Source organism: Mesorhizobium sp. B2-3-12 (assembly GCF_006442205.1).
Taxonomy (GTDB): domain Bacteria; phylum Pseudomonadota; class Alphaproteobacteria; order Rhizobiales; family Rhizobiaceae; genus Mesorhizobium.
This window is the reverse complement of sequence record NZ_VFVR01000007.1, coordinates 286,208-343,878: the sequence shown is the minus strand read 5'-3', so window position 1 is coordinate 343,878 and position 57,671 is coordinate 286,208. Positions and strand designations below refer to the sequence as shown.

The window sequence follows — 57,671 nt, the reverse complement described above, 5'->3', positions numbered from 1 at the left end:
GGCCAACAGTCAGAAGGCAGCAGACGACAAGGCGAAATTGAACGACGCCCTGTGCAACGATTTTGCCCAGGAAAAAGTCGCCACCTTCGGCATGATCAGTCAAATGGACTGCGCCGCCAAAGCCGGCATCCCTGCGGTGCTTGACGCTGCCGCGATCAAGCAGGAGTGCATGGCCAAACCGCCCGGTTCCCAAGACGAGTTGGGCAAGCTCAAGGAGCCGATGCGCGCCATCGTTGCAGCCTGCTTCGCCGAAGTGAAGGCGAAGGGCGGCGTTCTGCCGCCTGAAGTTGGCGGCGGCGCAGCTTTAGATCCAGGTGCGGACGCGGCGGCTGGCGATCCGGCCCCCGAGCAATGCGCGATGGTGGACATCGTGCAGCCGGACCAGCAGGCTGCCCAGCCGGATGCACAGGTACCTCCGCCAGTTGACCAGGTCCCACCACCCGTTGAAGCGGCCAACGCCAATGGCCCACCGCAAGACCAGGGCAACGGCCTGACCGTTCAGAAATCGGCCGGCGCGGCAGACTGCACGGCCGGACGGCTCTGTGTGTTCAACATCCAGGTCACGAGCAAGACACCAAACCAGCCTGGCCCCGTCGTGGTCAAGGATGTTCCAGACAATCTGGCGGGTCTCAATTTGCCGGTCGACAAACCCTTCGTGGCTGCTCCGCCATCCTGGGTTTGCACCAACGGCGACATCATCACCTGCACCAATCCTGGGCCGGTGCCGCCTGAAGGGCTGACGTTGCAACTGAGCTTCGCGCCGGGGGCCAAGGCCACCGCCAAAACGTTCCAGAACTGCGCCTCGATCGACACAAAGCCAGGCCCAAACGATGGCAACCTGGCGCCTGAACCGTCCTGCGCCGAGGTCACGCTCAATCCAGCGGTTGCACCTGCGCCGGCAAACGGACCCAAGCTGGCGCTTAAAAAGATAGCCGATGATTGCAAGCTCAACGACGACAAGAACCGGTTTGAATGCAACTTCAGCATCACGATCACGAACGCGGGCGACGCCCCGTTCAAAGGTCCGATTACCATCAACGAAGCTATGCCAGGCCTCGATGGCTTGGGAGCGGGGGTCACCACTGTTCCGCCTTGGACTTGCATAGGACCCGATCCCCTGAATCCCGTGGCCAACAGTTGCAACAACCGTGATGCCAGCATCGATGCGCAGGCCAGCATCAGCCTGCCATTGGCGGTCACCATTCCACGGGATGCCAAGGGCCTGCCCTGCCAACTCGACAATACTGCAACGCTGGAAGGAGGCGATCCTGCCCAGGCGCCTGCCAAGGCAACGGCGACGATGCAGGGGGTGATCCCTGATCCTGCCAATCAGGGCAAGTGCAAGCTGCCCGCTCGCCCCAATCTCGTGGTCGAGAAGACGGTTGCGACCGCGGGCGGCGGGAAGCCGATGAGCTGCACGGTTGAAGGCAAGTGCAGTTTCAACATCCATGTCAAGAATGTCGGCGACGCCCCCTTCACCGGCCCGATCAGCTTGACGGATGTCGTCCAGGAGCGCTTGCCGCAAAACATGGAATTTGTGCCAAGCCAAAGCCCGGGCTGGTCTTGCACCGGCGTAAATAATTCAACCTCGCTGAAGTGCGATCACCCGGTGGTCACAATCAAGGAGGCAGGGCGCTTGGCCGACTCCTTGAGGATCGATGTGACACCGGGTGCCGCGACCTGGAAAAAGAACAATACGCTTACCAATTGCGCCGCGCTGGCCATTCCGGCCGGCGCCAAGGGACTGGGCAACGATCCCGGCACCAATGCGGGCGATGATAAAGCTTGCGCCAGCGTCAAGCTCGATCCGTTTTCCGTGAAAGTCACCAAGACCGGGGATCAATCCTGCGTGGTGGGATCGGACTGCCACTTCCAGATTAGGTTGTTCAACCCCGGCCCCATCGACCACAATGCACCGGTGACGATTTCGGACAAGCTCACCGGCCTTGCTTCGGCACCAATCGTCTCCATAAATCCCCCGCTGCCCTGCGCCGCTCAGCCGACCCAGATTCCGTTCAGCTGCACCTCGCCGGGTCCGGTCCGGCTTGATCTGGATGCCACAGATGGCAGCGAGTTTGGCCCCAGGACATTCGACATGATTGTGCGCCTGCCGGCCGACGCTGCTCAGGGGTCGTTCTCAAATTGCGCCGATGTAACAGACGGCACCGCCAATGCGTCGACCGGCCAATCCTGCGTTTCGGTGCAGGCCAAGCCAGCCCCGCCCGCGACGACGGCCGATTTGGTCATCGCCAAGACTGCCGGCGCGCAAACATGCGGCGAGGCGAAGCCATGCGACTTCAAGATCATCGTGACCAACAAATCCGCCCAAGCCTACCCTGGCGGCATTTCGATCTTTGACCTGATGGCGGCCGACGCTGCGCCGATGACGCAATACAAATTCGCCGGTCCGCCGGCAGCGCCATGGGTCTGCATCGGTTCAGCAGCGCCGGGCATGCAGTGCAACCATCCGGGCCCTCTGGGTGCAGGCGCATCCGTGGCCTTGCTGCTGTCGCTGCAGCCGTTGCCGGGTTCACTCGGGGACGCGAGGTTCGTAAACAACTGCGCGAATATTGAGGGGCAGCAGGCGGCAGCCAAATCCTGCGCGCAAATCGCCGTGGAGAAGCCGGCACCTTCCGCGCAGTGCAGGAACGGCATGACAATGACCGACGGCATTTGCGCTTGCCCCGCAAATACCAAATGGAATGGCCTGCAATGCGTCGGGCAAGGAATCGGTGGCGCGACCCCAAGCATCTCCAATGACACCCCTGCACCGATCGCGACGACACAGCCGGCAGAATGCAAATTCGGCATGACGCTGAACAGCAATGGCTTTTGCGCCTGCCCTGCGGGATCCAAATGGAATGGCGCAAGCTGCGCTGCCGGTCCCACGGGAACGCCCGGCGGCGGGGCCGGTTTAAGCAGGCCCATCGGCTCCGCGCCGGCGCCTGCGGCACAGGTAAAAGCCTGCCCGGCAGACCGGCCGGTGGGCGCTTATCCCGATTGCTGCCCTTCAGGTTCAGTATTTCGCAACGGTATCTGCAGGCGTGCTGTGGTCCTTCCCGCTTTGTGCAAGCAGGGCAAGGTGCACGATCGGTCCACCGGCAAATGCGTAAGCTGTCCGAAAGGCACGACGGCGCAAGGGGACTCCTGCGTCAGGCGTGCTCCGCCGCCGCAAGTGTGTCCGTCCGACCGGCCACTTGGCAACTATCCGAATTGCTGCCCGGTTGAACTTCCCCCTGATCGCCATGGGCGCTGCCGCCGCGTGCGCCAAACGCAGGAATGCGGCAGCAATCAATTCTTCGATCCCAATACGGGCCTGTGTGTGAGGCGTCCCTCTCAGCCGGCCGCCTGCCCGGCCGGCAGGCCGGTGGGGGCCTATCCCAATTGCTGCCCGACGGGAACGCACTTCGTTGGCCGCCGCTGCGTGCGCGATGAGCAAGAACAACAGCAGCAGCCCCGGCAGATCACATGCCCGGATGGAAGAGTGGTGACGAGCTACGCCATGTGCCGCATTGGCCGGCATACTCAACCACAACCGCAGGGACCGCGGCAGATCACGTGCCCGGATGGAAGAGTGGTGACAAGCTACGCCATGTGCCGCATTGGTCGCCACACCCAGCCGCAGGTGCATGATTGCCCGCCTGGATACAAGGTGCTCACGAAGCCGAACAAATACGGCGCCTTTTGCGAGATCATCCCGGTCACGCCGTCGCCAGCTCCACCGCCACCGCCACCGCCACCCCCTGCGCAGCCAAGGTGTGGGCCCGGCAAGCGCTTTGACCCACAGGCCGGGCCCAATGGCAGTTGCGTCCTCAACGTTGGCTGAGGCGAATCCACGATGAAAGTGCTCGCAGGGTTCTTGGTTTCGACTGTTCTTCTCCTGTTTGCCGGAGAAGGTCTTCAGGCGATGCCGCTGTCCCACGCCTCGTGTGCACATGCCGTGTGCAAAGCCCCCTTCATCGAAGGGGTCTCCCACAAGCATCATCACCGCAAGAAGCAGATCTATCCGAGTGGCGAACAATGGCAGTGCGCGGATGGTGAGATGCCCGATGGCAACGGCAACTGCCTGCCTGTTGCCGGCAGGCGGAACAAGACGCAGCAGCAGGCTCTCCCTCCAGTGGAGCAGTGCCCGGCAGGCCAGAACCTGAACCCGGGCACCGGCAATTGCTTCTCATGCTCCCACAACGACCATTTCGAAAATGGCCGTTGCGTGCCCTGCCAGCAAGGCTTCCATGTGAGCGGAGAGAGCTGTGTTGCCAATTGAAACGTGGAGGGTCAAATGTCAGACAACGCATCCATAGTGAGTGCAATTGCCGGTATCGCGATTGCAATGACGAGCACGCAGGCGCTGGCAAGTTGCAAGCAGGGGTTCTGCGTCAGCGGCCGTGATGAAGGATCCGTGCATATCGTAGAGTTCAGCACCACCTATACGAATGTCGATCATTTCAATGTATCGTCCGAGCGCATTGTCGGCGGGCAAATCGAACTCGGCAAGAACGAGACGCGCTTCCAAGTGTATATTCCCAGAGGTAAGCCGCCTACATTCAGCTATGCGATCCAGGCCTGCGCCTACGGCGGATTTCCGCCGCGGTCCAACTGCAAGCCTTGGGTTACCTTCACTCATACCGTGAAATGATAGAGGACGGGATGAGGATTATCCTGGCGACGATGGTTGTCCTTTCACTCTACCTTCCGGCGCATGCCGACGATGCGCAAGGCTGCAAGGACGCAGCACTTCTAGGGCGCTATCAGGGCGCCTCGATTGCCTGGTGCCGGTTCAAGGATTTTGATGAGCTGCAATTCATAGACGCACCGCATGACTATGGTGCATTGCTGGACCGCAATGCAGTGCAGGATCATTCGGGCGTCGAATGGCTTAAAAAACAGGGCCGGTCCAGCGAAGTTCGTTATGATCTGGCACCCGGCAGTTCGACGCTCGAGGTTGCGACAAACTACGAGGCGGCGCTCAAGTCGAAAGGGTTCTCGATCACCTTTTCCTGCACGGATCAGGAGTGCCTCACCGGCAGTGTGCGCGACACCTATGTTCTGGGCGAGCAACTGGATCCGGGCAACGTCGTCTCCACATCTTATGCCGATCATGCGCGTTATTTGCTGGCGGAGCTGAGCAGGCCGGAAGGCGACATCTATGCCAGCGTGCTTGTGGGCGATGATCAGGACAGATCCACAGCCTTCATACGCATCCTCGAGGAAAAGCCGATGGATGGCGGCAAGGTCGAGTCGCCCAAGGATCTCTCGGCCACATTGCAGCAGCAGGGCAGCGTCAATGTCTATGGCATACTCTTTGATTTTGACAAGGATGTGGTGAAATCGGAATCAAAACCGGCCCTTGACGAAATCGCCAAGGCGTTGAGTTCAAACCCCTCAATGCGCCTCAAGATCATTGGGCATACCGACAACCACGGCACAGCCGATTACAATTTGGATCTTTCAAGCCGGCGAGCGGCCAATGTCTCAGCGGCCCTGGTGGGAGGATATGGCATTGATCCCTCGCGTCTGAGCTATGAGGGTGCAGGCCTTACAAAACCCATCGCCTCCAACGATTCCGACGACGGCCGGGCCAAGAATCGCCGGGTCGAGCTGGTGGTGCAATGATCCACGGTTTCAAAACACTCATCGTCACAACGGTGGTGGTGGAATCGCTGGCGTCGGCCCAGGCCGCGACCGTCGTAAAATGTGAAACCGAAGACACCTTCATCGAAGGCTGGAAAAGTCCTATCACGCTAACCTACACTGGTGGCGACACCGGCGAACTCTCAGTCACATCTGACCACGTGAATTTCACCGTTCCCGCGCATCTGACCAAGGATCAGACTGATCTGCAGGGCACGAAAGTGGAACGGATCACGATGCTGGGCACAGCTCAGACCACCTCCAATATGCCGGAACCCGCCGCATTGAATACATGCATTGCAGGTGAGCTCAAACCGCAGCAGCAGACCGATACCGATGCTCAGGCCAACGCGTTTCTGAAGTGCGCCGGCAAAGTCCCATCGGTTCAAGTGCCGGTTACGGCGCATGCGATGATCATGCTGTTGCCGATCGACGATCCAGGAAAGCTTGAACCGATTGTGCAAACCAGCCGCCAGTACCTAGGCGTGAAATCTCCCTGGGGTGGAGACATATTGCTGGAAACTATCCCGGGTGGAGACTGCAAACTCAGCGAATGACGACCAATCGCAATGGCTGGCCGCGAACACTACCTTGACGCGCATTCCCGTATACCTTGTCGAGGACGGCGTCGGCCATTTACGGGCGTGACGCCCGTTGCCGTTGGCAACGGGTGAATGAAGACCAGCTTGTGTGTCGGCGCACGGTGCGCCTAGGCCGCCGAATAGGGGCTCTTGGCTGACCTTGCCCCAATTTCTATCCAGTTTTGAGTTCGTTTCCGGCGTAGGTTGTGCCCTGCTGGGTGGATGAAGCGACGGGCGCTGGCGCGGAGCCTTTGGCATAGCGCAGAGGTGAACTCGCTGCCATTGTCGCTGACGATCATCCGCGGCCGGCCGCGCTCGGTGATAAGCCGGTCCAATTCGTGGGCAACCCGCATGCCCGAGAGAGACGTATCAACGATGAGTGCTAGGCACTCTCTCGTCGTCGACGACGGCCAGGATGCGGAAGCGGCGCCCGTCGGTGAGCTGGTCCGATACGAAGTCGAGCGACCATCGCTCGTCGGGTCCCGATCGCCCGCTTGCGGCCGCCACGGCGGCGAACGGCGAGCTTCTCCTCCCGATAGAGCCGGAACAGCTTCTTGTGGTTCACGACCAAGCCCTCCACCCCGGCCTCGTGTTCCTTCAAAATTCCGATGATCTGCTCTTCAGAGAAGCGGCTACGTTTCATGTCCTGGTCCTCTCGATGGGCCAGAACGAACTTCAAACCGGATTAGGTCAGAGGGGCAAGGTCACGGCGAACAGCCGAACACCTTTATCTATCATCGCAATCTTGGCCGTTTGAGTCCCATGGCCGCAGCCGCGCTCTTTGCCAATTGCAAAGCCTCGATGCGCGCCTCGGCGGCCAACGTTCGATAGCCCACGTAGCGTCGCACGACGCTGTGCAGCCAAGCCCTCAGGCCTAACCCGTCGCACACCGGCTAGTCTTCACGGAGTCGCTGCGCCAAAGTATGCTTGCGCCGTTTGGCGCAAGCATACTGGACGTTTTTTCCCATGTGACGCAAGAGTTTTCGTGTCTTCAGCACACTGGATTGGCCTGATCAGGCGCCGTAGACGCCTTGAAGCTTCTCGAAAATTTCCGGCGCGATCTCATACTGCCGGGCCTTGCCACGGCCGATGGACGTCCGTCCCCAAGACTCCTTCAGGAGCCCGCGCACGACCAGCGGGTCAATTACTTCCTGAGCCGCTTTCCTAGTCATTCCAGTCACTTCGGTGACATTGCTTATGGTCAAGGCGGTGTCCGCTTTTTGCAGCGTGTACAGGAGATTTATCATGCCCAGCTGGCGTAGACGCGAATTGGGCGTCTCGTCCGGCAGGAGCTTTGACATGATCTCGTGCGTAGCCAAGGTCGCAAATACCGTGTTGTGCCAGCGCTGGTTTAATGGGCTTGGCATCTTCTTAACTATGCGTTATCGTGCAGTATGACAAGGTGGTGAAGCCTCCGGGCTGGCGGGCTAGTGAAGAGACAAACGGGGAGTAGCATGAAAGATGCAGTCATTCAGGCGCTTTCCGCCGTTTTACTCTGCGTCCCAATATACACTTTTTCGAGCTCTATGGCGCGTAGCGATGACTGGGGATGTCAGGTTCTCCTATGCCTCTCGAATCCCGGCGGCGCCACAGAGTACGGTGAATGTCGTCCGCCAATCGAGCGGTTGTGGAAACATTTGGCGCGAGGGCGATCCTTTCCGATTTGCCGCGGCGCCGGCTTCACTGCGACGAAGCCGCGTTACGAACCGTATTACTGCGATGCCGGATTCCGCCTCGTCACCAGATCGAGTGATCGCGGCCGCAGCGAAATGGGTTGCGTTTCCACCGAACTCCAGACGGTCAGCGCGGATCTGTGCAGGAACAATGACAATGGCGGCCGTTCTGGCACCCTTGGATCCGCTCGTTGGGATCTATCCGACGGGAAACGCGTCTGCAAGGCCTACGTGAAGGAACGGCCGCATGTCCGCGAACAACCCCGCTATATCGACCTGACGATCGACGGCGCAGGCCAGCAGCGTGTGTGGTTCTAGCTCATGCCGGTAGCGTTCCTCGATCTCGCCCAGCAATGCGCCCCGCAAATCGCCAGGGAAACAATAGCCGCCGTCGTAAGCGTCGAGAGCGGCTTCCAACCCTTCGCCATCCGCATCAATTCCGATCGTCCGCTCGCCAAGCAGCCGAAGACCAGAGCCGAGGCGATTGAGACGGCAACGGTCCTGATCGCCGAGAGGCACAATATCGATCTTGGCCTTGGCGGCATAAATTCGGGCAATCTCGGCCGGCTCGGATTGTCCGTCAGCGACGCGTTCGACTTCTGCCTCAACCTCAAGGCCAGCGCCATACTCCTTGACGGCTATTACCGTGTTGCCCTGCAGCGCGGTGCGACGACCGCGCAGGCTGAGACGATCATGCTGCGGAGCTATTTTGGCAATGGCGACGCGTCGGTCGGCGAGATGGTCGGCTACGAGAGCCGCATCCTGGCCGAGCGCGCGCGACTGTCTGGCCGTCTCGAAAGTATCGAGATCGCGGAAGCGCAGGCGCAGGCGTTACCGGCACGCGAGCGGGCAGGGGAGGCGACGGTCGCCGCACCCGACAGCAGCCCGAGTAAAAGGGATCAGCAGCCATCCCAGACCTCAGTGCCGCGATGGGACGTTTTCAATCCGGGGCGGCAGTCCTCCGTCCTCGTCTTTTCCAACGAGCAAAAGGAGTGATGAACATATGGCCCTATTGGCGCGCATCAGGCCTCTCGCGACAATCGCGACAATGGCAACTGTGTTTTCGCTGGCCCTGATCGAGCCGAGCTTCGCCCAGGCGGGTGGTATCGAAAGCGTCCTGCAGAACATCGTCAATATGCTGACCGGCAATGTGGCGCGGCTGCTGTCGATCATTGCCGTGATCATCGTCGGCATCGCCTGGATGTTCGGCTACCTAGACCTGCGCAAGGCGGCGTTCTGTGTGCTGGGCATCGGCATCATCTTTGGTGCAACCGAAATCGTCAACACGATCTCCGGTGGCGGCTCATGAGCGAGAAGACCAACCTTGAGGAAGACACGTTGTTCCTGGCGTGTACGAGGCCAGCAATGATCGGCGGCGTCACGATGGAGGCTATGGGGGTCAATATGATCTCCACAACCATTCTCTTCATCGTCGCCGGTTCAGTCGCCTATGCCTTGGTGGGCGTCGTTGTCCATTTCATCTTCAAGGCGGTCGTCAAGCACGATCACAACATGTTCCGCGTGCTTCTCAACTGGATCGATACCCGAGGCAGGGCGCGCAATACCGGGCTGTGGGGTGGATCGAGCCTCACCCCGATGAAGCTCGTCCGGCGCTATGATGAAAGGGATCTCGGCTTTGCCTAGTACCGCGATCGTCAAGAGCCGTGAGCTCGAACCAGAGACCTTCATTCCCTATCTCCGCCACGTCGATGAACGGATCATCGCGCTCGATTCGCGTGCCCTGATCGTGATCATTGCTCTCGAAGGCGTATCTTTCGAGACGGCCGACACACTCGACCTCAACGCGCTGCATCGCGACCTGAACACGCTCTATCGCAATATCGCCGATGAACGGCTGGCGCTGTGGACACATGTCATCCGCCGCCGCGACAACGAATATCCAGACGGCGAATTCACCAATACCTTCTCGCGGACGTTGAACGAAAAATACCGAGCCAGGATGATTGGCGAGGATCTGTTTCGCAACGACCTCTATCTCAGCCTTGTCTGGCATCCAGGGCGCGATGCGGCGGAACGCGTGGTGGCGTTCCTGTCGAAGTTGCGCAAGGCGCGGCGGCGGGGGGTCGAACTCGACGAGGCCGCGGTCAAGCATCTCGATGATGCGATCGTCGACGTCACAGCCGGCTTGAAACGGTTTGGCCCACGGGTGTTGTCGTTGCAGGAGCGCGACGGGCTGATCTTCTCAGAACCGAGCGAAGTCCTTCACCAGCTGGTGGGAGGGCGTCGCGAGTCCATTCCGTTGACCGAGGGCCGGATTTCATCGGCCGTCTATTCCGATCGCGTGATCGTCGGACGTGAGACGGTCGAAATCCGGCATGAGGGCTCGAGCCGTTATGCCGGCATGTTCGGCTTCAAGGAATATCCAGCCCGCACCCGGCCGGGCATGTTCGATGGCCTGCTGACCGTTCCGTACGAACTGATCCTCACCCAGAGCTTTTCCTTCCTGTCGAAGTCCGACGCCAAAACAGTGATGGGCCGCAAGCAGAACCAGATGGTCAGCGCCGGCGACAAGGCCGGGTCGCAGCTTGAGGAACTCGATGATGCGCTGGACGATCTGGAATCGAACCGCTTCGTGTTGGGCGACCATCACCTGACACTGACGGTCTTCGCCGGATCGGTGAAGGAACTCACAGACAATCTCGCGAAGAGCCGGACGCATCTGACCAATGGCGGTGCTGTCGTGGCTCGCGAGGATCTCGGGTTGGAGGCCGCCTGGTGGGCGCAGTTGCCGGGCAACTTCCGCTATCGCGTACGGTCCGGCGCCATAACTTCGAAGAACTTCGCCGCCTTTTCTCCATTTCATTCCTATCCGACCGGACAGCGCGACGGCAATGAATGGGGTCCTGCGGTCGCCATGCTGAAGACCGCATCGGGTTCGCCTCTCTATTTCAATCTGCACTATGGCGATCTCGGCAATACATTCATCGGCGGGCCCTCCGGATCCGGCAAGACCGTCCTGCTCAACTTCCTGCTCTCGCAGGGGGAAAAGTTCGACGCGCAAATCGTCTTCTTCGACAAGGATCGTGGCGCCGACCTATTCGTGCGCGCCGCCGGCGGAACCTACCTGCCGCTGAAGAATGGTCGTCCGACAGGTTGCGCGCCTTTGAAGGGAATGGAACTGACGCCGGAGAACAAGGTGTTCCTGGCGCAGTGGGTGGCGAAGCTGGTGGGCTCGAAAACCCGCGAGCTATCCGTCTCGGAAGTTCGCGACATCGCCAATGCCATCGACGGACTCGCGGACCTGCCAGTCGAACGGCGCACGATCGGGGCACTGCGCACATTTCTCAACAACACCGATCCGGAAGGCATTGCAGCTCGGCTGCGCCGCTGGGAGAGGGGAGGGCCGCTTGGCTGGGTGTTCGATCACGTCATCGAGGATATTGGGCTCGGTGAATTTGGTGTGGGCCGCAAGTTCGTCGGCTATGACATGACCGACTTTCTCGACAATGAGGAAATCCGAACGCCGCTGATGGCTTATCTCTTCCACCGGGTCGAGCAGCTGATCGACGGTCGTCGCATCATCATCGTCATCGATGAGTTCTGGAAGGCGCTTGCTGACGAGGGTTTTCGCGATCTGGCCCAAAACAAGCTCAAGACCATCCGAAAGCAGAACGGACTTATGCTGTTTGCCACGCAGAGCCCGCGCGACGCGTTCAATTCGCCGATCGCGCACACCATCATCGAGCAGTGCCCGACGCAGGTGTTCATGCCGAACTCCCGCGGCAGCCGCACCGACTATGTCGACGGCTTCAAGCTGACCGAGCGCGAATATGAGCTGATCGCGCGCGAGCTCTCCAACGAGAGCCGCCGCTTCGTCGTCAAGCAAGGCCACAACAGCATCGTCGCCGAACTCAATCTCGGCGGTTTCGACGATGAACTTGCCGTTCTTTCGGGCCGCACCGGCAATGTCGAGCTTGCCGACACGATCCGGGCCCAGACCGGGGACGATCCGGACGCCTGGCTTCCTCTCTTCCAGCAGCAAAGGAGTGCAGGCTGATGCGTATGCGCAATTCCGTGATGGCCGCCGTCGCCATACTTGCCGTGTCCGCTGGAGCCGCCGGCGCGCAAGGGATTCCGGTAATCGACAAAACGGCGATCCTGCAATGGGCGAGCCAGCTCGAAGCCATGAAGGAGCAGTTCGACGCGCTCAATAAGCAGATCGCGCAAGCAGAACAGCTTCATGAATCGCTGAACAAGCTCACCAAAATGGCCGATGTCGCCTCGCTGTTGAACCAGCCGGAAATCCGAAAGGCCTTGCCGCAGGGCTTTGCTGCCATCGAAGGCCTGCTCAACGGAAACGGCTCGGGCGTGTTTGGCGACTCCGCCTCGAAATTTCTCGAAGGCAATTCCACCTATCAAACCTCGGCCAACGACTTCTACGCCCGGGAACTTGCCCGCATCCAGCACCGCAATGCCGGTCAGATGAGCCTTGGCCAGCAGATTTACGATGCCGCCACCAAGCGGATCGACGGGATCGATCAGTTGCGGCAGCAAATATCCTCGGCCGGCGACGCAAAGGACATCGCTGATCTTCAGGCCCGCATCCAGGCGGAAAGCGCCTTCTTGCAGACCGATCTCCTGCGCATGCAGGGGCTTCAAATGGTGCAGCAGGCGCAGGCCCAGGTCGAGGAGCAGCGAAAGGCCGAAGACTGGCGAAAACGCATCGACACCATGAACTCGGCGCTCGCGCAATGAAGCACGCCGCTGCCCTTGTCATGACGGCGTTGCTCGCGGCGTGTTCCGAACCACCGCCGGCAACGGTCATCACCGTCAGCGGGTTCCTCGCCGACGAGAGCCTGCGCACTGACCATATCGGAGAATGCCGTGAGAACCCCGGAGAGCTGAGACAGACGCTCAATTGCCGAAACGCTGAAGAGGCGGAGGGCAAAGCCCGGCTGGAACGCATGAACAAGGCGCTGGGAGGATAGCGTCATGTATACCGTCTTCGACTTCCTCGATCGGCAATTCACGACGCCGCTGCAGAACTTCATCAGTTCCGGCACGAGTGGTATAAGCGCGTGGGTGACGGGGCCGTTGACGGCGGCGCTGACGCTCTACGTGATCCTGTACGGATTTCTGATCCTTCGCGGATCGGTGCAGGAGCCGATCATGGAGTTCGCGTTCCGCGCGATAAAGCTCGCCATCATCCTGATGCTGGTCAGGAACGCCGGCGAGTACCAGACCTATGTGGCGAATATCTTCTTCGAGACGCTCCCCAAGGAGATCTCGGAGGCGCTCAACGCAGGAGGCGCTCCAAGCGCTACGACTTTTGACAGCCTGCTCGACAAGGGTCAGAAGTCCGCCAACGATATCTGGGCGCAGGCCGCTTGGCCGGTCGATCCGCTGACCGGTTTTGCAGGCCTGGTGATCATCGTTGTGACGTTCATCGTCGCCTCGATCGGATATGTGGTGTCGCTCTACGCACGCGTCGCACTTGCAATCATGCTCGCGATCGGGCCGATCTTCATCGCACTCGCCATGTTCCAGAGCACACGGCGGTTCACCGAGCAGTGGATTTCGCAGCTCGCCAACTTTGTCATTCTGCAGGTTCTCGTCGTCGCGGTCGGCTCGCTGCTGGTCACCAGCTTCGCGACCATGTTCACCACCGTCGAGGCCTATAGCGACGTCCTGATGCGTCCGATCGCTGTCGGCGCCATCGGCCTGGCTTCCCTCTACGTCTTTTATCAGCTGCCCGGCATCGCCTCTTCGCTCGCGTCCGGTGGCGCTTCGCTGACCTATGGCTATACCGCGGCGCGCGACGGGCACAACAACAGCGTGGTCCGCAGCATCGGCTGGGGCTGGAGCAAACTGACCGGGAAGAAGGCCTGACGCAAGGCCACGAGGAGAGTTAAAGATTGAGTGCAGTACGAATTGTCACACTGATTGGCCTGCTATCTGCCGTCTCCGGCTGCGCCACACTCAGCCACCCACTACCCAAATGCGACGGTTATGCCAAACGGCCCCTCAATCGCTCGATGTGGGATTGGGAGGCGAGCAAGGCGGGGGTGGACAAGCAGCAATTCTCGCTTGCCGATGGCAGTGAGGCCGCGCTCGCGTTCGCCGAGCGGCCTGCTGAACCTACCATAGAGACGGCGGCTTTCGCCTCGTTCGATGAAGACGGATCCCACACCGCCTGCCGGGCAGGGTAGGGGGCATGGTGACGACGGACAGTCTCAAGGATTATTTCGACAAGGCGCGGCGCTTCGATCAGGACCGGATGGCCTCGGCCGAACGCTCCCGTCGGCTTGCCTGGTTCGTGGCAGGGGTTGCCAGTGTACTCGCTTGCATGTCAGTGACGGCCGTGGTGGCGCTGACGCCGCTGAAGACCGTCGAGCCATTCGTCGTTCGCGTCGATAACTCGACGGGCATCGTCGACGTGGTGTCGGCCCTGTCGTCAGCGGCCGGAAGCTACGATGAGGAAGTCACCAAATATTTCGCGGCGCGATACGTTCGTGCGCGGGAGGGCTACGCCTGGTCGGAAGCGGAGGAGAATTTCCGCACGGCATCGCTGATGTCGAATACCGCCGAGCAGCAACGTTTCGCGGCCGCCTATCGCGGCAGCAATCCGGAATCGCCGCAAAACATTTACGGCCGATCAGCGACGTCCCGCATCGGGATCAAGTCGATCTCGCTCATCAACACCAATGTCGTTTCCGTTCGCTACACGCGCACGATCACGCGCGGTGAAGATGTTCGCACCACGCATTGGGTTGCAACGATCACCTATTCCTATGCCAATGCCCCGATTTCCTCCAGCGACCGGTTGGTGAACCCGCTTGGGCTCGTAGTGAGCGAGTACCGAGCCGATCCGGAGGCTTTGAATTGAACATACGAACTCTCTTCGCCGCGGCTGTCGTCGTGGTGCTGACGATGCCACCCGCTACGGCACTCGAAATTCCTGCCAGCGCACAGCAGGACAATCGCGTGCGCTTCGTCAGTTATCAGCCTTACAATATCACCCGGATCGTCGGCACGATCCGTTCGTCCGTCCAGGTGGAGTTCGCCACCGACGAAGAAATCGCTCATGTCGCGCTCGGCAACACGGTCGCTTGGGAAGTCGCCCCGGCCGGGAACATCCTGTTTCTGAAACCACGCGAGAACCAGCCGGCAACGAACATCTCCGTGGTGACGACGCGGCGGGACGGCTCCAAGCGCAGCTATCAGATGGAACTGGTGGTGCGCGACGGCTCGGTGGACGCCGGGCAGAACACCTATTTCTACGTGAAATATCGCTATCCGGCCGATGAAGCCGAGCGGCGCCGGCTCAAGGAAGAGGCGCGCAAGCGAACGGCAGAGGCTGGTTATGCCGACAAGGTGCTTGGCATCCATGAACAATATGGACCGCGCAACTGGCGCTATTCCGCGCAGGGCAGTTCAGCCATCGAACCGCAAGCGGCTTACGACAACGGCAAGGTCACGACGTTCTCGTTCAGCGGAAATCAGGAAACGCCGGCAATTTACATAGAGAATTCGGATGGAACCGAGAGCCTAGTGCCGAAGACGGTGCAGGGCGATCTCGTTCTTGTTCATGCGATCAGCCGTAAGTTCATCCTGCGGCGCGGCTCCGACACGCTGTGCATTTTCAACGAGGCCTATTCGCCGGTCGGTGTGGATCCCGGCACCAATACCACATCGCCGTCGGTGGAGCGCGTGGTGAAGGTTCCGGCGGCTGGCCAGTAGGGGAGGGCAAGATGGCAGAAACCACCGAAACGAACATCCCCGGCGAACGCGGCCAGACCTCAGGTGCCCGCAAGGTCAACACCAATCCGTTGCTCAAACGTGGGGTGGTCGTCTTGGCGGTTGTCTCCTTCATGGGTTTTGCCATTTGGTCGATGCGGCAGACGCCGAAGAACGAAGCCGAGCAGCCGGGATCGGGGGTGATCCGCCAGACGACGGAGTTCGAACCGGCGCGGGCGGAGCCCGAACCGGTGGCGCTCCCCGTACCTGAGATCAAGCTGCCGACGCCGGCCCTGGAGACGGCTGAGGCGCCTGCAGCCGATAAACTTCTCGAAGCCGCCAGACGCGCGCCGGTGATGGCGTTTGGTGGAGGCCGGACCGGCAACAGCGCCAGGCAGTCGAGCGCTTCCGAAACGAGCGCCGACCCCAACTTTCTTGCGGTGGATGGCCTGCTTGGGGGAGGAGGGCAGGGCGAAAACGAGGATCAGCGCTTCAACCGCATGCTGAAGCCGACGATCCTTGAGGGTTCGAAAGCGGGCCATCTTGGTAATCGCAACTTCATCGTTGCCATGGGCACATCAATCCCCTGCGCGCTGGAAACCGCGCTGTCGTCGGACCAGCCGGGCTTTACAAGCTGCGTGATTACCCGTGACGTACTCTCCGACAATGGCCGTGTGGTGCTCATGGAGAAGGGCACCCAGGTCGTCGGAGAGTATCGCGGCGGTCTGCGCCGTGGGCAAGGCCGCCTGTTGGTTTTGTGGAATCGCGCAAAAACCCCGACCGGCGTCATCATCACGCTGGCGTCGCCAGCAACCGACGCGATTGGCCGTGCAGGTTTTGATGGTTACGTCGATACGCATTGGTGGGAGCGCTTCGGGAGCGCGCTGCTCCTGTCCGTGGTCGGCGACGTCGCGACCTACGCCGGTCAGGAATTGCAGCGCAGCGATGTCCAGGCGCAGGGCACGACAAGCGCCGGCAAGGAAGCGGCCGCGATCGCCGTCGAACAGTCGATCAACATTCCGCCGACTCTGATGAAACATCAGGGTTCGCTAGTTTCTATCTTCGTGGCGCGCGATCTCGATTTCTCGACGATCTACCGGCTGCGTGTGACTGAACCGCGCAACACGATCTACGATCGGGCGGTGATGGGCGACTTCTATCCGAAGTCCGATCTGGTTAGGAAATAGAGTAGGGGATGGCAGAAAACTCCGATGCCGGCGTCGTCCGCCAACTGCTTCTTCCGCTCGATCGCTTCCTGAAGGACAAGAGCCTCTATGAGGTCGTCATCAATCACCCGGGTGAGTTGCTGACGGAAGGAACGGGAGGCTGGCACCGCCATGAGCTGCCGGACCTGTCATTCGACAAGCTGATGCGCCTTGCCAGGGCGGTCGCCAGCTTCTCGAACCAGGGCATCGATGAGACCCGCCCGCTCCTGTCCGCCACCCTCCCGGATGACGAACGCATTCAGATTGTTATCCCGCCGGCGACGACACGAAACACCGTTTCCATCACCATCCGCAAGCCATCATCGGTTTCGCTGTCGATGGCGGATATGGAGGTTGGCGGCCTGTTCGAAGCCGTCGTGGCCGGCACCGATCAGAAGGCTGGCGAGGATCCGCTGCTGGCGACTTATCGCAGCGGCCACTATCGCGCCTTTCTCGAAGGTGCGGTTCTAGCGCGCAAGAACATCATCATTTCCGGCGCCACGGGTTCCGGCAAGACCACGCTCTCCAAGGCCCTGATCCAGCACATCCCGAAGGACGAACGGCTCATCAGCATCGAGGACACGCCAGAGCTCGCGATTCCGCAGCCGAACCATGTCCGGCTCTTCTATTCCAAAGGCGGTCAGGGACTGGCAAAGCTCGGCGCTAAAGACTTGCTCGAATCGTGTCTGCGCATGCGGCCCGACCGCGTGCTGCTGCAAGAATTGCGTGACGGCACCGCATTCTATTACATCCGCAACATAAACTCCGGACACCCCGGCTCGATAACAACGGTGCACGCGGATTCGCCCGCTCTCGCCTTTGAACAGCTCACGCTGCTCGTCAAGGAATCCGAAGGCGGACAGGACCTCGACCGCGACGATGTCCGAAATCTCCTGAGGATCTCGATCGACGTCATCGTCCAGTGCAAACGTATCGGCGGTCGCTTCCGCGTCACCGAGATCTATTTTGCCGATTCTGCTCGATCGGCGAGCGCTAATCGATGAGCGACGTCGCCCAGTTGCATGGCGATCGACGCGGCGGGCTTTGCATCCGAGCATATTGTTGTCGAGCTGACCTGCCACTGAGAATTTCCTCCATCTGAGATTAGAGTCCGGGCCTTGATTGAAGGACGGACTGATGAAGAGAAAGCGGTTTACGGAAGAGCAGATCATCGCGGTCTGCGCGAGCACGAGGCGGGTGCAAAGGCGGGCGGTCTGGCCCACAAGCACGGGGTCTCCAAGACGACGCTGTATGACTGGAAGGCGAAGTATGGCGGGATGGACGTGTCGGACGCCAAGCGCCTGAAGGCCTTGGAATCGGTCGCGCAGCTCGCCATGCGGCTGGGATGCTTGTACCGGGAGGCGGTTCATAGCCCGATTGCGGGCCGTACGAAATAGCTTATGCAGCATGACCCGTGAGGCGCGGTATCCGGCCGCCGATTTAAGCGCCGCCGTGGCGAATCCCAATCGTGGCGCTGGATGCGTGAGCTTCGATCGATAGACCAAGCGCTCAAACATCGGGAGGGACCAAGAGGCTCGTGGACACTTGTTTCCACAAAACAGGCGTCTCTCGGCGACATGAGGGGCCAGAGCACATCCAGAGATCGGTGATGCGGTTACGTAAGGGCTCGCTCTGCTGATCCGAAATCCATTTAAAGAGGTGGATCGTCGCAAAACGCGTTCAGCGAGGACTTTCGTAGTGCCGCGGTTCTGAACCCTATCCGAGCGCCCGTGGCATGGCCACTCGGTTGTCGTGATCGATGAGGGATGCCAACGGGATGGCACTGCTACAGCACGCTTATCCAGTGTCCAGTGGGACGAAGGGTTGCTCAAGGCAGTCAACGCTATCTTGGAGAGGCGCCCAAGCTGCGATGTCGAAGCAAGCAGGCTCATCCGAGTCTATGACAAATACGAACACACCGTAGGTGCAGCGGCCACACACACCGTGGCCCATCTCGTGGCGATGCCCCACGCTCTCGGTCGTGTCGATGTGAATTTTTAGCGCTGTCGCCGGCGAAGGGCTTGAGGGTGGCTATGGAAGAGTTGCGTCTATCCTATTCATCCAGTGACATCGAGGGTGATCACCGCCGAACAGGCAGGGGTGTACAAGCCTGTCCAACAAATATTCGACTTCGCACATGATGCGCTTGGCATTGGCCGCGCGGATGTCATGCACATTTGTGCTAGCCGCATCTCGATCTCCCCGCAGCGCGAAATTTCGGGTTCCGCTGCATCTGTATCTAGCCGCGCGCGGATGAGGCCTGACGCACTGCCGCTGGCCATCCAAGTTGTCGGAAGGGTCGGGTCCGTGGCTGTCGGTTGAACACCGAGTTGCTGGCGCGGCTCCCCCGGCGGTCGCCCGCCACGATCCTACCAATCTCTTCGCCCGGGAAAACCCGTTCGGACTATGTCAGTTCGTAGTAAAAATCGCAGATCAGATCCGCGACCTTCACAGCTTCAAAGTCCGTCATGTGAGCGGTCGTCTCCATGGCGACCGCTTCCATATTGTCCTGGTCGGCGGCCAGTAAGTCCAATATCTTGGCAAACTTGAACTTAAGCTCCCGGTCACCGTCGAACTCATCGAGAGTCACGTGCAACACGTTTAGGTTTGCATCAATTAATCTCGTTTGTATGGGGTCGGAAGAGGCCGCCAGCGTGCGAACTGCTGCGAAAAAATGCTCGCGCGCATTGGCGTATTTGTCGTCCATTTTTCAAGCCTTATGGTCAAGCAATGCGCCCTGGACGTGGACGATAAGGCTGGACTTACGCTTTGGCTGAAGCCGAGTCAACAAATGACGGCAGTGAGGCGGGCATATCAGCAAGATCGCGAGGAACTTGGCCAGCATTTCGCCTGCGTCGCTCTGTTGCGTTGAAGTCGGCGACGCCCGTCGGTTTGGTCGCTCGGGCCTGCGATCGACTTCGTTGTCAAGTCCGATCGCGCTCAACTGGGTTGATCGACCAACGGTCCGGGGCGGGCGACAGCGGACGAACATCGGCAACATCGCGCCCACGATGCCTGACACCCCATACGGCACACGATGGTCCAGGTAGCCGACGGCCTCTAGTCGATTTTTAGCATGTCGGTAACCTTGGCCGCCAGCTTTTCCATTGCGAACGGCTTGGTGAGAACGTGCATGCCTGGAGCGAGATGCCCGTTTCCAACAGCGGCATTCTCTGCGTAGCCAGTGATGAAGAGTATCTTCAAACCGGTATGGAGTTCTCGGGCGGCGTCCGCAAGTTGCCGCCCATTCATGCCTCCTGGCAGGCCCACGTCGGTGACCAGCAGATCGATCTTTTCCCCGGAACGAAGAGCCTTTAGACCGGATGCCCCATCAGCGGCTTCGATGATGCGATAACCGGAATCTTCCAGCACTTCGCTAATGAGCATTCGAATGAGTGGCTCGTCATCCACGACTAACACCGTGCCGCCAAGTCCCCGAGGCATAGGATCATCTGCCATAATATTTTCGTCTTCGCCTGTCTTGCCACTGAGCCAATGGCGCGGGAGATAAAGCGCTACGGTGGTGCCCTTCTCGACTTCGGTGTAAATGCGCACTTGGCCGTTGGACTGGCGGACAAAACCGTAAATCATGGAAAGTCCAAGTCCCGTGCCTTCTCCGGTCGGCTTGGTGGTAAAGAATGGGTCGAATGCACGAGCCACAACATCCGGCGGCATACCGGTCCCGGTGTCGCTCACGCTAACCTGAACGTATTGCCCAGGGCGCATGTCGCGCTCCTTTGCGATTTGGTCGTCCACCCACTTGTTCGCCGTCTCAATCGTAAGCCGCCCTCCGTCCGGCATTGCGTCCTTGGCGTTGATGCACAGGTTGAGGATCGCGTTTTCGAGCTGGTTGGGATCGCAGATCGTGGTCCAGAGGCCAATCGCAAGTGCCGTTTCCATTTCGACCGTCGGGCCGATCGTGCGGCGGATCATTTCCTCCATGCCGGTGATCAGATCATTTGCATTGGTTGGCTTCGGGTCAAGCGTTTGCCTTCGGGCAAAGGCCAGGAGCCGATGGGTAAGGGAGGCGGCCCGTTTCGCTGCGCCCTGAGCGGACGTGATGTAGCGGGAAAGCTCATCAGTCCGCCCTTGGGCCAAACGTGTTTTCAGGAGGTCCAGGCTTCCGGAGATTCCAGTCAACAAGTTGTTGAAGTCATGCGCGAGGCCGCCCGTCAGTTGTCCAATGGCTTCCATCTTCTGCGACTGGAACAACTGCTCTCGGGACTGTTCCAGCTGCCGCTGAGATTCTAGAGCGGGATGAGTTGAGGCTGAATCGAAGACGGATTCCCTTAGGCGAGCAAATCTGATTCAACCTTGTTGCTGGTGCAAGGAGGTCAGCATGGATGGGCAAGCCTTATTCGATGGATCTTCGCGAACGGGTTGTTGCGTCGGTTGAGCGGGAGGGGCTGTCGCGGCGGCAGGCGGCAGTGCGCTTTGAGGTTGGGATCAGCACGGTCATCCGATGGGTAAGCCGCTTGCGCAAGACGAGCAGTCTTGCGCCCGGCAAGATGGGTGGGCACAGGCCAAAGAAGATTGCCGGGGAGCATCGGGCCTGGCTGCTGGTACGCTGCCGGGCTGCTGATTTCACGCTGCGCGGTCTTGTGGGCGAACTTGGCGAGCGCGGCCTGAAGGTCGATTACCGGTCGGTGTGGGAGTTCGTCCACGCCGAGAAGCTCAGTCACAAAAAAAGACGCTGATCGCGGCTGAACAAGATCGTCCGGATGTAGCGCACCGGCGGGCACAGTGGGCCAAGTACCAGGACCGCATCGATGCTTCCCGCCTGGTGTTCATCGACGAGACATGGACCAAGACCAACATGGCGCCGCTCAGGGGATGGGCGCCACGCGGCCAAAGGATCAAAGCCAAGGTGCCGCACGGCCATTGGAAGACTATGACCTTCCTGGCGGCGTTACGCCACGATCGCGTCGATGCACCATGGCTCATCGACGGACCGATCAACGGGGAGCGTTTCCAGCTCTATGTCGACAAGGTTCTGGTTCCCACACTCGAACCCGGCGACATCGTCATCATGGACAACCTCGGTTCCCACAAGGGCAAGGCCGTGCGCCGCGCCATCCGCTCGGCCGGCGCCAGGCTGTTCTTGCTGCCGAAATACTCGCCCGACCTCAACCCGATCGAGAAGCTCTTCGCCAAACTTAAGCATTGGCTGCGCAAGGCTGCCAGGCGAACAGTCGAGGCCGTCTGTGATGCCATCGGCCAAATCCTCGGCACCGTCACTCCAATCGAATGCAGAAATTACTTCATCGAAGCCGGCTATGCGCCAACCTAGATTCATCCCGCTCTAGTCGTTCCGTGAGATCGCGCGTGATTTTTGCAAAGCCGATCAATTCGCCGCCATCGTCATGAATCGCGTCGACGATGACGTTTGCCCAGAACATGGCCCCGTCCTTGCGGACTCTCCATCCTTCGGCCTCGTAACGGCCCTCCTTTCGCGCCGTTTCAAGGACGCGAAGCGGCACCGCGGCCTCTTGATCCTCAGGCGTATAGAAGATCGAAAAATGCTTGCCTAGAATCTCAGCGGCACCGTAGCCTTTAATCCGCTCGGCGCCGGTGTTCCAGTTCGTGATCTTCCCTTCTGGATCAATCATGTAGATGGCGTAGTCCGTCACCCCTTGCACCAGCAACCGAAAGCGCCGTTCGCTCTCCAACGCCGCTCGCTGCATCTCATGATGGTGCGTGATATCGCGGGTGACCTTGGCGAAGCCAACCAGTTTTCCGTTGTCAGAAATAGGATCGATCACCACCAGTGCCCAGAAGCGCCTGCCATCCTTGCGCACACGCCAGCCTTCAGCGTGAAATCTGCCCTCGGTTGCCGCCTGCTTCAGCGCCGCTTCCGGTACTCCGGCGGCGCGATCCTCATCCGTATAGAAACGCGAGAAATGTTCGCCGATGATCTCGCCAGCGGTGTACCCTTTGATGCGCTCTGCACCTGGGTTCCAACTCTGAATCGTTCCCTCCGTGTCGAGCATGAATATTGCGTAGTCGACGACACTTTGAACCAGCTGCTCGGCAGCGGTCTGTGAGAGCTGTGGGTTTTGGTGGTTGTTGTCAGGCATCTGAGCTACATAGTGCTTTGCTCGCATAAAGCTACCCGAGGATCCACTTTGTCCACGCGGCACTTTGTGTCTATCGCTAACCGAAACAAGGCGCGGCAAGCATGAACTCGACGCAAATCCCTGTCCCGAGGGATGGCGGTCATGAAGCTGCTGGATCTCACCTTCGCCAGCGCAGGGCGCAGTGTCAGCTGTGCGCCTGATGTCGGCAGTGGGGCTCAATTTTGCGATCGCGATGGGTTGCCGAGGCGATTCAGAAGCTTCTTGTCGACGCAAAGGTCATCGGGCTCAGCAGTACCGAGATCAAGGAGGAGACCGGCAGCGTCGATGAGGCGGTTTCGATGCCACTGGATGTTGCTACGCCCATAGCGGAGGCCCGTCGCGAGGCCACGCGGCGGGCTTTCTGTTTCGATGTTTAGGCCCCGCACAGTTACGCGGCACCGAATTGAATCCTATTCTCCGCCCAGCATCGCGATTGCCCCGGCATCCTCCCTTGCTTCATCCCTAGGGAAGCCCGCCGCTGCCGTGAATGGGGCGGCGGGTAAATGAGGCTGCCCATTAACGAAAACATTAGTGACTGCTGATATCACAACAAGGGCATTTGGCGGGGGACAAGAGCCGACGAGATACTCGGGCACACGTCTGAAGAAGAGCGATGAATAGCCAGAACTATCCTGAACTGTTCGGCGAACACGCCGAGGCGACGACAGTCGACGTGGCCATTGTCGGCGCCGGACTGGCTGGCACCACCCTGGCAACGGCTTTGGCCAAAGCCGGGCGCAAGGTCGCCCTGATTGATCCGCACCGCGTACACCATAACGAGTTCCGGGCCGAGAAGACCCGTTCTGAGCAGATCCATCTGTTCGAGAAGCTGGGCCTCGGTTCTGTCGTAAAAGCCCTGGTCACCCCGACAAATGACATTCAGGTTTTTCGCTTCGGACAGCTCTTTGAGCGCAAGGAAAGCGCGGAGTTCGGATTCTCCTACGGCCCGCTGGTCAACGGTTTACGCGACGGCCTGCCACCAGAGGTGCCTCTGACCGTCGGGAAGGTCGCCGAGGTCTCGACCGGGCCAAATTGGCAGCGGCTTGTGCTCGCAAACGGCAGCATTGTCGCTGCCCGATTGTTGGTGGTCGCTACCGGCTATAGCGAGGCGGTCCGGCGCACGATCGGCGTGGAGCGCGTTGAGCTATCGAAGGCGCATTCCCTCGCGATCGGGTTCGACCTTGAAGTTTCGCCGCAGCAATTCGGTCCTCGCTCCCTGACCTTCTATCTTGGGACGGTTAGAGACCGCATTCCCTTTCTGACGGTGTTCCGGATCGGCAACCGCATGCGGGCAAACATGTTCGTCTACAGGACCGCTGCTGATCCATGGACCCAAGCGTTTCGAGCAAATCCGCAACAAATGCTGCTTGAATTGATGCCGGAGATCGCCAACCATTGCGGCGACTTCGCCATCAACAGCCCGGTGGAGCTGAGGCAGGTCAGCCTGACGACCACCAGCGGTCATCGGCGCGACGGTGTCGTCTTCATCGGCGACGCGTTCTCCACGACATGCCCAGCCCAAGGTGACGGCATCCACCGGGCGCTTACTGATGTCGATCGCCTCTGTTCGACCTACATCCCCCTGTGGCTTGCCACACCCGGCATGGGATCAGAAAAGGTTTCTGCTTTTTACGACGATCCCATCAAGATCGCTGCAGACCAAAAGGCAATGCTTGCAAGCCTTTATGCCAAGGCGATTGTCACTGAGACCGGGTTGGAATGGCGTATCCGCCGGCTGCGCAACAACACCGCTCGCCAGTTGATGATCATGGGCCGCAAAATACAGCATCTAGCGAAGTGGCGGCCAAGGGGCGGCATTGGCTAGCGCATTCAAAGCACTGCTCAATGTGAATCCTCGGCCTCGGCGGCCGACCGGCTTTTCTTTCAATCGAGCTGTAGGAGCCTCCGTGAGACGGGGCGTCGCATACAGATTGTCCTATTTGCGGCGCGAGTTGGCGAAGTCCGAGCGATTGGGCAGGCTTGGGTAACAGGGCAAGTGCCTCAGCCGGCCACTTCCCCGACGGCCAGGCCAAGGCGACGGTTGGGGACGCATAGCCGGCAGCATCGACCGCGCCGGCATAATGGATAGTGTGCGATGATAAGCGCTTGATTTAACAATACAAATATCAGTTCCATAACAGATATTATGCTGCAAATTGCCGCAAAATAGAAATGTCTTGATTCCGCAGTAGGAATGTCGCTCCGCTTTGCTGAATGCCATTCTCCCCACCGCCGTTTGTGAGGGAGACAGCAGGTGGGATTTGTTTTTGATGAGCGAACGCGAACTCCAACGCATAGAGGTTCTATCGAAGGCCATCGAGCAAAGGATGACGACTGTCGCGGCAGCACATGTGCTTGGATTAACCAGGCGTTCGAGCTCAACATTGAGATCCTGTGCGCCAATTCGAGTCAGGCCAAGGGCCGGGTGGAACGTGTCAATCGCACGCTGCAGGACCGGCTCGTGAAGGAACTGCGTCTTGCTGGCATCTCAGATATCGAAGAAGCCAACGCTTTTCTGCCGGCACGGCTTCAACGTGGTCCGGATCACCCACCCGAATGCTGTTCTGGACCGCGGGAAGTCGCGCCGCTTTGCGCGCAAAGCCTCGGCGCCGGCGGGATCGTCCGCCTCGATGGCAGCGACGCGTCCCGATACAAGCCCGCGCCTGGTTCATGATCTCGATGGCAATCTCGGCCCGCACGGTCGTGTCGATATCGATTGTCTGTCCGGCCATTGTCTTGTCTTTCCTACCTGGTGATAACCTTGGCGTGATTGAGCGCCCGCATCTGGCGCTCGGCGACAATATCCTCAGCCCCGCCGGGCCGAACGGCGTTCTGCAGAACCTTGAGGCGGGGCTGCATCGCCTCGAACATCTTGCGCTGAGCGGTCGGAACCCGATTGACGACGTCACCCTGTTCACGCCCGATCGCGTTTGGCCCGAACCGCCTGTCGAGGGCTTTGCTGACGGCGGCGAATTCTCCCCTGACCTTTGCGTCGAGCGCGCGGACAAGCTGCATGATTTCCTTGGGGGATTTCTCGACCGCCGCCGTCAGACGGACCAGATCGGCCTCGGCCCTCGCGGACAGACCTGGCACCGCCACGCTCATCCGCTCCCGATCGGCGAGGACGGCGGCCTTCTCGGCGTCGAGCGCCCCTTGCCATGCCTTCCCCATCGAGATGACATTGGCGGCAACGCTCTTCACGGCAGCAACCGCCGACTTGCGTTCCCGCCCGGGGGCCAATAGCCGGTCAATGACCCGGTCGGAGCCATGCAACGGACCATAGGCAGCTGGCTCGTTGGTGACGGCGCGCGCGATCCGCTCCGGCTCCACACCCTTGACGACAAGATCCTCGATCATCGCAAGCGACGCTGCCGGATCACGCCAGACGCGCTGCGCGGTCTCGGCAAGCACCGCGCGCAGCTGCTTGTAGCGGGGAACCTCAAGCGCGCGCGTCTTGGCCTCGCCCTCGGCGGAGGTTTTGAACTCGGTGACGGCGGCGAGCATCGGCAATGCGGGCGGCGTTGACGTTTCCTGGATCACGGCCGGATCGTAGGCCCCCGGTACTGCGATCCGCGACGGGTCGCGCTTTTCGACCAGATATTGCTGTTCATTGAACCGCCGTACGGCGGCGAACAATGTTGTCAGTTGCGCCCGCCTGCCGTCCGCCATCCGTTCGGCCATGCGCTCGGCCATCTGCTTTTCGGCATACTGGTCGGCTTTGTCGGTGAAGGCGCTCCAGCCGAAACGAGCGGTCAATGCCTCGCCGACCGCCTTCATCTCCTTAGCCAGGGACCGTTCCTCGGCGGCATAGGCTAAGGCAGTCTTGTAGGCACCCTCCCCGCCCCTCTCGCGCACCGCCTCGATCTCCGTGAGCCGCGCTATGGCATGCGGGGACAGCGCGGGGACCGAAAGTGACATGGCGGCCCGGCGCGTATGTTGGCGATTTGCGAAAAGGCTCTGATCGCGTTTGAAACTCTCGGCGTGGCTGCGCACCAGCGGTTCGAGGTCTGCAACGGCGGCGATAGCATCCGCTCGCTCCTGGCGAGCCGGCTGTCCGTCGACCAGGCTTGCGCTGCCGCGCATGGCGCCCAGCATCGAAGGGCTATGAGCGAGATCTTCACCGAGCCGGCGGGGCTCGACAGCGAAGGCGGATGCCTGCTGGTTCAGCCGATCGAGCGCTGCCGCCGGATCGCGATAGATGCGCTCGAGCACTGGAAGGAGGATCGCCTCGCGCTCCTTCCATCGTGCCGACGCTAGGTGCTCGGCGCGCGCATCCTCCTCCAGCGAGCGGGCAAAGCTCGCCTGGGGCGCCAGCAGATATCGGGCCTCGCCGGAAAACGGCGCGGGCTGCGTGGGCTGGGTTTCCTCTGCCGCGACCGGTGCAGAAACGACCGCCTCAGGCCGGACGGTCCGATCGTCATAAGTGGCGCTGCGTTCCTTCTCGATCGCAAGTCCAAGCGCGACGCTGGCGCACTCCCAGAGCCGCGCCACGCGATCGCATTGCGCGGCAATCCACGACAAGCGCCGCTCCACCCCTGCTTCCATTCCGGCAGCAAGTTCGATTGCGTGATCCATGTTACGCCGCCGGGCGAAGTCGACGACCTGCGCCTGGTAGCCCGCTTCGGATTCGTAATCGAGCGTGGTGGTCTTGGCGCCCGAACGGGATAGAAGCTCGACCAACTGCTTGAAGAGCTCCGGCCGATGGCTTTCCTGCTCGATGCGTTCCTGACGGACTTGCGCCGTCTCGACCTGCCCGGCGGCCCAGACATTGCGCTCGACCTCGAGCTTTTGGAATTCTTTTCTGCCCGTTTCGGGATCGACGACGGGCACGTTGATGGTGACCTTCTCCACGCCGTCCTTGCGCAGGGTGACGGTATCGCCGGTTTCAACGCGGCCCTTCTCTATCGCCTTTGGCAGGCTGACACCCCAGACACGATGGACCGTTCCATCGTCGGTCCGGACGTCGGCATAGGGGCTCTTTTCGACATCCTGGTTGCCGCGATAATGATCCTTGCCGGTTTCGACCAGTTCGCCGGTGACACCGGCGCCATGATCGACACGCGTCCCCCGACCCCATTTGTGGCGCGGCGCAAAATCCTCGTGCGCCATATAGAGATCGGCCCGATCGCGATGGCGCGACATCGCCACATAGGCCAGATGCTGATCCATCATGCCGGTGGCGAGAACGAAGCTGCGGTCGACCGTCGACCCTTGAGATTTGTGCACAGTGGCAGCATAGCCATGGTCGATATTGCGATAGGTGTCCGGCCCGAACGTGACCTCGCGGCCCGCGTCGAGCTTGACGGTCAACAGGGTTTCGCCGCGCTCGGTCGTGGTCGAGACGACGGTGCCCAACATGCCGTTCTTGACATGCTGGACGGCGAGATGCTGCGCTCGCTTCTCGAAGAAGCGGGCGTTCTCGAGGAAGATCATGCGGTCGCCGATTGCGAACTGGCGCGCGCCGCGTTCGGTCTGGAAAGCGCGCTCCTCTCTAAGCGCACCCTGCCCCGCCATCACGGTGCGGATCGCGTCATTGAGCCTCCGCACATCGTCGTTCGTCTGCGCCAGAACGAGCAGCTCGGAACCGCTGAGTTTACGATTTTCGCGTTCGGCCCGCGCACGATATTCTTCGCGCGCCTGACCCCAGTCGGTGACGATCCGCTCGATCGCAGCATCGCGGGTCTCGAGCTGAAGAATGCGATCACGCTGCGCATAGGCATCGAGGGCCTCTTCGACCTTTCCGCGGGCGAACAGGCGTGAGGCATCGCGGGCCCATGCTTCGCGCTGACGACGCACGCCGGTGAGTTCGGCAAAGCCGATGCGCTCGACAATCGCGCGAAACGCGGCACCCGCCTGGATCGGCTGAAGCTGCATCGGGTCTCCAACCAGCACCGCTTTTGCACCAGCGTGTTCCACGATCTTGAGCACACGGGCCAATTGCTCCGACGACACCATGCCGGTCTCGTCGACAACCAGCACATCGCCCTTCTGCAGCTTGTCGCGCCCATCGGCCCAGGCCAGTTCCCAGGAAGCCAGCGTCCGCGATTTGATCCCGGAACTGTCTTCCAGACCCTCTGCCGCCTTGCCGGCGAGTGCCCCGCCGATGACGCGGCGACCATCGGTCTCCCAGGCACGTCGCGCCCCATCGAGCAACGTCGATTTGCCTGCGCCCGCAAGCCCAACCACGGCAGCAATCGCCGTATCGTTCGTGACATGCCGGATCGCGTCGACCTGTTCGATATCGAGCTTGAACAGGTTTTCCGGATCGCGGCTCTCCACCACGCGAATGGCCTCATCGACTCTATCGGATGCTACTTTGAACCCGGATCGGCCGGACAATTCTCGCGCCGACTGCGCCATATCGTATTCGGTGCGCAGCATCGCCCGCGTGGTGAACACGGCAACGTCGCTGATCTTTCCGGTGTCCGGATGGATCTGCTGCGGCTTCAATGTCACCAGATCGGACGACGCCATCAGCTGCGCCCGGATGTTGGCGAAGACGGTCGGATCGTCGACAGTGCGATGCAGCGCTTTGGCGATTTCCCGCTCATCGAAGGTCGAGCGTTCGCGGCTAAGTTGCTTCAACAGAAGCCCCGGTTCGTCGGCAAGACGGTCGGCCATTTCCTGCCGCCGCGCCAAGGCAGCCGGCGCGAAATACATCTCCCTGCCCTTCCGAACCAGCGCCGCCTTGGCCGGGCCGAGGTGGCTTTGCGCGATACCATCGAAACCTTGTTCGGCATAGGAGCGCCCGTCGAGACGGATGTCATGACCGGCAAGCGCCAGATGTCTGTTGGCCGTTTCCGCCCAGGCGATCTTCCATGCTTTCATCGTGTCCTTGTCGCCGGCCCAGAGACGATAGACGATCTTGCCTTTTGGGCGATCGGGGGTGGCGACACGCAGCGGCTCACCGTCTTTGCCGAGAACCGCGACCTTCTTCGGCCCGAACCCGTCATCGGTCAGCGGCCGCAAGGTGGTCATCAGATGGATGTGCGGATTGCCACCCTTGTCGTGATACACCCAGTCGGCAGCCATGCCCGCTGACGTGAGGTTGTCGCGCACGAATTCGCGCACCAGGGCGATGTTCTCCACCCTCGATAACTCTTCGGGCAACGCGAAAATCATCTCGCGGGCAAGCTGCGCATCCGCCCTTTTCTCGAACGTGTCGACGGCATTCCACACGACCTCGCTGGCGCCGGCGATTGTCCGTCCGTCTATCATGGTGCGCAGCCAGGCCGGCGTCTGATCCGGCAGCGCCAGCTCCTCATGCACGAGCTCGGCTTTGCCGCCCTCGTAGCGGAACCTCATCCCGGTCTGCTCTTCCTCCATCCCTGTGCGATGGCGATAGGCGGCAGCCGAGACGACGCTGCGCCCCGCTCCCCGACTGATCACCTGTGCCCGTACGAACATGATCGCCATACGATCCAAGACCTCTCCCAAGCCAAGTCGCTCCAGCGACGTATATTGCGCCCTCGAACCGATCGGACTGAAGGGCCGATGCCGCTTCTCGGGATGCGCCCTTTCGGGCGCAAACCCAAAATGAGCCTCACGGCTCGATGGAAAGTAGCATCTTTTACTATTCGTTTATATACGGTATAATCGGCGCACAAAAGAAGGCTACCGGAAAGTGAAAGGTAGAAAATGCGCGCAAAATCATCGATTTCAGAGATTGATGCCCAGATTGAGAAACTACGCGAAAAACGCCGTGCAATTCTCGTGAAGGCCAATGAGCGCTTTGCCCGCGCTGCCGCCAAGGCGGGGCTGGCAGAACTCGAAATTGCGGACAACGAACTCGACGCGATGTTCGAGGAGATCGCCGCGCGATTTCGCAAAGGCGGCAAGGGGCCTTCAGGCGCATCTGCTTAAGCGCCTCGATCGGCGCATTCTGGCTCTGGAGAGAAGGCGGCGGCAGACGATGACCGAGGAACGCAAAAAGGATGCCCGGGAGAAGATCACGCTTGGGGGGCTGGTCGTGAAGGCCGGGCTGCGCCAGGCCGACCGCGCCTTCCTGCTGGGTGTGTTGCTGGAGGCAGCGACCGTTCGGGTGGGATCGCCCGAGCATCACCGCCTGAAAGTCAGAGGCGGCATGGCCTTCCAAAGAGATCGGTTGGACGCCGCGGACGCGGCGACATCCGGATCGCCTGTTGGCGATGATTCAGAAAACTTCACCGGCGACTAAGCGCCGGCGAAAGGATGCCGGACATGGCAGGCAAGACCAGACTGAAACCGGCACTGGTATGGGCAATCGTGCCTGCCGCCGTCGCCGCGATCACGCTGGTGATAACATCGTACCGATGGCAGGGTATGGCGGCCGCGTTCTCGCCGGACAACGCGTACTGGTTTCTGCGCTCTGCGCCTGTTCCCAATCTGCTCCTCGGTCCGATTGCGGGGCTGATCACCGTGCTTGTGTTGCCGATGCATCGCCGCCGGCCGGTGGCGATGGTGAGCCTTGTCTGCTTTCTTGGTATCGCCGGCTCCTACGCGTTGCGCGAATATGCCCGCCTCTCGCCATCCGTCGAAAGCGGCGCGGTGACCTGGAACGGAGTGCTCTCTTATCTCGACTTCTTCGCGGTCATCGCCGCGGCTGTCGGTTTTGTCATCGTTGCGATTTCGGCACGGATGTCGATCGTCGTTTCCGACCCGGTGAAGCGTGCGAAGCGGGGAACCTTCGGAGATGCCGACTGGCTCACCATGTCGGCGGCCGGAAAACTGTTTCCGTCTGACGGCGAGATCGTCATCGGCGAGCGCTATAGGGTCGACAAGGAGACGATCCGCGACTTGCCGTTCGATCCGTCCGACCGCGAGACGTGGGGCAGTGGTGGGGTCGCACCGCTGCTCACCTACCAGCAGGATTTCGATTCCACCCATATGCTGTTCTTTGCCGGATCAGGCGGGTTCAAGACCACCAGCAATGTCGTGCCGACAGCGCTTCGATATACAGGTCCGTTGATCTGTCTGGACCCCTCGACCGAGGTGGCCCCGATGGTTGTCGAGTATCGGACGCAGAAGCTCGGCCGAGAATGCATGGTGCTCGATCCCGCGAACCCGGTGACCGGGTTCAACGTCCTCGACTGGATCGAGACGTCGAAACACAAGGAAGAGGACATCGTCGCGGTTGCACATATGCTGCTGTCGGAAGGCTCACGTTTCGAATCCTCGACCGGCAGCTATTTCCAGAATCAGGCGCATAACCTTTTGACGGGATTGCTCGCCCATGTCGTGCTGTCCCCGGAATATGCCGGACGGCGCTCACTTCGCAGTTTGCGCCAGATCGTCTCCGAGCCCGAGCCCTCCGTTCTCGCCATGCTGCGGGACATCCAGGCGACGTCACAGTCCAGCTTCATCCGCGAGACGCTGGGCGTCTTCACCAACATGACCGAGCAGACATTCTCCGGGGTCTATTCGACCGCGTCGAAGGATACCCAATGGCTGTCGCTCGACGATTACGCGGCACTCGTCTGCGGCCGCTCGTTCAAATCGAGCGATATCATTGCGGGCGGGAAGGACGTATTCCTCAATATTCCGGCGGCGATTTTGCGCTCCTATCCGGGGATCGGCCGGGTGATCATCGGCTCGCTGATCAATGCCATGACGCAGGCCGACGGAGCGTTCGAGCGCCGCGCCCTGTTCATGCTCGATGAGGTGGACCTGCTCGGCTACATGCGGGTGCTCGAGGAAGCGCGCGACCGTGGCCGCAAATACGGCATCACGCTGATGCTGATGTATCAGTCAGTCGGCCAGCTCGAACGGCATTTCGGCAAGGACGGTGCGACGTCATGGATCGATGGATGCGCCTTCACCTCCTATGCCGCGATCAAGGCGCTGGAGACGGCGCGCAACGTTTCGGCCCAATGCGGCGAGATGACCGTCGAGGTCGAGGGCAAATCCCGCAATGTCGGCTGGAGCAATGCCAACAGCGGCAACCGAAAATCGGAAAGTCTCAATCTGCAACGCAGGCCGCTGATCATGCCGCATGAGATCACGCAGCAGATGCGCAAGGACGAGCAGATCATCATCGTACAGGGGCACGATCCAATCCGCTGCGGGCGGGCAATCTACTTCCGGAGAAAGGACATGGATGCCGAGGCTAGACCAAACAGGTTCGTCAAGTCGAGCTGACCGGCTCTTCGCTCGCCCGGTCGTGCGCGTCATATTCTGCGTTCGTCGGCCAGTGGAGCTCCCCATGAGGGAGAGCGCCGCCTCGATGGCCCTCTGCGCTTCGACCAAATCCGAGCGACGCATGTAGGTGCCGTTGCCGTTGACCATCCGGCCTTAGAAGCCGCGTTGAAGTCGATCAAGTGCTACCCCGACGTGATCCTGAATCTGCTCCGTGGCGTCTGCCCCTTGGTGATGCTCGACGAACAGGGTCGATCAATCGAGAATCCGGTAAAGCTGATCGTGCCAATGCTCGAACGATTCATCACTCCGGATCGGGCGTTCGCGAGGGCGAAATGCTCAGCAGGCACCTCAGCCGACAAAACCTGACGAAGGGGCCGGCGGCAATTACGATGGGTTCAGCACCTAGATTCTGAAGCGTATCCGTGGAAGATAACGACGATGCCACGCCCCAAACTTCATAGCGACGAGGCAGTGCTTGAGGGTGCCAGGAAGGTTCTCAAGGAGCGCGGCCCCGAGGCATTCACACTCAACGACGTTGCGACGGCGGTCGGAATCTCGCGCGCGGCGCTGATCCAGCGGTTCACCAATCGTCAGACGCTGCTACGTCACATCATGGCGCACAGCGTTGAACTGACGAGAAGCCATCTCAATGACATGCCCGTGGACGTGGGGCCGCAGGCGCTATGGCGCTTTCTTATTGACCTCGTGGGCGTCATGGGATCCGGCGACGACTTTGCGTCAAACGTCCTGCTCGCTTGGTATGAAAGCCAAGACACCGAGTTGCGGCGGCTCGCCGTAGAGCGGCACGATCTCACCATCGCCGCCATCGCCGCGAGAGCTCCCCTTGATGGCGCGACGGCGCCGAACGATGTCGCGCAGATGATCCACTCGGCCATCGGGGGCGCTTCCATGCAGTGGCTCCTGCGGAGAACCGGAGCGCTCGATGCGTTCATCCTTGCCCAGCTTCATCCGCTGATGGGGCTTTTGTTTCCCGGAATCCATTTCCAGCAGCCCGACTGAAACACTTTCCTTGAATATAACCGACACGATGGTTATTATATGGCGCTCTAGTGATTTAGGTGCACGCCATGGAACAACCTCGCGACAGTAACGACACCCAGCTACGGCAACTCGCCCAGCAGCATGGCATCGACTTGTCCGGCCCGATGGAAATCATTGAGACCGGTTTGGATTTTCGGGTCGCACTGGCTGACGATGGTGACGGGCGGCCGTGGGTTTTGCGCGTCCCGCGGCGTGCAGCGGTGTGGCCCAAAGCAGAGCGAGAGGAGCGTTTGCTCCGCTTTGTAAGGCGGCGTCTTCCCGTGGCGACGCCGGAATGGCGGATATGTTCGCCGGAACTGATTGCCTATCCGCGCCTGCCGTTTGCGACCGCCGTGTCAGTGTTCCCGGAAGGCGGTGAGCCGGCTTGGAATATCGACAAGAATTCCCGCGCCTTCGTCGAGAGCTTCGCGACGGCGCTTGCAGCGCTCCACGCGCTTGATGTCGAGGAGGCGATTGCAGCTATCGACGATCAGGCCAGATCGCACGATCCTCGGGGGCGTTTCTCCGAGGACCTAGAACGGGTCAAACGCGAGATTGGAATCGCGGAGGCGGTGGAGCGCCCATGGAAGGTCTGGCTCGACGACGACGCCTCTTGGCCCGACTTCACAGTGCTTACGCATGGCGATCTTCACGCCGGCCATGTGCTGGTGAACGCTGATGATCGAGCAATGGGCATCATCGACTGGACCGAGGCTGAGATCGGCGATCCGGCCACGGACTTCAAATTTCATCTCATGGGTTTCGGTGAGGAAGGGCTCGACCGGCTGATCGACGAATATGAGGCCGCCGGGGGCCGAACATGGCCGAAGATGCGCTGCCATGTCGCCTCTAGATTATCGGCGTTTCCGATCACCTACGCGCTCTTCGCCCTGGAAAGCAGCGATGAGCAGCACCTCGGCGAAGCCCGTCGGCAACTCGGCGTAGAACCAAACGTCGGAGCGTGAACGCTCCGGCAACGGCGCGCGCATGCGGTCTACGAACACCTCAGCCCTCTGATCTGACAAGATGACGATTAAGCATGTTCTTCGCCCTATCGCGGTAGTGCCAAACATCAGTCTCTGCACAGAGGCGTTCGGCGATCCTGGCGACGCGCCGAGCCGTCCCCGAAGGGCTCGCCCAACCTTGTCCCTACCCGACGCCTTGGTCCCTTGGCCGGAAGGCGACTCTCCCGCTTTCTTGATACACCCCGTTATCGACGCACGGCGCGCATAGTCGAGGGAGGAGACGTTGGCCGAGCATGTGTACTCTCATCGACGCAATGGACGACGACAGAGCTGGTGGGCTGATCCATAACCAAAATGAATCGTTTGCCCGCACCCGATTCAAAGAAGTCGTTGGACCTAGAAATCGAAGAGCGCGAGTCTGTCCCTATGCTCGCGCAACCCTACCAACTGTACGTCGAACGGACGGATCCAACGAAGAACATGGCCCGGTTCTACGCCATGTCGATCGAGGCGACACTGTTCGGAGACGTCTGCCTCACCCGCAGATGGGGACGCATCGGCGCGCGTGGCCAAGCCATACAACATCATTTCAAGAAGGAGGAAGACGCCGTGCGGCTCTTCCTGGAACTGCTGCGCAACAAACGCGGGCGCGGTTACGGCCCGCAAGCGTGGCGTCAACAGCACAGTCGCCGGACTCCGGCAACTCTATAGGCTGGTCGATCCGGCCTGTGGGTTTTCTCCGGGCGGAAAGCCTCCTAGAAAGGAGGCTCCGCCATCATGATCGCCTCTTGCTCGGCCCAGATGGTTTCGCGCTCGGCGAGAGCGGCTTCAAGCGCGGCCTTGATCTCGCCACGCTCGCCGCGGTAGACAGCGTTCCGCAGTTCGGCGCGCAATTCTTCGATTACCTGATCTATCGACATCTTCGTCTCCTTGACGTTTTTGAAAGATGTCACCGGCGGTCATGGTGATCCGGAGGGGTCGAGGGACGCGTAGCGACCAGCGGAGCCGGCGAGTGGGGGAGCCGAAATGCGCCAACATTTTGGGGGTACCACGAAGACCTTGGAGCCTCCGGATCGCCATGGCAGGCTGGACGATCTGAGCAGACTTCCCCCCAACGGTTGGCGCCAAAAAGCCGGGACCAGGCTCGATGCCTGGTGTCGGCTTCACCAGACGCAGCGAGGAACCCCGCCTGTGCGGCGGGGTCCTCTGTCGGGGGCGGTCAGTCCCGGTTGGGGCGGGACCAGATCAGCTGGAGGCCTTCCTCGCCTTCCACCTCGATCAGGGTGGCGTAGATCGGAGCGGGGAAGCTCGGGTCGTCCAGCTTGACCGAGAGGTAGTCGCGACCTTCAGCAGAGACCTTCTGCCATGCGGCGCCGAGATCGACATTGCCGCAGAAGATGCGGAAGTGCGGTCCCTTGTCGGAGGGGTTTTCGATGCGGACCAGCTTGGCTTTGACGTTGAGGTTGAGGGTCTTGATCGAACCGTTGAAGCCGTTGCCGGTGGAAGCGAAGGTGCCGATGGTAGCCATGTGTCTCATTCCTTTTTTGTTCGGGCCGCGCCCATCGCGACCTCGATGACGGTCGATGGACCGGAGGCGATCGACCGACACCCGCAGGGCTCGAACGAAGTGGAAGGCGGCCGGGAGAGACTTTGTTGATGCGCGAGGAATGGCGGCGCAGCCGTCAGGGGAAGAAAGTCTCGAAGGCCGTTGCCGGGACGGGATCGAGAGCCCGCTAAAGCGGGATCGCCCTTCGGTCAGACCAGTCACATCGAGGACGCAGGTGGACGTGGCCTTTACGAAAACCTGAATGAAGACCGGCGTTTCCGTCGTCGGCGTCATCCCCAAGATACGGAGGATTGTTCGAGCGACGGCCTATCTTGGCCACAGGCAGCCCGCGCACCGCCCTGGAACCACCGACCGGGATCGTCTCGACAGTCTCTCCCACCGGCCTCGGAACAGAGACGCCGTGGGAGGCCGATGCGCTAACCGCGCTTCACCACCTGCCAGGCTGACCGGCGCGCTGAAGTCAAAGCTGCGTCTGCAGCTCGCGATACCAGGAAAGCGCAGGCAACCGCACATCCGGCTTTCGTTTCCAATGGGATCGGTCCCGATGGGGACGCCTGTGCAGGCAGGGAAGTCATCCGCCGTGGCCCTGCCCTCGACTGTCGATCCCGACTGCTGATCTTGTAGAGTGATATCACGTGTACTATATTGCTTGCAGTGCAGGCGGTTGTCTCTGGAGGTCATCATGGCAAGCGTAACCGTCAGAAACCTGCCGGATGAAGTGCATCGCGCGCTTCGCGTGCGCGCTGCTACGCATGGCCGTAGCACTGAGGCGGAGATCCGCGACATTCTCGAAACGACGGTTCGGCCGGTGGAGCGCCTCAAGCTTGGTTCGCTGCTGGCATCGATCGCCCACGAGGCCGGCGGTCTGACCGACGCGGAAGCCGAGAATTTGAACGAACTGCGCGACAAGACCCCAGCCAAGCCGATGAGCTTCGAATGATCGTTCTCGATACCAACGTCATTTCGGAACTGTGGAAGCTCGCGCCGGATTCCAACGTTCGGACTTGGGTCGATGCTCAGGCGGTCGAAACTCTTTATCTATCGACAATTACCGTGGCCGAGCTTCGTTTTGGCCTGGCGGCGATGCCAGAGGGCAAGCGCCGCACGATCTACCAAAAACGGCTGGAAGCAGAGGTCCTGCCAGCCTTTGCGGGGCGCGTTCTCGCTTTCGATCTGGATGCTTCGCAAGCCTATGCTGACTTGATGACCCGGGCGCGGCTGGCCGGCAAGGCTGTGGGTAAGGCCGATGGCTACATAGCTGCCACGGCCGCAGTGGGCGGCTACATGGTCGCTACCCGCGACACCAGCCCTTTTGCAGCCGCGGGGCTGAACGTCATCAACCCTTGGGATCCTGCGACGTGACGATGTGCCGGGTTTTCAATCGCCCCTGCCGCGGATGGCCTTTTGGTCAGAGGCTTATTTGGCCGACGCGGCGGTCGTTGTGAGATCAGCATCCCCCGTGGGGGCTGTCACCAACGGCGGCCATGGTGCGCCGGAGGAGTCAAGGAGCGCGCAGCGACCGGCGGAGCCGGGGAGTGGGGGGAGCCGAAATGCGTCAGCATTTTGGGGGTACCACGAAGTCCATGGAGCCTTCGGAACGTCAAGGCAGGGTTGGACGATCTGAGCAGTCCCGCTTTCTTCCCTGTCGGCGAAGCCGTTGCGAGGTCAAGGCAGCCGCGTGGGGGTCACCGGCATTGTCGTCTGTAGGAATCGACAATCGATTCTGCCGTTACGTTATTGGTTCGCAACCTAATCAGAACTGCCTTAAAATCCGATGCCTCTGCTTGAGGTAATTGGTCCTCTACAGACAAGCCATGGTTGTGGACTGGACACCGACTCCGAGGCTGAGAACACGAAGGCGGATCGGGGAAGGCTCGCCGCCCTCCCCTTCAAAGCTTTGAGATTGCAACATCACGCAGCCTCTGCGACCCATGTCGCCTTCGGCTGGAGATCGTGCAGATAGTTGACGGCGCGCTGCGCATGAGCGGCTGCGGCGAAGATAAACCGCTTCTCGTTCTTGAGGATTTTAAGCCAGCTTGCCAGGTAGCTCGCGTGATCGGGGCGCGGCTCCAGTTCGGGAACTATGCCGAGATCGGCCGCCAAAAAGCAACCGCCCAAATCGGCCACGAGTTCCTCGTGCGCCCTGAAGGAGCGATCCTTGTGATAGCGGGAGAGGTTGCGATCAAGCCGCTTTTCCGATCCGACCCAATGCGTCAGCTCGTGTCCTAAAGTCGCATAGTAACTCGGCGCATCGCGAAAGCTCTCGAACGGCGGCATTTGCACGATATCGAGAGCCGGATTGAAGAATGCCTTGTCGCCTCCGTGTCGGATGACCGCTCCGGTATTGGCGAAGTAGGCATCCGCATGTTCGATCCGTTCCACCGGATCGTCCACGGGTGCGGGATTGCCATAATATTGCGCGGGCAGGTCCTCAATCTGATCGGCGCAGAACACGGTGTAGGCCTTGAGGAAGGGAATGCCGCGTTCAACTTCCTCGCCGCGAGCATCGGTTTCGGTGCGGGTGAAGCGGCTGGAGTAGACGACTGTTGCGCCGGACTCGCCCTTGCGGACATGGCCACCCAGTTCGACGCTCTGTTTGAACGTCATCCAGGTGGGCGAGACAAATCCTCTTGCGACCGCCTCCGACCACAGAAGCAGCGCATTGATCCCCTGATACGGCAGACCGTTATGACGGAGCGGGCGGGTGATCCGGCCTGTCGTATTCGCCGCACTCCAGGGCTTGACCCACGGGCGCACACCCTTCTCCAGTTCCGCGACGATGCGGTCGGTGATTTTCGCGTAGATATCGACGCGGGGTTTGCTTTCTTTCCTGCTCATTTTTTTCGAGCCTCCATTCGAGGCCGCGCCAGTCGCGGCCGTCACGAGGTCGACACGCGCAGGACCGCAGGTCGGCGAACCCGCAGATGCGCAATCGGATAGGAAGGGAGATGTCGCACGGCGGGCCGCAACGTCAGTGAAGGACGGCGCAGCCGTTTCGCGGAACGAGGACCGGAGCAGGACCAACATTCGTGCTGGCCGCGACTGGCGCGGGCCAAATGTCTGTTGCTGGTGTCGGGTTTGGATCATCGAGACATGCGAAGAGGCCGGCGTCCGAAAGGACACCAGCCTCATTGGGTGGAAATTGGGCGGAGCCGAAGGTCCGCCCTTGGCGGTCAGCCAAGTGCCGCCATCTGGAGATCGGCAGCCTGCCGGCTGGCGTTGTGGCCGGGATTGTCGACCTGGCGCTCATAGGGCTTCCAGCTTTCGCCGACGATGTGCTCGTAAGCCGCGACGGCACCCTCGGCCGCCATGCGCAAGGCGTGCGACTGTAGACCCATGTCGGCTGCGAACTCGCGCTTGCGCTGGGAGTTGCTGTCGAAGCCGACCGGACCGTCGAGGTCCTCGTCGCGGATGTCGTTGGCGAGCTTGGCCGTGGCATCTTTTGCCTCGGTGACGGCCTTCGAATAGAACTGGCCTGCCCCATAGGCGGAGCCGACATAGGAGCCGACGATCCGTTGCAGGTGGATCTGCATGGCCTTGTCGGAAAGCCCCTCGGAGAGGGTATCGGCGCCTTCGATCAGGCTGCGCTGGTGGAATTCACGGATGCCGTCGCTGTCGAGGACCGGGAGGCCGAAGCTTTCGGAGATGAGGGTGGCCTGGTTGCCGTCCGGGCAGCAGAGCCGGACCATTTCGAGGGTCGTGCCCTTGCGGAGTGGGACGACACGGGCTTTGGACTTGGGGGAGCGGGTTGAATTGGACATGAAGCTTACCTTTCTAGCGATGCCCTCCAGGTGATCCGGCCCTCGGCCGGTCTTCCCTGCGGGTGTGGTCAAAAGGAACCGGCGGAAGCTGGGCGCTTCAGGGTCCGGAGCCTGCCAGGCGAGCGAGGTCGGCTTGCGAACAAGCGGGGGCCAGTCCTTCACTGGTCCCTGCGCGGGACGCGGGCCCGCCTTGTCGAGATCGGCGGGTTCCGGCCGTTGCGCGGCGCGATAGCGGTCTTGAAGGGACCAGCCGCAGGTTCAGACCGCAGCAAACCCGCCGGGAAGACGGGCCGAGGGATGGTCAACGACACCGGCGTGCAGACCGATAAGCGTCCGGTCGATCCGCCGCCCTGGCCATTCCTTGGCCCTGCCGCTCCACAAGCGCATCACCAACATATGCGGGCCGCCTGGTCACCGTGGATGCGACCATTATTTCAGCTACGGATCGATGCTTGGCCTGGCGGGGGGACGCCATCATGCATCACGCACACAGCTCTTCTGATTGAAGCTGAGCCCGCAACGCTGTGATGGTGCTTTCCTGCCGTGCCAGCTTGCGCGACAGGGCGTCGATTTCCGGCCGATGGTCGGCGGTACTGGCGGCCAGGTTTGCACGATACCGTTCGAGGAACGCGCCGGAGTCAGGCGGCTTTCGACGACATCATGCTCGGAGCTGCGCACACTCATGCATCTGCCCTCCCTTCCACCGCATCCGCCGCGACGGTATCGGCCGAGATTTCCTGCAGAACGGCGTTCGGATAGCCGTGGCAAGTCAGCCAGGCCTCGGCGGCCGCGCGATGGGCGGCAAGATGGACAAGCTCGGCATCGTAGCCCGCGCGGTCGAGAACGAGGACCGAGCCGATCGCCGGCCACTCCTTGACTGCGAACTTCAGGTCGTTGTTCACCGAGAACGACCGGTGGACACGCAAGACGATCGTGCCCTGACTGCCGTAGTCGCCCTCGTGCAGGGTGATGGACGCGGGGATCGTCGTATTGCCGACAGGAGCTTCGGCCTGTTTGCGGGTCAGGTGGCCGCCGGAATTGCGGTTTTCCCAAGCGGCGAGCTTCTTGGCGAACCGCTCCGGTGGTCGCGGGAAACCACCAGAATATGTCAGGATCGAACCCAGGGGCATGAGGTCGAATATCAGTTGGGCGGACATGGTTTTTCTCCATGATGTTGATGGTGGAAACAAAACCGCCGCCGGCGATGTGCCGGCGGCGGAAAGATCGTTCGCAAGAGTTGAGGCGGAGCCGCTCTACTCGGCGGCGACCTTGTAGGCTTCACGCTGTTCGTCGGTGAGCTCGTCGTCTTGCGGAGCCGGATCCTCATCGACGTAGTCATGCGCGGGCTCGACAACTGCATCGCCGTCGAACTCATCCTGGTCCTCCGGCGTGCCATCGTCCGGTTGTTCAATGCGCTCGTTCTTCTTCAGCCACGACGCAAGCTTCGCCTGGTCGGGCCCGAACAGCGCCGACGAATGGACGAAGCGGCCCTCCTTGAAGTGTTCGACCAGGGCCGCGCGGGTGTCCTTGACCTTCTGGCGCGGCAGGACCGACGTATCGGCGCAGGACGCCTCGAGCGCCGGCCGCGACAGGCACGAGAGGAAGTCTACCGTGCCCATATTGGGCAGGAAGTTGTCCGCACCGATCACGCCGCCAGCCACGCGGGAGACGACCCCGCTGTCCGAACGGTTCTCCCGGCAAGACAACACGTCGATCAACAGGGACCGCACGGCGATGCGCAGCGTGTCCATGTCGAAGTCGAGCTTGCCCTCCTGGTCGAACAGGCGCGCGGCATGTTCGCCAAGGCCCGCCGCCCCGCAATACGAGACGTCGCGCGCACCCGACGCCACCGTGACGTTCTGCCCGGCGAAGGCGAGGACCAGCAACGCCATCAGCGTGTCGTCCTCGATCGGCGCCCGCGACAGCGCCTCGTGCAGCGCATCGGTGCGCAGATCGCCGATCATCTCCATGCCCTTGCGGGTGACATCGGGACGCGTCTTGACGACGATTGCAGCATCGTCCCCCTCACTAAGCGTCTGCTCGCCCTTCTTGGGCTTCTTCGCCTCGGGCATGCGGAAGTGGGCCGACTGCACCTTCCCCTCACGATCAAGATAGAGGGCGGTGTGATCGGACTTGCCCGGCTTGCCGTAAACGCGCTCGGCCTTCTTCGGCAGTTCCGGCTGGCCCCAGTTGTTCACCTCCGTGATGACGCCCTTCTTGGGAAGGTGCTGCGTCATCCACTCCTGCTGCGCGCCAAGGAACGCTTCGACGTCGGTGGTGTACCGGCTGTCCTGATCGGCCGGCGCGAACAGGTCCTCGACCCAGGCGATGCCGTAGGCCTGCGCGAGTTCGTCGCCAAAGCTCGCATCGCGGGCATACATGCGGGTCTTCTGCAGGCCCTGCGCCACGCTCCACCAGGAGACCTGCGGGTCAGCCTTGGAGGGCTTGTGCTTTTTCCAGACCTCCTTCTGCTCGTCGAGCGAGGCCGAAGCGATCGTGCGCAGCTGGCTCTCATTGAGCATATCGCCCTTTGCCATCTGATCGAGCATAGCCGGCAGGACATTGGCGAGCAGACGCAGCTTCCGGATCTGGCGAACCGGCAGAGCCAGAGCGACCGCGATTGCTTCCTCGGTCCAGCCGAGCGCAACCAGACGCTCGATTGCCCGCCACTGGTCGACGGGATTGAGCTGCTCATGCGCAAGCGTTTCGGCGAGCGAGCGCATCGCGCCACCATCCTCGGCGCGCTCGATCACCAGCACCGCGATCTCCTCAAGCCCTGCGGCGATGGCCTGCTTGACGCGGCGATGACCGGCATCGATGACATAGCCGTTGCCGCCGTCGATTTCGGGCGCGACGACAGGCGGCTGCACGATGCCGACGGCGCGGATCGTTGCCAGCAGCAATGTGTCGGCCTGTGGGCTGGACTTGGCGCGCCGCGCCTTGTGGGGGTTCGCCTTCAGCGCGCGCGGATCAACAAACTTCAGTTCCATGGAAATGCTCCTTACGGGGTTGCCGGACACCGCCAATCGCGGCGTCCTTTCTCGTCTTCTTCCCGAAGACATCCCCCGGCCCGCAGAGCGGACGGGCCGGTGCAACTGCGGCCGAGCATCCCTGCCCGGCAGGCCAAGCGGGGCTAACAGCCCTGCGAAGGACGACGTGGCCGGGATCGCGAGCGGCGCGGTTGAGCGCAAGCGTCAGCGGTCCGCCCGATCTGCGAGCGGTGTTTTTTCCATTCTCTCCCTTCTCATCGTCGAAACTTCACCCTGGACTTCCCCTTCAAAAGTGGAGGTTCATGACCTGCGAGCCATCCGACAGACGTTCGCGAACCAAGGTCGTCCGGCGCTTGGTTTTGGGGACCGGACTCGTCCCATTCGACAGCCGCTGCTAAGAGGCCTTCTTCAGCCTACAACTCTCTTGAACGGAGTTATGCGGCTTCCTTTGAGAGGCGTGGCCAGTGTTTCCACATCAGCAGATAGAGCCGCGTCCACCTCCGCAAGCTGTCGTCGTTTTTCGGCCAATTCACCGGCGAACGCGAATTCGGCGCCATTGTCGCGAGACTGGTACGACACGAGCCGGCGGCGGGCATCGGCGAGACGCTGGGAAAAGCGCTGCCGCTCACCCTCGAAGTCATCGAGTGCATGCTCGAGGCGGGATATCGCGCCAAGCGGCGTGACCGTCATGGAAAGTTCGATCTCATAATCCGCGCCGGTGCGCAGCAGCATGGTGGTAAAGCGGTAGCCGTCCTTACCGAAGCGCTGGCCCTCATATTCGAGATCGAAGCCCCCGATGGAGGCAATGATGCACTCGCCTTGTCTCTGGAGCTGCACCAGGGTCAGGATTTCCTTCATGAGCGCCCGGCCTGCCTCCTTGCGCTCAGTGTAGACGTTGCCGGCCACGGTCATGGTGAACGCCTCGCCAACGGTCGGAACGAGAAGCTCGATATCGCGACCAGTCTCAGCAATCCGCCGCGTGGAATACTCGATATCACGTTCGGCTTCGCGAAGCTGCCGGCGAACGGCATGTTGGTCGTCGATGTGAGCGGCGCGCTGTCGCTCCAGCCGCGCAATGTCGGCTTCGAGGCCCGCCTTCTGGATGAGGCGCTGATCGCCGGACGCGATGGCCTTGGCCATGGCGAATTGGTTGGCCTGGCCCTCACCAAGATCCTCGAGGCGACGCACAGAGGTGTCGCCCGAGAGCGCTGCGGCGATGAAGCGGGCCTTACGCTCGTTGTTTTGCCACATGGTGGCGTCGAGCGAACCTTCCGTGGCGTAGGCGAAGATATCGACCTCGTCGTGCTGGTTCCCCTGACGCACGATGCGGCCCTCGCGCTGCTCGATCTGCGAGGGCAACCAGGGCACATCGAGATGGTGGAGGGCTTTGAGGCGAAGCTGGGCGTTGACACCGGTACCCATGGTCTCTGAACTGCCGATGAGGAACCGGACCTTGCCGGCACGAACGTCGCCGAAGAGCTGCTGCTTGGCCTCGGACTTTTTATAGTCTTGCATGAACGCGATTTCGGCCGCAGGCACGCCCAAACGGATGAGTTTTTCACGGATCCAGCGATAGGCGGAAAATCCCCTGCTCTTTTCCACCGAGATGGTGCCGAGATCCGAGAAGATCATCTGGGCGGCGCCCGAAAGTTCGAACGGCTTCCCGTCACGTCGAGTATAGGTGGTATCCGCCATGGTCCTCCAGATGTTGAAGGCGTTCGAGATGAGGTTGTTGAGCTTGTTGTCCGCCTCGTTGTCATGGTCGGGATCGACAAGGCGCAGATCGATAGCAGCATGGCGACCGTCGGTGATGACGGAGAGCAGGATGTCGTCGCCAGGTTCTGGCGGCCGGTCGCGTTTCTCGATCTCCGCGATCCGCGCAGCCAGGATCATCTGGTAATGTTTGAAGGCCTGCGTCGGCTTGGACGTAATGATCTGGCGCTTGCCGGTGGAGATCGCCGGCACCTTCACAAACTGGCGCAGGTCCTCGGGCATGACGACGTCGGCGAAAGATCGGAACATCGCGATCAGCTCGGGGACGTTGACGAAGCTGGCGAAGCGCGACACCGGCTTGTATTTGCCTGATGGCTGAAGCTCCAGCTCGGTCGTCATGTCGCCGAAGGTCGACGCCCAGGCATCGAATTCATGCAGGCCGCGTTCCATCAGCGCGGCGTAATCCATGAGCCGTTGGACCGTGAACATTTCGCCAAGTGTGTTCGTGATCGGAGTTCCCGATGCGAGCACGAGCGCCCGGCCGGGATTCTTGGTCTCGATGAAGAGGGACTTCACATAGAGGTCCCATGCCCGCTGCGAGCCGTTCGGATCGACGCCCTTCAGCGTCGACATGTTCGTGGCGAAGCTGAGCTTGCGGAACTCCTGCGCCTCATCGACGATGATCTGGTCGACGCCGATCTCGGCGATGGTGAGAAGATCGTCCTTGCGAGTGGAGAGTGATTCGAGCCGCTCCTGCAGGTTCTCCTTCAGCCGCTCGAGGCGTTTGCGCGAAACGCGGTCATCGCTTTCGACCTTGGTGAGGAGGTTTTCGTACAGCTCCAGCTCATCATGGATCAACTGCTGCTCGAAGGCCGAAGGGACACCGATGAACTTGAACGCCGAATGCGTGATGATGATCGCATCCCATGTCGCCGTCGCCGCACGCGACAGGAACCGGGCGCGCTTGTCCTTGGTGAAGTTGGTCTCGTCGGCGACAAGGATGCGGGCGTTCGGATAGAGCGCCAGGAATTCGCGCGCGACCTGAGCGAGGCAGTGGCCGGGAACGGTGAGCATGGCCTTGGCGACAAGGCCGAGACGACGTTGTTCCATGATCGCAGCGGCTAAAGTCATCGTCTTTCCGGCGCCGACCGCATGCGCGAGATAGGTTGCGCCAGCGGAGATGATGCGCCAGATCCCTCGCATCTGGTGGCCATAAAGAGTAAAGGCGGCCGAGGCGCCTGGAAGTTTCAGATGAGACCCGTCGAAGGCTCTGGGTGCGATGTTGTTGAAGCGGTCATTGTAGACGCGCGAAAGGCGCTCGGTGCGATCAGGTTCGGACCAGATCCAGCGCTGGAACGCTTGCCTGATCTTGTGAAGCTTCTCCTTGACGGCCTCCGTATCGACGACGTTGAGCACGCGGCGTTCACTCATCTCCTCCTTGATCGTATCGAATATCTGAGGAACCCGGCTGTTAAGTGCATCTGCCAGCAACTCGCCGGCATGCCGGCGTCCCGTCCCCCATTCGGAGGTCCCGACCGCGAGATAGCCGAGTTGACGCGCCTCTACGGTCCATGATGCCAGTTCCGGCATGTGGTGAATCCTGATGTCGGCGTCCATCGTCTCCTTGACGAAGGCGACAACGTCAGAGGCCGGAATCCACGGTGCGCCGAGACGGGCAGTGATGTCGGAGGGGCGAAGGTCGGCGGGCTGCACCCCCTGCAATGCCGTTACGTTCCGCTCGTAGACCGGATCGAGCGCGGCGGCGGCTTCCGCGACCTTCAGTTTGTCGCGGACATGGCCGGACAGATAGCCGTCTGCCGTTTGCCAGGAGCCATCGGTCGGATCGCAAAAGATCGCGCTGCCGAGCTCAGCGACAACGTCCTGCGGATCGCGGTGCAGCAACTCGGCGACATGGTCGAGATCGACGCGCCCACGTTCGTTGAGGACAACCGCGAGCGCGTCGGCAGCACTCGTAATGATCGGCGGAGCGGGCGGGGAGACTACGCGCTCCGTGAAAATCGGCCCGGGCCTGGCGGTATCGCTTTCGAGATCGTAGTCCTCTATTGCAGCGACCAGCCAGCAATCGGGATCGTCGAGGAACGGTTGGAGGTTGGGTCGCCGATGGCTCTCGCGCGTCTCGCCGGTCTCCGGATCCTCGCTGATCGACACCGTGGTGTGGTTGATCGGGCCGAAGTCACGCACGAAGCTTGACCAGGCGATACGCAGCTTGACCTGCAGATCCTTCCAGGGCCGACCGAGCTCCTGCGCCTTGAGCACTTCGCGCACCGCGTCACGGATCGGGATCAGCTTGCGAATGATGCGGACATGCTTTTCCGGGATCCCATCAGCGCTGCGGCTTTTGCGGACCTTCACAGCGATGGGCTCGCCGTCGATCAGCTGCATAGGGCCGCGGGCCTTGTCGAAGAAGAAGCTGCCTTCGCGCACATGGCGCTCGGACAGAAGATCGACGGGGGCGTCGTCGGCCGCATCCTCAAGATCGAAATCGATCTCCGTGGGTTCGCCGTCATAGCGGTCTTCCGGAAGGAGAGTGACCGCGGCCGACAACAGGGCGGAGAGATCGTCGCCCGTGCGCGACAGGCAAGTGTAGGTCTCGCCGAAACGACCCGATGTGAGGGCGTGCGTGCCGAGGACGAAGTCCGGGTGCCGCGCAAACCAGCGATTAACGCGGATCGCGCCCTCGTCATCGGTTGCGGGGTGCACCTCGTCGGTGTCGAGCCAGGAAAGGTCGCCCTCCGGCTCCCCGACCTTGCGCTTCCGGAAAAAGAGGATGTCGACGACGACGTCCGTGCCGGCGTCTGCGCGGAAGCTGCCTTCGGGCAAGCGGATGGCTGCGATCAGGTCCGCGGCTTTCGCGATATGCTCGCGCGCGGAAACATCGACCTTGTCCATCGTGCCGGAACTGGTGACAAATGCCGCCAGCGCTCCCGGCTTCAACAAGTCGATGGACTTGGCGATGAAGTAGTCGTGCAGACGCAGGCCAAGCGGGCGATAGGCGCTGTCGGAGCGGACCATGCGATCGGAGAAGGGTGGGTTCCCGATAGCGAGGTCGAAGCTCGACGGAAGATCGGTGCGGGCGAAGTCGCCCGTGACGATGCGCGCCTGTGGCTGCAGCAACCGGGCGATCCGTGCCGTGACGGGATCGAGTTCGATTCCGGTGACGTGGGTGAGGTTGCGCAGCGCCTCCGGCATCAATGCCGGAAACAGCCCCGTGCCAATCCCAGGTTCCAGCACACGGCCACCGCGCCATCCCATGCGCCGGAGGCCCGACCAGATCGCCTCGATGATGAATTCGGGCGTGAAATGGGCGTACTGGGTGCAGCGCGCGAGCGAGGCATAATCGCTCTCGCAGACGGCATACTCCAGCTCGGAGCCTATCTCGTCCCAGCCCTTGCGGAATCCAATCTCGCCCGGACGGCGGAAGACGCCGTTGGCGAGATCGGAGGCACCGAAACCGGTGAAGCGGATCAAACGCTCCTGCTCCTGCGCGGTGGCAGGACGCTCGTCGGCCTCGATCGCTGCCGCAAGCCGGATGGCTGCGACACTGTCCCGGGCCCGCTCCTTCCAGCCCCGGGCCAGGCCACGGGTGTCGGCGAGATAGAAGTTCGAAGCACGCTCCTTAGAGGTCCTCGAAGGTGCCCGCGCGATCGCCGCGACCGGCATCGCTGGCGCGGGCGACGACGGATCGGGGTCATCATCGGGTTCGAAATTGCCGGCAAAAGCCGTCACGCCGAGACCGAGACCCGACGAAAGAGCGGTGTTGCTGAAAAGATCGATGGTGAAGGGGTCGTCATGGGACATGAGAAGTTCTCCTGAGTGAAGGCGCGCGGAAGCACGCAGCCGATCGGGGATCGGCCGCGGCGCATGTGCGCAGTGGGGTGAAGTTGGTTAGTGCTGGCGCGGTTGGCGCGTCGGGGTGAGTGAGATGCTTGTGTCGGTCAGCTGGACACAGAGATGCGTGGCATCAGGTGTTTTATCGAGGAGATGGAGGACCTCGGCCGCATCAATGAACTCGATGCCATCATCGCCCCCAAAATACTGGCGTTTGTAGTGCCAGGAGTCGGGATTGATCGAAGGATTGCACTCCTCGGCGTAGCAGATGAAGGCCTTCTGACCCTCGGCAAGTTTGCCGTTGGAAAGAAGGTAAACCCCTTCGTCCCCGACCAGCCATAGGCCTGGCTTCTCGCCCTCGCCCGGTTTGAGACCATAATAGGGATTGCGGAATCCACCGTTGTTGACTGCATCGGTCTTTCCGCGCTCGATAACCTTGCGAACGGCAACAATGGGAAATGTGAACATCGTCGCCTCCTCACGCTGCAACGGCCATGGGGAGATGGCGCAAATTGACGGGTAGCTTTGCCGCGATTTCCGCGTCGGTGAGCTGGTCAAGCAGTTTGAAGTCGTGGCTTCGGTCGGGACCGAAGAACATGACTGTCCGCCCGCCCCGGTGCGCCCGCGGAAAGCGCCGATCGGCGTAACCGCGATACTCGTCGTGGGTCGAGCTCCAGATATGCTCGATGCGTTCCTCACGCGTCATCGCGCGGACGGGCCGGCTTTCCCGCTCGACAATCGCGGCGCGCATGCGCGCGGGCGACCTCTTGTCAGCAAGATCGCAATAGGCATGAAAATACCGCATGCGGTCATCGATCTTGAGCGTGAAAAACACGCTGGTGATCTGGCCTAGGAGGAATTCGCGCATGGCGAACATCTCGCCGTTCATGAAGAGCGGCGGCAGGATATTGAACATATAGTCATGCTCGGTTTCGGAATGCTCAAACCATTCGCCGGAATAGAGGGGACCGGCGTCGGCGTCGAAACGGTTAGGACGCTGTGCATGGCGGTCGAACATGCGGAACATCTGCCGACGATCGGCGATACCCTGGTAGACTTTGCGGATCGGAGAATCGGGGTTCATTGGCGGGCTCCTTCAGCCTCGTCGGGCTGGAGCGCGGTGCTTCTTCGGAATCACCATCATCTTCAGCCCTTCCTGACACCCTCCTGCGGCCGCCTCTCCGCCCGGGCGGGTCAAGTGCCGGCGAAGCCGGGCGAAGCTTCACACTTGACGCGGCTGGCGGGCATGCGGCAGCCGGGTTTTCTCCCCTCTCCTTTCCTTCTCCCTGATTCTGCCGCATGGGCGAGCTGATATACGCCCATGACGCACGGGCGCGTCTTCGGCATTGTCTTGGTCGCAACATGGCGCCGCCATGGCCGGCGAACCGGAAGCGCCGGATAGGACAGATCCAGTCCTGGATTGCTCGACGCCTATTCCTGACGCTGTCACGCCCGAAAAGACGAAGCTTTGTCCAGTCGGGGGATGACGCGCTTGTCGACGCCTGTGGCAGACTTGCGCGTCCAGGCTTTCCGGCTTGTTCTGGGGTCAGCGCGGGGGAAAGGAAAGCAGGCTCATCCTGCCGCTGGCGGGACAAGAGGCTGTCGAGAACAAGAGAATGACAGTTTGCGGCGAGCCGCTGACAGTCGTGTTCGTCTCAGGTCAGATGCATACGAGGGGAGAGCTCGAGAAGCTCCACAGCGGCAATCTGGAATGGTTTCGCGCCAGGTTCACCGGCCCGCAGGAACCTATGCCGAAGCACGCATGGCTTGTGCTGGAGATCTACGCGCCACAGGTTGAGTGCGATGTCGAGGCGGTCCGAAGAGAAGCCAATCTCGCCTGGGCGCACCCGTTGCGCATCGATGACGACGGCGGAGGTCGTGCCGCAGTAGGTCCGATCTGCGCTGTTAGGCGGTTGCCGCGTCCTTCAGCATCGCATTCCAGTCCTCGGCCAAGGGCCTTAGACGTTCGAAGTCACAGGGGAGTTCACTGGCAAGCTCGCGCAACCGGGACACGAACGCCTCGCCCTGTGCGTTGGCGTCGGTGGCGGCGACAAGGCGAGCTTCGGGCCGTTTGGCCAACAGGCGTATCGCGTTGTCGGTGGCCGGCGACCAACCGCCGCCAGTGCTGACATAGAGCGTATCGCGCCGGATCCGCTCGATCGCGGCAAGGCTCATGGCATCGATTGCTGCTTCGGTCACACAGATGCGATTCGCATGCTGCTGTCCGAACCGAAACAGCACCTTGCTGCCGCCGGAGGCAAAGCCGCGCCATTCCGGCCCACGCTCCTCCCAGCCGGTGACGACGCCATCGTCATTCTGATGAGCCGCCCACATGCTGCCGCGCGGCCCTTCGCGCACGAGGTTCTGGGCAATCGCAGCACGGATCACGTGCTCGGGAATGTGTCGCTCGTCGCGCAGATAACGCCAGGTCCCCGATCTCCGCCACGGCCTGCGGCGCACGGCCCAGCGGTCCGGTATCGACTGATCCAACTCCGTCTCCCGCGATTGCCGTTGCCATTCAGGTTCACGCGGCTGGAAACCGACGAGCGACGCGACCTGCACCAAGGCTTGCAGAAAATCGCAGCGGTCCAGATGTTGGACGAGCGAATAAACATCGCCCTTGGCATCCGAGAGCGGGGCAAACCAGCCCTTGCCGTCGTGGATGACTATAATGATGTCGTCGCCGCGCCGATATTTTACGGCCTTGCGCGTGCTTTCCTTCAAATCGATCGCGAAGCCGCCCGTCTCCAACACGGCCGCACATCCCACCCGGCCTCGCAATTCTTCGATATCTGCTTTTTCCATTCTTTCTCCCGGCCACCTTTTGGCCGACCTTTCTCCAAGTCTATCTCTTCCGCACAATTCGCGGAACACGCCGCAACCGCCGCAACAAGCAAAGGGGGCAAGGGCGCGGCTTCTGCCGCGGCGGAGCTTCCCTTGCGGCCTGCCGCTTGGTTGCGGCAAGCCGGACGGGAAAAGCCGGTTCAATGAACCGGCCGGCCCCCTGTGTAGGGGCAATATTCGTAGATCGCCTCGACCTCGTCACCGTCAAGGTCGTCGGCAGGAAGAACACCGTATTCGTCGTCATCGACCTTGAAGAGGATGACCGGCGTCATCAGGGTGCGGGCAAGGTTCCAGGCGTGGTTCTGAGCGAGGCTGAGTTCGTGCGACATTTGTTTTGGCTCCCGTTCGCGGGGACCATTCCCCGCTCGACAGGCGCCCGTCGGGTCCAGACAGGGCCGCGATCATCGCGATGGCGAAGCCGTGAGCGACGGCACGCTTGCGTAGTCCGACCCCGCAGCGGGTTGATCGAAAAGGTCCGGGCTGGAACAAGGGAATTAAGCCGATAAGAGCGGGGGATGGTCTTTGCACCGGAGCCGGCACCCAGCGCGCAACCTCGCTGATTCAAGCCTGCTGCACTTTGCACCCGACCTAAGCCAGCATCATCGAGGGCTCTGCGAGGAAGCGTTCTTCCCGCACCGACGAGGCGGCTACAATCGCCGCGTGTTACGAAAATCCCAACCTGGGCAAGAACATGAACGAAAAGAATCTCGAGCCGACTGCCGACCTGCCGTTGCGGTTCGATGGTCGAGGCATGCGTTCGATCGCTTCTGACCAGAAGATCCGCTTCGGCATTGCGCCCGTCGCCTTGCGCCGGCGGCTCGCCACGACCGCCCCTGGGCCGTCCTTCGGCTTGACACCCTTCATCGGATCCAGGCCTCGACCAGCGTGCCGTCGACCGAGAAAACGATCAAATCGACTGAGGCCGATTCACCTTCGGACGCGCCAGCACTGCAAGGAACTTCGCCGCAATGTTCCCTTCCAGCAACCGGCGCGGGTTCTTCGAGACACCGATAATCCCAGGCCGCATCGTCAACGCTGATGCCGACGACCCGGCGGAACATAAGGTCGTATTCCAGCAGCTCCATCAGGAGCCGCTCCGAGCGCGCGCAGCGGGTGGCTGCCGAGCTGGGAGGAGAGGAACGGCCTGCCGGGCGCTCTGCAAGCCCGTCAGGCCGCCTCTTTCACGTCCCCGCCGGCGCTTTTCCGTATCCACGCGGAAAATACGGGCGGGATCACTGATGCTTCAACCGGTTCGCTCGTGAAAACTATCCCTTGCGGGCTGCGAACGCGGTTGCCTCGATCCGTCGAGCACATTGGCCATGCCGCAAAAATCCTCCTCGCCGGCAAGGTTCTCGATCCGCTAAAAGGAACGTTGGAAGCGGAGGATGCCGCCGACGTTGTTCTTCTTGTCGGCATTGGTAAAGTTGACGTTGGACGGATTAGTCGTGGCGACACCAAAGTCGCCATAATGAACGTAGTCAACTTCGGCCGTGACCGTGAAACCGGGAACGGCTTCGTAAGAAATGTTGGCCGCTACGCCATAATTCTTCAGCTGGTCGCCCGAAACCTGAAGGTTGAACGAGGTTTTCCGGTTGAACTTGTAGGTGCCGCCGGCCCAGAAGCCCCAGTTGCCGCCCCAGACCTTGTGGAAACCGCGGCCATGTGCGGGGATGGCGTTGGTCGTGTCGTCGTTGAGGTTGCCGTCGCTGCCGTAGCCGAACATACCGAACAGGGACAAGTCCTTGGTGACGTTGAAGTCGATGCGAACCTTGCCGGCAACCTCGGCATAGTTGCTGTCATAAGCGACGACGCCGGTGATAGCGCCCCAGCCCTGCTTGTACTTCACACCGCCAACGACGTGGGGAACATAGCTGTCGATCGTGCCGACCTTCCCTTGGCCTTGTTCGAGCGACACCACGGCAGAGAGGCCCTGGCCAACGTCGAAGTAGTACTGCACCACGTTGGTGTTGAAGTCGCCGTAGGGAACGAGTGTGTCATTGATGACGTTGCCGGCATAGCCGATGAACGTATCAAAGGCGGAATAGTCTTTGCCGACGCGCAGCCCGCCCAGCTGGACCCAGGCGAAGTTCAACGTCAGGCCTTTGTTGGAGGCATAATTCTGGGGACTATCCGGGCCGGAATAGGCGTTCCGGTCGCCGAAGTTAATCCGGGTCTCCGTGTAAGTCTTGAGGGTACCGAGCTCCGTTTCCTGGCCGGTCCAGGTCTTTAGTGTAAACCGGGTGTTCTTGTACCAGGTGGCTTGGGCGCCGCCGTCTTGCACGTCGTGTGTGCGCGCACCATCGAACGATCCGACGTCACCGGCTCCGACATCGTAACGGACGTAGCCGCCGATGCGCAGGCAGGTTTCGGTGCCAGGGATGTAGAGGTAACCGGCGCCGTAGACCTCGCACACCCTGACGTATTCGGCCGGCTCGGCCTCAGCAGCCACTGGGGCGTCAGCGGCGCGCGCGCCGCTGGCAACGGCCACGGCCGCCGCGGAACCGAAAAGAAGGCTCTTCATTTTCATTTTGATCTCCAGTCACAAGATTAAAAAGGCAGGGGTGTCGTTCCCGACGACCGCATCCCTCCCGTTCCCCACAATCCGAGACACCACGCATTGCGCAGCTCCTCGCAGTCCGTGTGCTATCGATCACCATGGATGGTTTCAAGCTCGCAAGCGCGGATATCGCCCGATTTTGCAAGTAACGTTGCAGTTATACAACAAGTTTATTGGTAAAACTCGGACTATCTGCACAATTTATACTTGTTGTACGAACTGGACAATTAAACATGGTTGCCATATATGGCAGTCAAGACTGCAGGATGCGCGCCATATAGTGGGCGCGCCCGCACAGGCGGGTACCGTGGCCAACTGATCGACGGAGCATTGATTGGCAGCTGGCTCGTCAGCCCGGCGTTATGTCGAGAAAAAATCCCGTGCGGCCAGGACGACGTCTTCAGTCAGGTCTTGTCTGAGCATTTCTATGGGAACGCGGTCATCCAGAGGAGGCGATGGCTGGATCAGCCAGAGCCATGCCAGTCTGGGTTTGTCGCTCAAAGAAAGCACTTGCCGAATTCCGGACGCAGGCCTGCCGTCGACGAACTGAGCCAAGGGGAACACGTGCTTGCGCGCACCTTTTCGCAATGCGATCACGTCGTTGTGCCGCTGCCACCAATGCAATGTTGACCGCGGTATGCCAAAGCGTTCTTCCAGATATGTTGGCCCTGCAACCTGACCTGCCCAGTCTTCAATGCGCATGGAATCGTCTGGCGGCGTTCGAACGGCACACCGCGGCCCGCCCGCGGTTCGCGCCTCGAGGGGAGTTGCCTCACGGATGCTGGCATCGAAATGTCGCGCCGCTTCGGCTGCGAGCCTGCCAACAAATTCCGAGGCTAGGTCGGCCAGATCGGCATGAATGGCTTGTTGGTACAATGGCAAATTGGCAACGCCAACATTGCCCCTCCCCATGAGCGATGAGATTGAACCGCGAGCCTTCGCAATCTCATTGTAGCGGACCAGAACGCGTTGGATTTCTTTTGCGATCAAGCCTGAAAGCTCGTCCTGTTGTGGTTCATTTCTATAACTAAAGGATTCAATCATGTGTGGCTCCCCGTAGGAAAGAGTCCGCTTGGTATTTTGGTTGGTTGGAATTGCCGTCGTAATCGTCAACTTGCGGAAACAAATGCAGGTCTGCCTCGCCTGGATCCGCCCCTGGCGTCCGCGATCGAAGCCGGAAGGAGCGGGGCCCGGCGCTTTTTGATCACGAAGCGATCTTCGAACGCATCCGGCAGCTCGAACACCGCGCCGGCGAGTCCTAGGCGTTTCACGCGACCGGATCGACCGTGGGCGCGGCGCGATAGCGGCCGGCCTCCAGCATATATCCTTCGGATCTTATGGCTCGTATTGCATCGTGGCCGCTCGATGACCGCAGGGCTTGTCGCAAGCGTGCGATATGGGCGTCGACCGTGCGTGCGTTGACGCGCCCGGTTCCGCGCCATGCGGCGGCGATCAGGGTTGGGCGGCTGTGCACGGTGTCGGGAAACCGGACAAAATGCTGGAGCAGCCGGAATCCAATTGGCGCCAGATTGAGTTGCTGACCGTTACACCACGCATACTGGCGTGCCGGATTCACTTTGATGTCGAGCTGTCGTTCCCGGCCCTCTTCATAAGATGAGTTACGGGCAGCAGCCGCTTTCAGAAAGTGAAGAAGGCGCGCGGGCGCCAAGGGGCGCACCAGACTTTCATCGATTCCTGCTTCGATCAGGTCGATGTGATAATTGCTGTCGGCGCCGACGAGCGCTGCGATCGGCACGCGCTCGTCGAGGCCGTTCTGCTTCAGACCTTCGCAAATCGCACGAACGTCCTGGGAGCAATCCAGGAGAATGGCGCGGGTCCCGGAATGATGCGCAAGACGGAGGACATGGTCGGGTCTGGTGGCAAGACAAACGGCGTACCCTTCGGCTTCAAGGATGTACTGAAGGAGGAGGCAGAACTCGGCGTCCACGGAGTTTAAGACCACGACAGGTTTCATTTACGCCTCACTTGCGTTCGGCATCGGCATCCCTGGCTGGACCCTAGACCGGGATGAATTCGCCGCCGTTGATGTCAATAATTGCGCCATTCACAAATCCTGCTTCCTGAGAGATCAGGAACTCAACGACCGCCGCGACATCGTCAGGCTGGCCGAGCCGGCCTGACGGAATCGCAGCCAGCGCTGCCCTGTTGGTGGGTGAGTCCGGCTCTCCGGCCATATTGGTCGCGATGCGCCCGGGAGCGACCAGATTCGAGGTGATGCCGTAGGGAGCGTAGGTGCTTACCAACGACCTTGCCAGACCCGACAATGCTGCCTTTGATGCCACGTAGCTTGCGCCTGCAATCTTGGGCCTCGTCCGCGAAGCGACGGAGCCGATCATGACGATGCGTCCAAATCGCCGTTCCATCATGGCTGGGCAAACCGCCTGACAGCAAAGCATCGCTCCGGTCAGATTGACCGCCAGCACCTCGTTCCACTCCGCCAATTCGATATCATGAAAGACGGTGGCGCCGTCCGGCCCCTTCGGCGAGACCCCGGCATTGCAGACCAACACGGTCGGGTGGCCCCAGATCGCGCGAAGGTCGCGGAAGAATGCGTCGATCTGCGCCGGCACGGCCAAATCGACAGATCGGGCAATGACCCTCTCGTGACCAAATTCCCTGGTCAGTTCCTCGCGCGCCGCGTCTACGCTTTCGCTTCGCTGGCTGAACACCGCAACCTTGTGATCGCGCGCCAGAAGCCGGCGGGCGGTGGCCAGCCCTATACCGGAGGTGCCGCCGGTGATGACGGCCACTTGCGATTGACTGCCAGGGATTGTCATGCTGCTGCGTCGACGGTTGCAAAGAGCGACAAAGGCGGATGGGCGGCAGGATCTGTCATGACTTCGATCAAAAATGGAGATTTTGACGCCAAACCTTTCCGCAAGGCATCGGCGAGCTGATCAGCCGCTTCAAGTCTGACCGACGAACAGCCGCAGGCCTTGGCGATCATTGCATGATCGACCGGACCCAGGTGGCAGGCGCTCGTATAAGCACCAAACTTGACCGACTCGGCATCGCGTTGAAAGCCGAGAATGCCATTGTTGAGCACGACGATCGTGATCGGAAGATTGCTGCGCACCATGGTCTCAAGCTCTGCCCAGCTGTGCGCAAATCCGCCGTCGCCGACCAGCACGACGACAGGATGGTCCGGTCGCGCCACCTTGGCCCCAATCGCAAGGGGAATCCCCCAGCCCAGGCCCGCCAGCCCGCGAGGCGTCAGGAAACGCATGCCGGGCGACAAGGCGCGCAATTGGCCGCAAACCCACATCGATGAGTAACTGGCGTCGGCAACGACGGTTGTTTCAGGGGTTAGCTGCGCCTGCAATTCGACCATAACTCCTTCGGG

The 57,671-nt window shown here is 61.1% G+C and carries 48 protein-coding genes and 6 pseudogenes (2 of these 54 running past the window's edge); 31 read left to right on the top strand and 23 right to left on the bottom strand.

What is annotated here, in order from left to right:
* The 5 genes in view from FJ948_RS21290 to FJ948_RS21270 are tightly spaced (at most 15 nt apart) and all read left to right on the top strand, a layout consistent with a single transcriptional unit that may run on beyond the window.
* Nucleotides 1-3,826: the 3' portion of a hypothetical protein gene (locus FJ948_RS21290; protein ID WP_140707808.1), read on the top strand. Its footprint begins 3,632 nt before the window's first position; 3,826 of the gene's 7,458 nt are visible here — the last part of the coding sequence; the start codon falls outside the window, past its left edge; its stop codon occupies nucleotides 3,824-3,826.
* 12 nt (nucleotides 3,827-3,838) lie between these two features.
* Nucleotides 3,839-4,264 carry a hypothetical protein gene (locus FJ948_RS21285; RefSeq protein WP_140707806.1) on the top strand — a complete coding sequence of 142 codons (426 nt, stop codon included), beginning with the start codon at nucleotides 3,839-3,841 and terminating at the stop codon, nucleotides 4,262-4,264.
* A 15-nt stretch (nucleotides 4,265-4,279) separates the two neighbouring features.
* Nucleotides 4,280-4,636, top strand: coding sequence for a hypothetical protein (locus FJ948_RS21280; protein ID WP_140707804.1), 357 nt, complete (start codon nucleotides 4,280-4,282; stop codon nucleotides 4,634-4,636).
* 11 nt (nucleotides 4,637-4,647) lie between these two features.
* A complete protein-coding gene (locus tag FJ948_RS21275) occupies nucleotides 4,648-5,613 on the top strand; it encodes an OmpA family protein (protein ID WP_224541738.1) in 966 nt (321 codons plus the stop codon).
* On the top strand, nucleotides 5,610-6,188 hold the full coding sequence (locus FJ948_RS21270) for a hypothetical protein (RefSeq protein ID WP_140707800.1): 579 nt from the start codon (nucleotides 5,610-5,612) through the stop codon (nucleotides 6,186-6,188). Before FJ948_RS21275 ends, FJ948_RS21270 begins: the two co-directional genes overlap by 4 nt.
* A gap of 287 nt (nucleotides 6,189-6,475) precedes the next feature.
* On the opposite strand, the pseudogene FJ948_RS21265 reads toward FJ948_RS21270, so the two are convergent.
* Both FJ948_RS21265 and FJ948_RS21255 read right to left on the bottom strand, forming a co-directional pair.
* Nucleotides 6,476-6,789: pseudogene (locus FJ948_RS21265) on the bottom strand (DDE-type integrase/transposase/recombinase); the annotation flags it as partial.
* Between the two features lie 436 nt (nucleotides 6,790-7,225).
* A complete protein-coding gene (locus FJ948_RS21255) occupies nucleotides 7,226-7,513 on the bottom strand; it encodes a MarR family transcriptional regulator (RefSeq protein WP_318012849.1) in 288 nt (95 codons plus the stop codon).
* Nucleotides 7,514-7,666: 153 nt separating this feature from the next.
* Between FJ948_RS21255 and FJ948_RS21250 the strand changes: the two genes are divergently transcribed.
* From FJ948_RS21250 to FJ948_RS21185, 14 genes and pseudogenes are all read left to right on the top strand, one after another.
* Nucleotides 7,667-8,203 carry a hypothetical protein gene (locus FJ948_RS21250; RefSeq protein WP_140707796.1) on the top strand — a complete coding sequence of 179 codons (537 nt, stop codon included), beginning with the start codon at nucleotides 7,667-7,669 and terminating at the stop codon, nucleotides 8,201-8,203.
* Nucleotides 8,204-8,206: 3 nt separating this feature from the next.
* A complete protein-coding gene (locus FJ948_RS21245; protein WP_140707794.1) occupies nucleotides 8,207-8,881 on the top strand; it encodes a lytic transglycosylase domain-containing protein in 675 nt (224 codons plus the stop codon).
* 7 nt (nucleotides 8,882-8,888) lie between these two features.
* Nucleotides 8,889-9,194, top strand: a complete 306-nt coding sequence (locus FJ948_RS21240) for a TrbC/VirB2 family protein (RefSeq protein WP_140707792.1) — start codon at nucleotides 8,889-8,891, stop codon at nucleotides 9,192-9,194.
* Nucleotides 9,191-9,529: a type IV secretion system protein VirB3 gene (locus FJ948_RS21235; protein WP_140707790.1), complete on the top strand. Its 339-nt coding sequence runs from the start codon at nucleotides 9,191-9,193 to the stop codon at nucleotides 9,527-9,529. Before FJ948_RS21240 ends, FJ948_RS21235 begins: the two co-directional genes overlap by 4 nt.
* Nucleotides 9,504-11,903, top strand: a complete 2,400-nt coding sequence (locus FJ948_RS21230; RefSeq protein ID WP_181173750.1) for a VirB4 family type IV secretion system protein — start codon at nucleotides 9,504-9,506, stop codon at nucleotides 11,901-11,903. The genes FJ948_RS21235 and FJ948_RS21230 overlap by 26 nt, the downstream gene beginning before the upstream one ends.
* The gene (virB5, locus tag FJ948_RS21225; RefSeq protein WP_140707786.1) at nucleotides 11,903-12,601 is read left to right on the top strand and encodes a P-type DNA transfer protein VirB5; all 699 of its coding nucleotides are present in this window, start codon (nucleotides 11,903-11,905) and stop codon (nucleotides 12,599-12,601) included. Before FJ948_RS21230 ends, virB5 begins: the two co-directional genes overlap by 1 nt.
* Entirely contained in the window at nucleotides 12,598-12,834 is a 237-nt protein-coding gene (locus FJ948_RS21220; RefSeq protein ID WP_140707784.1) for an EexN family lipoprotein, read from the top strand. Before virB5 ends, FJ948_RS21220 begins: the two co-directional genes overlap by 4 nt.
* Nucleotides 12,835-12,838: 4 nt before the next feature.
* Nucleotides 12,839-13,735 (top strand): type IV secretion system protein, encoded by an 897-nt coding sequence (locus FJ948_RS21215; RefSeq protein WP_140707782.1) that lies wholly within the window; start codon nucleotides 12,839-12,841, stop codon nucleotides 13,733-13,735.
* Between the two features lie 26 nt (nucleotides 13,736-13,761).
* Complete coding sequence (locus FJ948_RS21210; protein WP_224541732.1) at nucleotides 13,762-14,055, top strand: type IV secretion system protein VirB7; 294 nt, start codon at nucleotides 13,762-13,764, stop codon at nucleotides 14,053-14,055.
* 5 nt (nucleotides 14,056-14,060) lie between these two features.
* Entirely contained in the window at nucleotides 14,061-14,732 is a 672-nt protein-coding gene (locus tag FJ948_RS21205; protein ID WP_140707780.1) for a virB8 family protein, read from the top strand.
* A gap of 32 nt (nucleotides 14,733-14,764) precedes the next feature.
* Nucleotides 14,765-15,586 carry a P-type conjugative transfer protein VirB9 gene (gene virB9 / locus FJ948_RS21200; protein ID WP_224541728.1) on the top strand — a complete coding sequence of 274 codons (822 nt, stop codon included), beginning with the start codon at nucleotides 14,765-14,767 and terminating at the stop codon, nucleotides 15,584-15,586.
* A gap of 11 nt (nucleotides 15,587-15,597) precedes the next feature.
* Nucleotides 15,598-16,770 (top strand): type IV secretion system protein VirB10, encoded by a 1,173-nt coding sequence (virB10, locus tag FJ948_RS21195; RefSeq protein ID WP_140707778.1) that lies wholly within the window; start codon nucleotides 15,598-15,600, stop codon nucleotides 16,768-16,770.
* 8 nt (nucleotides 16,771-16,778) lie between these two features.
* Nucleotides 16,779-17,792, top strand: a complete 1,014-nt coding sequence (gene virB11, locus FJ948_RS21190) for a P-type DNA transfer ATPase VirB11 (RefSeq protein WP_140707776.1) — start codon at nucleotides 16,779-16,781, stop codon at nucleotides 17,790-17,792.
* Nucleotides 17,793-17,925: 133 nt separating this feature from the next.
* Nucleotides 17,926-18,104: pseudogene (locus FJ948_RS21185) on the top strand (transposase); the annotation flags it as partial.
* Between the two features lie 1,088 nt (nucleotides 18,105-19,192).
* On the opposite strand, the gene FJ948_RS21180 reads toward FJ948_RS21185, so the two are convergent.
* Entirely contained in the window at nucleotides 19,193-19,495 is a 303-nt protein-coding gene (locus FJ948_RS21180) for a hypothetical protein (protein WP_140707774.1), read from the bottom strand.
* Between the two features lie 353 nt (nucleotides 19,496-19,848).
* Nucleotides 19,849-21,024 (bottom strand): annotated as a pseudogene (locus FJ948_RS21175) (ATP-binding protein); the annotation flags it as partial.
* Nucleotides 21,025-21,131: 107 nt separating this feature from the next.
* On the opposite strand from FJ948_RS21175, the gene FJ948_RS21170 reads away from it, so the two are divergent.
* Nucleotides 21,132-22,078, top strand: a protein-coding gene (locus FJ948_RS21170; protein WP_181173749.1) for an IS630 family transposase whose coding sequence is annotated in 2 segments (ribosomal slippage) — nucleotides 21,132-21,470 and nucleotides 21,473-22,078 — 945 coding nt in all. Because the reading frame shifts where the segments join, the coding sequence is not laid out codon by codon here.
* Between the two features lie 10 nt (nucleotides 22,079-22,088).
* On the opposite strand, the pseudogene FJ948_RS21165 reads toward FJ948_RS21170, so the two are convergent.
* Nucleotides 22,089-22,865: pseudogene (locus FJ948_RS21165) on the bottom strand (PAS domain S-box protein); the annotation flags it as partial.
* Between the two features lie 652 nt (nucleotides 22,866-23,517).
* On the opposite strand from FJ948_RS21165, the gene FJ948_RS21155 reads away from it, so the two are divergent.
* Both FJ948_RS21155 and FJ948_RS21150 read left to right on the top strand, forming a co-directional pair.
* Entirely contained in the window at nucleotides 23,518-24,729 is a 1,212-nt protein-coding gene (locus FJ948_RS21155; RefSeq protein WP_140707768.1) for an NAD(P)/FAD-dependent oxidoreductase, read from the top strand.
* Nucleotides 24,730-25,278: 549 nt separating this feature from the next.
* A pseudogene (locus FJ948_RS21150) lies at nucleotides 25,279-25,437 on the top strand (ISNCY family transposase); the annotation flags it as partial.
* Nucleotides 25,438-25,649: 212 nt separating this feature from the next.
* Here the strand turns inward: FJ948_RS21150 and traA are convergent.
* A complete protein-coding gene (traA, locus tag FJ948_RS21140) occupies nucleotides 25,650-30,320 on the bottom strand; it encodes a Ti-type conjugative transfer relaxase TraA (protein WP_140707766.1) in 4,671 nt (1,556 codons plus the stop codon).
* 222 nt (nucleotides 30,321-30,542) lie between these two features.
* On the opposite strand from traA, the gene FJ948_RS21135 reads away from it, so the two are divergent.
* From FJ948_RS21135 to FJ948_RS21105, 7 genes are all read left to right on the top strand, one after another.
* Complete coding sequence (locus tag FJ948_RS21135; RefSeq protein WP_140707764.1) at nucleotides 30,543-30,767, top strand: TraC family protein; 225 nt, start codon at nucleotides 30,543-30,545, stop codon at nucleotides 30,765-30,767.
* A 49-nt stretch (nucleotides 30,768-30,816) separates the two neighbouring features.
* Nucleotides 30,817-31,080 carry a conjugal transfer protein TraD gene (locus FJ948_RS21130; protein WP_140707762.1) on the top strand — a complete coding sequence of 88 codons (264 nt, stop codon included), beginning with the start codon at nucleotides 30,817-30,819 and terminating at the stop codon, nucleotides 31,078-31,080.
* Between the two features lie 23 nt (nucleotides 31,081-31,103).
* Nucleotides 31,104-33,020, top strand: a complete 1,917-nt coding sequence (traG, locus tag FJ948_RS21125) for a Ti-type conjugative transfer system protein TraG (RefSeq protein WP_140707760.1) — start codon at nucleotides 31,104-31,106, stop codon at nucleotides 33,018-33,020.
* 165 nt (nucleotides 33,021-33,185) lie between these two features.
* The gene (locus tag FJ948_RS21120) at nucleotides 33,186-33,386 is read left to right on the top strand and encodes a DUF2274 domain-containing protein (RefSeq protein ID WP_348643005.1); all 201 of its coding nucleotides are present in this window, start codon (nucleotides 33,186-33,188) and stop codon (nucleotides 33,384-33,386) included.
* A 72-nt stretch (nucleotides 33,387-33,458) separates the two neighbouring features.
* Nucleotides 33,459-34,040: a TetR/AcrR family transcriptional regulator gene (locus FJ948_RS21115; protein WP_140707758.1), complete on the top strand. Its 582-nt coding sequence runs from the start codon at nucleotides 33,459-33,461 to the stop codon at nucleotides 34,038-34,040.
* Between the two features lie 68 nt (nucleotides 34,041-34,108).
* Nucleotides 34,109-35,026, top strand: a complete 918-nt coding sequence (locus FJ948_RS21110; protein ID WP_140707756.1) for a macrolide 2'-phosphotransferase — start codon at nucleotides 34,109-34,111, stop codon at nucleotides 35,024-35,026.
* 426 nt (nucleotides 35,027-35,452) lie between these two features.
* Complete coding sequence (locus FJ948_RS21105; RefSeq protein ID WP_140707898.1) at nucleotides 35,453-35,737, top strand: WGR domain-containing protein; 285 nt, start codon at nucleotides 35,453-35,455, stop codon at nucleotides 35,735-35,737.
* 44 nt (nucleotides 35,738-35,781) lie between these two features.
* On the opposite strand, the gene FJ948_RS30335 is transcribed toward FJ948_RS21105, so the two are convergent.
* Both FJ948_RS30335 and FJ948_RS21095 read right to left on the bottom strand, forming a co-directional pair.
* Nucleotides 35,782-35,946, bottom strand: a complete 165-nt coding sequence (locus FJ948_RS30335) for a hypothetical protein (RefSeq protein ID WP_181173748.1) — start codon at nucleotides 35,944-35,946, stop codon at nucleotides 35,782-35,784.
* A 299-nt stretch (nucleotides 35,947-36,245) separates the two neighbouring features.
* On the bottom strand, nucleotides 36,246-36,554 hold the full coding sequence (locus FJ948_RS21095) for a DUF736 domain-containing protein (protein ID WP_140707752.1): 309 nt from the start codon (nucleotides 36,552-36,554) through the stop codon (nucleotides 36,246-36,248).
* A 721-nt stretch (nucleotides 36,555-37,275) separates the two neighbouring features.
* On the opposite strand from FJ948_RS21095, the gene FJ948_RS21090 reads away from it, so the two are divergent.
* Together FJ948_RS21090 and FJ948_RS21085 are read left to right on the top strand one after the other, a co-directional pair.
* On the top strand, nucleotides 37,276-37,533 hold the full coding sequence (locus FJ948_RS21090; RefSeq protein ID WP_140707750.1) for a plasmid stability protein stbC: 258 nt from the start codon (nucleotides 37,276-37,278) through the stop codon (nucleotides 37,531-37,533).
* Nucleotides 37,530-37,955 carry a type II toxin-antitoxin system VapC family toxin gene (locus tag FJ948_RS21085; protein WP_140707748.1) on the top strand — a complete coding sequence of 142 codons (426 nt, stop codon included), beginning with the start codon at nucleotides 37,530-37,532 and terminating at the stop codon, nucleotides 37,953-37,955. The genes FJ948_RS21090 and FJ948_RS21085 overlap by 4 nt, the downstream gene beginning before the upstream one ends.
* Nucleotides 37,956-38,504: 549 nt before the next feature.
* Here the strand turns inward: FJ948_RS21085 and FJ948_RS21080 are convergent.
* The 15 genes and pseudogenes from FJ948_RS21080 to FJ948_RS21005 form a co-directional block, all read right to left on the bottom strand.
* Nucleotides 38,505-39,431: a zincin-like metallopeptidase domain-containing protein gene (locus FJ948_RS21080; protein WP_140707747.1), complete on the bottom strand. Its 927-nt coding sequence runs from the start codon at nucleotides 39,429-39,431 to the stop codon at nucleotides 38,505-38,507.
* A gap of 335 nt (nucleotides 39,432-39,766) precedes the next feature.
* A complete protein-coding gene (locus FJ948_RS21075) occupies nucleotides 39,767-40,354 on the bottom strand; it encodes a hypothetical protein (RefSeq protein WP_140707896.1) in 588 nt (195 codons plus the stop codon).
* Between the two features lie 680 nt (nucleotides 40,355-41,034).
* Nucleotides 41,035-41,511 carry a hypothetical protein gene (locus tag FJ948_RS21065; protein WP_140707745.1) on the bottom strand — a complete coding sequence of 159 codons (477 nt, stop codon included), beginning with the start codon at nucleotides 41,509-41,511 and terminating at the stop codon, nucleotides 41,035-41,037.
* A 96-nt stretch (nucleotides 41,512-41,607) separates the two neighbouring features.
* On the bottom strand, nucleotides 41,608-43,344 hold the full coding sequence (locus tag FJ948_RS21060; protein ID WP_140707894.1) for a ParB N-terminal domain-containing protein: 1,737 nt from the start codon (nucleotides 43,342-43,344) through the stop codon (nucleotides 41,608-41,610).
* Nucleotides 43,345-43,752: 408 nt separating this feature from the next.
* Nucleotides 43,753-48,876: a lactate dehydrogenase gene (locus FJ948_RS21055; RefSeq protein ID WP_140707743.1), complete on the bottom strand. Its 5,124-nt coding sequence runs from the start codon at nucleotides 48,874-48,876 to the stop codon at nucleotides 43,753-43,755.
* A gap of 87 nt (nucleotides 48,877-48,963) precedes the next feature.
* Nucleotides 48,964-49,374, bottom strand: coding sequence for a DUF3085 domain-containing protein (locus tag FJ948_RS21050; protein ID WP_140707741.1), 411 nt, complete (start codon nucleotides 49,372-49,374; stop codon nucleotides 48,964-48,966).
* A gap of 10 nt (nucleotides 49,375-49,384) precedes the next feature.
* On the bottom strand, nucleotides 49,385-49,990 hold the full coding sequence (locus FJ948_RS21045) for a DUF1419 domain-containing protein (protein WP_140707739.1): 606 nt from the start codon (nucleotides 49,988-49,990) through the stop codon (nucleotides 49,385-49,387).
* Nucleotides 49,991-50,811: 821 nt separating this feature from the next.
* Complete coding sequence (locus FJ948_RS21040) at nucleotides 50,812-51,711, bottom strand: DUF3991 and toprim domain-containing protein (RefSeq protein ID WP_140707737.1); 900 nt, start codon at nucleotides 51,709-51,711, stop codon at nucleotides 50,812-50,814.
* A gap of 179 nt (nucleotides 51,712-51,890) precedes the next feature.
* Nucleotides 51,891-52,079, bottom strand: a complete 189-nt coding sequence (locus FJ948_RS21035) for a hypothetical protein (protein ID WP_140707735.1) — start codon at nucleotides 52,077-52,079, stop codon at nucleotides 51,891-51,893.
* A gap of 392 nt (nucleotides 52,080-52,471) precedes the next feature.
* Nucleotides 52,472-52,853, bottom strand: a pseudogene (locus tag FJ948_RS30715) (transposase); the annotation flags it as partial.
* A 257-nt stretch (nucleotides 52,854-53,110) separates the two neighbouring features.
* Entirely contained in the window at nucleotides 53,111-54,277 is a 1,167-nt protein-coding gene (locus FJ948_RS21025; RefSeq protein ID WP_140707733.1) for a porin, read from the bottom strand.
* A gap of 390 nt (nucleotides 54,278-54,667) precedes the next feature.
* Entirely contained in the window at nucleotides 54,668-55,351 is a 684-nt protein-coding gene (locus FJ948_RS21020) for a hypothetical protein (protein ID WP_140707731.1), read from the bottom strand.
* A gap of 223 nt (nucleotides 55,352-55,574) precedes the next feature.
* Nucleotides 55,575-56,282, bottom strand: coding sequence for a response regulator transcription factor (locus tag FJ948_RS21015; RefSeq protein WP_140707729.1), 708 nt, complete (start codon nucleotides 56,280-56,282; stop codon nucleotides 55,575-55,577).
* A gap of 43 nt (nucleotides 56,283-56,325) precedes the next feature.
* A complete protein-coding gene (locus FJ948_RS21010) occupies nucleotides 56,326-57,105 on the bottom strand; it encodes an SDR family oxidoreductase (RefSeq protein ID WP_140707727.1) in 780 nt (259 codons plus the stop codon).
* Nucleotides 57,102-57,671, bottom strand: partial view of an acetolactate synthase catalytic subunit gene (locus FJ948_RS21005; protein WP_140707725.1) — the 3' end only. It continues 1,146 nt past the right edge of the window; 570 of the gene's 1,716 nt are visible here — the last part of the coding sequence; its start codon lies off the right edge, out of view; the stop codon is at nucleotides 57,102-57,104. The genes FJ948_RS21010 and FJ948_RS21005 overlap by 4 nt, the downstream gene beginning before the upstream one ends.

Coding starts and splice junctions, on each gene's coding strand:
- FJ948_RS21065 (WP_140707745.1), bottom strand. CDS start 41,511: ATGTCCGCCCAACTGATATTCGACCTCATGCCCCTGGGTTCGATCCTG.
- FJ948_RS21110 (WP_140707756.1), top strand. CDS start 34,109: ATGGAACAACCTCGCGACAGTAACGACACCCAGCTACGGCAACTCGCC.
- virB5 (WP_140707786.1), top strand. CDS start 11,903: ATGCGTATGCGCAATTCCGTGATGGCCGCCGTCGCCATACTTGCCGTG.
- FJ948_RS21115 (WP_140707758.1), top strand. CDS start 33,459: ATGCCACGCCCCAAACTTCATAGCGACGAGGCAGTGCTTGAGGGTGCC.
- FJ948_RS21025 (WP_140707733.1), bottom strand. CDS start 54,277: ATGAAAATGAAGAGCCTTCTTTTCGGTTCCGCGGCGGCCGTGGCCGTT.
- FJ948_RS21180 (WP_140707774.1), bottom strand. CDS start 19,495: ATGGACGACAAATACGCCAATGCGCGCGAGCATTTTTTCGCAGCAGTT.
- FJ948_RS21135 (WP_140707764.1), top strand. CDS start 30,543: ATGCGCGCAAAATCATCGATTTCAGAGATTGATGCCCAGATTGAGAAA.
- FJ948_RS21035 (WP_140707735.1), bottom strand. CDS start 52,079: ATGTCGCACGAACTCAGCCTCGCTCAGAACCACGCCTGGAACCTTGCC.
- FJ948_RS21235 (WP_140707790.1), top strand. CDS start 9,191: ATGAGCGAGAAGACCAACCTTGAGGAAGACACGTTGTTCCTGGCGTGT.
- FJ948_RS21040 (WP_140707737.1), bottom strand. CDS start 51,711: ATGGAAAAAGCAGATATCGAAGAATTGCGAGGCCGGGTGGGATGTGCG.
- FJ948_RS21020 (WP_140707731.1), bottom strand. CDS start 55,351: ATGATTGAATCCTTTAGTTATAGAAATGAACCACAACAGGACGAGCTT.
- FJ948_RS21085 (WP_140707748.1), top strand. CDS start 37,530: ATGATCGTTCTCGATACCAACGTCATTTCGGAACTGTGGAAGCTCGCG.
- FJ948_RS21045 (WP_140707739.1), bottom strand. CDS start 49,990: ATGAACCCCGATTCTCCGATCCGCAAAGTCTACCAGGGTATCGCCGAT.
- FJ948_RS21205 (WP_140707780.1), top strand. CDS start 14,061: ATGGTGACGACGGACAGTCTCAAGGATTATTTCGACAAGGCGCGGCGC.
- traG (WP_140707760.1), top strand. CDS start 31,104: ATGGCAGGCAAGACCAGACTGAAACCGGCACTGGTATGGGCAATCGTG.
- FJ948_RS21075 (WP_140707896.1), bottom strand. CDS start 40,354: ATGTCCAATTCAACCCGCTCCCCCAAGTCCAAAGCCCGTGTCGTCCCA.
- FJ948_RS21255 (WP_318012849.1), bottom strand. CDS start 7,513: ATGTCAAAGCTCCTGCCGGACGAGACGCCCAATTCGCGTCTACGCCAG.
- FJ948_RS21230 (WP_181173750.1), top strand. CDS start 9,504: ATGAAAGGGATCTCGGCTTTGCCTAGTACCGCGATCGTCAAGAGCCGT.
- FJ948_RS21250 (WP_140707796.1), top strand. CDS start 7,667: ATGAAAGATGCAGTCATTCAGGCGCTTTCCGCCGTTTTACTCTGCGTC.
- FJ948_RS21215 (WP_140707782.1), top strand. CDS start 12,839: ATGTATACCGTCTTCGACTTCCTCGATCGGCAATTCACGACGCCGCTG.
- FJ948_RS21285 (WP_140707806.1), top strand. CDS start 3,839: ATGAAAGTGCTCGCAGGGTTCTTGGTTTCGACTGTTCTTCTCCTGTTT.
- virB10 (WP_140707778.1), top strand. CDS start 15,598: ATGGCAGAAACCACCGAAACGAACATCCCCGGCGAACGCGGCCAGACC.
- FJ948_RS21090 (WP_140707750.1), top strand. CDS start 37,276: ATGGCAAGCGTAACCGTCAGAAACCTGCCGGATGAAGTGCATCGCGCG.
- FJ948_RS21130 (WP_140707762.1), top strand. CDS start 30,817: ATGACCGAGGAACGCAAAAAGGATGCCCGGGAGAAGATCACGCTTGGG.
- FJ948_RS21245 (WP_140707794.1), top strand. CDS start 8,207: ATGCCGGTAGCGTTCCTCGATCTCGCCCAGCAATGCGCCCCGCAAATC.
- FJ948_RS21155 (WP_140707768.1), top strand. CDS start 23,518: ATGAATAGCCAGAACTATCCTGAACTGTTCGGCGAACACGCCGAGGCG.
- FJ948_RS21055 (WP_140707743.1), bottom strand. CDS start 48,876: ATGTCCCATGACGACCCCTTCACCATCGATCTTTTCAGCAACACCGCT.
- FJ948_RS21220 (WP_140707784.1), top strand. CDS start 12,598: ATGAAGCACGCCGCTGCCCTTGTCATGACGGCGTTGCTCGCGGCGTGT.
- FJ948_RS21050 (WP_140707741.1), bottom strand. CDS start 49,374: ATGTTCACATTTCCCATTGTTGCCGTTCGCAAGGTTATCGAGCGCGGA.
- FJ948_RS21060 (WP_140707894.1), bottom strand. CDS start 43,344: ATGGAACTGAAGTTTGTTGATCCGCGCGCGCTGAAGGCGAACCCCCAC.
- FJ948_RS21240 (WP_140707792.1), top strand. CDS start 8,889: ATGGCCCTATTGGCGCGCATCAGGCCTCTCGCGACAATCGCGACAATG.
- virB11 (WP_140707776.1), top strand. CDS start 16,779: ATGGCAGAAAACTCCGATGCCGGCGTCGTCCGCCAACTGCTTCTTCCG.
- FJ948_RS30335 (WP_181173748.1), bottom strand. CDS start 35,946: ATGTCGATAGATCAGGTAATCGAAGAATTGCGCGCCGAACTGCGGAAC.
- traA (WP_140707766.1), bottom strand. CDS start 30,320: ATGGCGATCATGTTCGTACGGGCACAGGTGATCAGTCGGGGAGCGGGG.
- FJ948_RS21105 (WP_140707898.1), top strand. CDS start 35,453: ATGCTCGCGCAACCCTACCAACTGTACGTCGAACGGACGGATCCAACG.
- FJ948_RS21275 (WP_224541738.1), top strand. CDS start 4,648: ATGAGGATTATCCTGGCGACGATGGTTGTCCTTTCACTCTACCTTCCG.
- FJ948_RS21270 (WP_140707800.1), top strand. CDS start 5,610: ATGATCCACGGTTTCAAAACACTCATCGTCACAACGGTGGTGGTGGAA.
- FJ948_RS21015 (WP_140707729.1), bottom strand. CDS start 56,282: ATGAAACCTGTCGTGGTCTTAAACTCCGTGGACGCCGAGTTCTGCCTC.
- FJ948_RS21080 (WP_140707747.1), bottom strand. CDS start 39,431: ATGAGCAGGAAAGAAAGCAAACCCCGCGTCGATATCTACGCGAAAATC.
- FJ948_RS21280 (WP_140707804.1), top strand. CDS start 4,280: ATGTCAGACAACGCATCCATAGTGAGTGCAATTGCCGGTATCGCGATT.
- FJ948_RS21010 (WP_140707727.1), bottom strand. CDS start 57,105: ATGACAATCCCTGGCAGTCAATCGCAAGTGGCCGTCATCACCGGCGGC.
- FJ948_RS21095 (WP_140707752.1), bottom strand. CDS start 36,554: ATGGCTACCATCGGCACCTTCGCTTCCACCGGCAACGGCTTCAACGGT.